The sequence below is a fragment of the Candidatus Neomarinimicrobiota bacterium genome, assembly GCA_016784545.1.
GTDB lineage: Bacteria > Fidelibacterota > UBA8477 > UBA8477 > JABMPR01 > JABMPR01.
The window spans coordinates 1-57,343 of the sequence record JADHUM010000018.1 but is presented as its reverse complement, the minus strand read 5'-3'; the positions used below and the strand labels follow the sequence as shown (position 1 = coordinate 57,343).

The following is a 57,343-nucleotide window of genomic DNA, read 5'->3' as shown; positions in this document are numbered from 1 at the left end:
TGGCATCCCGCGAGCTTCTGACGTGAATACAGTAGCCCTGGCGACATCCTATTCACTGTCAGGTGGCCAGATCAAGATTATTGTGCACACCGGTACAGTGTTGCCCTCGACACTCCCATGGTTTTACATATCTCATCAACTGGGATACTCTGATCACCCATTAGCTTTTTAGCCATAGCTATCTGCTTCTTTGTGAGTTTCCGGGGACGACCGCCTTTCCGACCTCTGGCTCTTGCAGCTGCCAAGCCAGCCAATGTTCGCTCTCGAATGATATCCCGCTCAAACTCAGCCAGTGCGCCAAAGACATGAAAGATCAGCTTGCCACCAGGTGTTGAAGTATCCAGACTTTCCTGAACGCTCTTGAAGTAAATACCACGTTCATCAAGCAACTGCATTACCTGAATCAGATGTTTTAGTGATCTTCCCAGTCGATCCAATTTCCAGACAATAAGAGTATCACCTTTCCGGATAAACCCGAGGATTTCCTCCAGACCTGGGCGATTTGTTTTAGCACCACTCAGTTTGTCAGTATAGATTTTCTCACAGCCGGCAGTCTTGAGAGCGTCATTTTGTAGATCAAGGTTCTGATCCTGTGTAGATACACGTGCATACCCAATATTCATGATTGGTTCCTTTCCGTATAATTGATTAGATAAAAATGCCTGAATAGATCCCAGACATTGCCTTTCATGTCTCATATACGGTAAAAGCTATCAGTTTTGATACTTTGATTTATAGACGGGTTTTGAGACTCAATTTATTGGGTTTGCAGGGGGTTTGTGGCGAGCTCTGAATCTGTCTCATAAACGGTGGTATTTGAGTCGCTCTTTTGAGTAAAAAGCAAGCCCTAGATCCGTGTCCAGGGCTTGCGTATATGTCCAATTATTGTCTAGCTATTTCAGGTACACCATCTTGATCGTCTGATAGTGTTCCCCTGCTTGTAATCGGGCAAAATACACACCCGTACTCACTGGATTTCCTGATTGATTTAATCCATTCCATTGCACCTCATAGCTTCCTGGAGGTTTCTCAGCTTCTTGGAGAGTTGTGACCTCTTGGCCCCTAATGTCGTAGATTATTAAACTCACCATGGATTGTTCAGGAAGATCGTAACTGATGGTGGTAGTTGGGTTGAAGGGGTTGGGGAAGGATTTTATTTCAATTCTATTTTTTCCTGGTAATCCTGACAAATTTGGTCCATCTATGCTGGTAATTGCTGGGTTTGTGTTACTCATGCTCACTGAATCAATCTCAACTGTTCCGATTGTCGCCGTAAATGTATTGAACAGTGTCCAAACTCCTATCGGGGCGATGACATGAGCTGTATGAGTTGTCCACTCTTCAGTGAGTTCAAAGTTTGTGATTTGGGGATTGCCTCTTGTCCAGATTTGCTGGCCTTGAAACTCTGTAATGAGTTGAGCTTCTGCCCCACTTGCGACCCCTCGTATTTTTGCTGTAATGTAGTACTCTTCTCCCCCTTCGGTGGCGCCAGGAAATAAGTCTCCCGTGGCATCTGTAGGCTGGTGGACTTCTTCCCCAGCACTGAGACGAATGAAGTAATCACCATCAGGGGCATTGCCTGGATCATACACCCTTTCAACACCATCAGTGTAATAGCGCCAACCAAAACCACCAAAAGGTGCAGAATACTCAAAGCTACCATTGGCAAAGTCCCAATTTCTGCCAAAACCATCAATAATGTCACCTGGATTCACTTGTTGCCAATCCGGATTAAGTCCTGAAATGTGATCCAGCAAAACATAGGCTTCACCACTGTGGTCCCATTGGGATCCATGCCATTGCTCCCACAACCAGGGAAAGAGGCAAACTGATAAGTTGGGGTCTCCTGCCTCATCGACAACCTCCTGGGAGTAATTTGCTGGCTCATTAATGTCCCACCCATAAGAATTAAACAGAATGATCTGGGGGTCAGGTCCATATACAAATCTCAAATCAGAGACGACACTTTGGTAGCGATTCTTTACAGTTGTTTGACTGTTTCCGATGTCATTGGCTCCAGCGTTGACAACAATAATATGCGGATTAAAGCCACTACGATAATTTGGATCCTGACTATAGTAATCTTCAGAAAATATAAAGGAGCCAACACTGTTGTCGCCATTATCATTGATCTGAGCCCCCCCCACGGATTGATTATTCATCTCGGCCCCAAGCATTCTACTTAACATCGCTGGATAAGCATAATACGTCCCCATATCACCTTCATTTTTTTCACTGTAATTCGAAGACCCATCCATATTGGAATCACCAAAAAACTCGATACGTAATGTTGGACGCTCCGGTGGTGGCAATACACCAGAACCAATCAAATCAAAACCATAGAAATAAGAAGTTCCGTAAAAGGTCTCTTTCATCATTTCCAGGGTGTGAATTGTGTCAGGAAGATCTGCAGCAATTATATGTGTATCTCTTGAGGAGTTGAAAAACCGGCGATCGCTCTCAGGTACACCATCCACAATGATTCGATATTGATCATTATGTGTCCCGGCCATATCAACACTAATCCCCGTCCCGTGAAATTTTACTATAATCGAAGAGCCTTGCCACCCTACCCATGGGATCGATGGATCATCAAAATTCCACCGCCCTGTATATTGCAAATTAGGATCGGTTGGTGGTATTCTCTCATCACCAAGTCCGGTTGAGCCCAAGAGTAATAGCCAAGTACTCATTATAATTATTGGAACTTTCATCATCGCAGAGACGCTGGTTATCGGGGAAATTAATGCTCTATTCAAGTGCTGTCACCCAATTAACAAACAAGTCTAGCCATTGACCAGTACCGCCATCTTTCCGCCCTACGCCAAAGCCATGTCCTCCAGTCGGGAATAAATGCATTTCTACCTTAACGTCATTCTCAATTAGCCTCTGGGCATATAGCGTAGACTCTTCAACATGACATACATCATCATCATAAGCATGTACCAGAAAAGCAGGAGGTGTATCCTTTGTTACCAGATCGAGTAACCGATTCTGGCGCAATTCCTTGCGAGTCATTTTGCGATGATATAAATCCTTTTCCAACCAATCGATATTTGCCTTGGTCAGATTGGTCACACCGTAAATAAGAGCTGAGAAATTTGGGTTTTCATCTGGTTCGTTACTCTTCCATAAACTTGCTACAGTTGCCAGATGACTTCCCGCTGAAAACCCCATCACCCCTACCTGTTTGTCATCAAATCCGTATTTATCAGAGTTGCTTCTCAATGATTTTAATGCCCTCCGCGCATCAGCTAGAGGGACTTTTTCTGGATGATCCGAGGATTCAGGTTTAGGCAATCGATACTTTAACACCGCCGCAGTCACACCACTTTCAGAAAGGATTTTGGCAATATCGTACCCTTCATGGTACATGGCAACCAATGAGTAGCCGCCTCCAGGAATGATTAAGACAGCTTTTCCAACATTCTCACCTTGAGCATGGTAAATGGTTAGAGTGGGCTCTGTAATATTAAAGACACACTTTGTATCCCAAACTTCCTCCTCATATTCTACTAGCTGATTCTCTTTGTAAAAGGGTTTGGATTGATCTTCCCATAGTTTGTAAACATCCTGGGCTACAGCCTCTCTAAGCAATCCAACACAGCACAATAACAATATCAATAGATGTAAGGTTTTGATTTTAATACCTCGCTTCTCCCAATGAGCCACTATTAATAATCAAATCCATGGAAATGGAATTGATCCTTAATTGACTCCTATAGATCCATAGTCGATTCGATGCTCATTCGTGTAGACAGGGAATGATGGAACATACAGCGGAAAGGGGACATTTTCGCGTGTAGCAATTGCGGGTGTTCGCAAAAGCTGAATTTTGTCGAATTCCTTCATATCTATATGAATTTGATCTGAATAGGCAGACTGAAGTGAATCGATGAGAGGTCTAAGGTAGTCATTTAGGATTATATCTCTGTTGATGGAATCATATTCGAACTCAGGTATCACTCGTTTCAGATAATTGGATCGATAGTGAGAACTCCTGATTTGATCTTCCCATAATTCTACGTACTGTGTGACAGAAGGTACCTGGTTATAGCTCGACTCATATGCCATTTCGGTCAGCTCGAGATCTAAGAGAAGATCCGCAATCGCAAATTTCAGTTGTTGTGGGAAGTCACTATAGGCCATATCTCGATTCCTGTAAACCAGGGGATGACGTTGAATTACATGTTTGAATTGCCCCATGGTCCAAGGCTCTCCGTTCAGGGTAAACAGGGTCTCATAATCGGTTATTTGGGGTTTACTACTTAAGTCTTTATCCCCATTGCTCCTCTCAACATTCCAGACTTCCGCATTAAATAGTTCCTTTTTATCCTGTGCAGATTGGAAGAAGTGTGATGCAAGTGATTGCGCATAGATTAAAAATACAGGTTCATTCATCAGAAATTCCTGTCCCCGCATTAATGATTTTGAAATCTCATCGTGAATTGAGATAGCCATCCTCAATTTCATTTTCTCACGGACCAGACTTAGATGCGACTCAAATTCCCGCCCAGATATCAGTCTATCATCCGTAGTCTCCACTATCTGGGCAAATAGTGTGCTTCCGCCCAAGGTCATAAAGGGTGACAGAATATCACCTTTTTTCAATTGCTTGGAGAAGAAAGCTTGATGTACCATCGGCTCTTCATCGTCAAACCAGGAAAGAGTTTTCTGAGGCACTCTCTCTGCGTTAAATATTGCCAAATAGGTCATATAGATATTTTTACCCTCGTTTAGAGCTTTGTGCCCACGATTAACGATCGCTGTATCTGATGAAGTAAAGTACTGAATCGAATAACTCCGGGATGCTATCCGTGCCTGCCGGTGAACTTCTTCCTCATTCATGATAACCTTTTTAACAGCTCTTTCTGAAAATAGCCATTGCCGCATAGCTTGTTCTGATTGACCTTTTAAGTAAGCTTGAATTGCTTTGCTAGTATCCAGCGAGGAATCTTTACCCTCCTCAAGGGACAGTATTTTCTCTGCAATTAGATTGTTCAGGACAATTTTCTTATGAATATTTGATGAACCAGCGCAAAAGTCTGGGCGAAGTGAAAATTCGCTCCGTCTTATAAAATCCTGAACCGTAATAACTCTTGAGCCCACCTGGGCAAGCACTGTCCCTGCAGGATCGTCTTTAACTTCCTTAGAACAGGTCACAAGGAACATTCCTACCACAATCAGAAAGGTGCCTAGATACTTGGGAAGGATAGTGGATATTTTCGATTGTCTATTCATCATGGAATTAGCGGGGGCTGGACAAGATCAGCAAGATTAATTCAGCTCGAGGATTGATCGAGCACCATTGTTTCGAATGTGCAAGATCTGTACTGAATTTATCCCAAAGATATTGCTCATTTTATCATGATAGGCATCGAAATCATCTGTATGTATATATGCTTGAATCGTTCCTGCAAATCCGCCACCATGAACACGCGCAACCCCTCGTCCTTTTTGCTCAAAAAAGAGTTGTGAAATTCCCAAAGCAAAGGCCAGCCCCTGCTCTGTTCCATCACTATGGGGGGGGATTGCGTTCTGGAGAATACTCCTCGAAGATTCACCGCTGGCGGATACAAGCCCGAGGAATACTTCGAAATCATCCTCTTCAAGAGCAGCAGCCATCTGATTCACACGTTCATTTTCACGATAAAAATGCAAAGCCCTAAGCACGGCTCTGTCGCCCAGTTTCTCTCGTATGCTTAAAATCCTATCTAAAAACACTTCCTCATCAACCGCCCGCAATTGCTCAACACCTAACACTCCGGCAACGAGACGCATTTCCTCAGGAATGGAAGCATAGGCATAAGTCAGATCGGTATGTGTGCTTCCCGTGTTAACTACCACCAAAGTATAATCTTCAGTCGAAAAATCATAGTGAACAGGCTTGATATCTATGGATTCAGGATCTTTGAAATCGATTTCAAGGACCCCACCTACGGCTGAAGCTGTTTGATCCATCAAGCCACAGGGTTTCCCGAAATACTTGTTCTCAGCATATTGACCAATCCTTGCTATCTCCGGTGCAGAAATCAGGTCATTGTTATAAAGATTATTGATGATAGTCCCGATCAGAACTTCAAATGCAGCTGAGGAGGATAACCCTGAACCAACGCCCACATTACTTGTTATCTGCGCGTCAAAGCCGCCGATATTGCCACCTCGCTCACTAATACCCGCTAGTACCCCTCTAATTAACGCCGTGGTCTCACCCATCTCTCCTGGATTCGGTTTAAGCTCTCTTATATCAACAACAAATTGCTTACCAAAGCCTTCCGAGTTGATAACAACCTTGCCATCAACTCTTTTAGATACAGCAGCAAGAGTATCATTTTGAACGGCTGCGCAGAGAACCTTCCCTAAATTGTGATCCGTATGATTACCGCCAAGCTCAGTCCTTCCAGGAGCACTAAAAAAATGAGTACTGTTAGTTTCAGAATGCTGACATAGGTCCTCCAAGCGTTTCAATGCCTGTGAGTCTGGACTTAATTTTCCGTATAAATCCTTAAATAATTCTGAATGATCCTGATTTTTTATCTCTCTGAGAATATCAATACTCGTTAATGGCTTCATTTCAATCTCCAGCTCGCATTAGGAATAAGAATCAGGAAGCGCTGCCAGTGATGCAGCTGCAGTTTCAGGTGTAATATCTCTTTGAGCTTCACCCAGCATCTCATAGCCCACCAGAAATTTCTTAATCGTGGAAGACCTCAAGAGGGGTGGGAAAAAATGAGCGTGTAGTTGCCAGGCAGAAGGGTCACCAGCGATATTGGGTGCCCCATGCCAGCCCATGCTATATGGAAAACTTACATTGAAGAGATGATCATATTTTGTCAGTAAACGCTTTAGTATATCCGCAAGACTTCTGCTACCCAGGGTTTTCACATCCTGCATTCGATGGATGGGCTTAAGCGGTAATACCAGAGTCTCAAAAGGCCAAGTCGCCCAGAATGGAACAACTGCTATCCAATCGCTATTGAGACACACAATACGCTCTTTAGATTCGAGTTCCTGCCTGGCATAATCTGCCAACAAGGGAGATCCATGTTCTATAAAATACTTCCTTTGTGTCAAATCTTCTTTTTCCATTTGAGTCGGGATAAAATCTCCAGCCCACACTTGTCCGTGGGGATGAGGATTTGAGGCACCCATAGCTTGACCCTTGTTTTCAAATATTTGTACCCATTTATAGCGATTTCCCAGTTTCCTGGCTTGATCCACCCAAGTAGAGATCACTGCTTCAATTTCAGCCAACCCCAGCTCTGGGAGTGTGAGGTCATGGCGTGGTGAATAGCAGATAACCCTGGAAGTCCCTGATGCTGATTCCCATTTAAGTAATCCATTCTCATAGGGACCACCAGAAAGCGCCACTTCAGGTAAAAGAGCAGGGTAATCATTGGTAAATACAAAAGTTCTCTCATAATCGGGGTTATTTGCGCCTGTAGCACGAGATCCACGCGGACACAGGTAACAACTCGGGTCATGCTCTGGTCTCTTGTGGCCTGATTGAGCCTCTTCCTGCCCCAACCAGGGCCGTTCAGTGCGATGGGCTGATACCAACACCCATTCGCCTGTCAAAGGGTTATATCGACGATGTGGATTGTCTCCAGGATTATTCATTCAAGTAATAATTCCTACCAGAATACTGCATATAGCACGACCAGAATCACACTAATGATCATCGCGCTAATATTAAATACCGGCTCTGTCGCAAAATATTTTCTGGATACAGGAATACCTTTTTTGTCTACGGCACCCTTGCCTTCGATCTGACTGATAACAGCAATAATAATCATGGTCGCGATCCAGACGATCATCATTTGGTGCATCCATGGCATGCTCGTACCAAGTTTTAGGACTAGTGCAAGGGGGATGGATGATACAGCACCCCAGATTGCAGCATTATTTGTTGATCTTTTATAAAAGAGACCCATGATAAATACGCCAAGTATACCTGGGCTGACCAGACCAGTATATTCCTGGATATATTGGAACATTTCTTTTATTGAACCAAGTGTAGGCGCAACCAATACTGCAATCGTTAAGGCTACTAGCACCGTAATCCGTCCGACCTTAACAGTTTGCTTATCATCCGCATTTTTGTTGATATAGGAGCGGTAAATATCCATTGTAAAAATAGTTGAGGTTGAGTTCAACATAGAGGCCAGAGATGACACAATGGCTGCAGCAAGTGCCGCCAAGACTAGACCCTGCAAACCGGTAGGAACAAATTGACTAATCAGCCAGGGATAAGCCTTATCATAATTAATACCGTTACCAGAACTAAATGCTTCAGTGGCGCCGGGGATAATTGCTGTCCCCTCAGGTGCAGTAAACATCACGTAGGCTACGATTCCTGGAATAACAACAATAAGTGGTATTATAAGCTTTAGAAAAGCAGCAAAAGCGATCCCCTTCTGTGCTTCTTTAAGGGATTTGGCTGCAAATGTTCTCTGAATGATATATTGGTTAAATCCCCAATAGTATAGATTTGCCACCCACATACCTCCGACAAGCACGGCGATGCCTGGCAAGTTGCTAAAGCTGGGGTGTCCCTCCTTGAGGATCATATGGAAATGGTCCCCAGCCACGTTATAGATATGGGATAAGCCATGGAATACACCACCGTCTGGTGTAACATGATTCAAAGCTATTATTGAGGTGATCAGACCACCTACAATGAGTAGAATAACCTGGATTACATCAGTCCAGGCGACAGCTGATAAGCCACCCCATATTGAATAGGCCGCTGCAAAAAAGGCAAGTCCCAGAATACCATGCATGATGTAGTCCCCATTGCCCGCTCCCAGTATGGTATCGAGAGCTTTCGCACCTAGGAATAGGACTGAAGTCAAGTTCACAAAAATGAACAAGCCGATCCAAAATATAGCCAGAATAGTTTTTAGGTTTTTGCTAAAGCGAACTTCAACGAACTGAGGTATAGTATAAATGTTTTTCTCGATGAATATGGGGAGAAAATACTTACCCACGATGATTAAGGTAAGTGCAGCCATCCACTCATATGATGCGATCGCCAGGCCCAATGAAAAACCGGATCCAGACATTCCAATGAATTGCTCAGCCGAAATATTAGCAGCAATGAGTGAAGCACCGATCGCCCACCAGGGTAAGGATTTTCCAGCTAGAAAATAGTCTTCAGCATTCTTTTCGTGCCCTTCCTTACTTCTGGAGACCCATAGTCCTACAGAGACAATAGTTACTGCGTATGTGATAAATACTACATAGTCAATAAATGAAAATTGCATGGATATATCCTTTTTCCTTAAATTTTACGGTACACGTTTATTTTAAAAATCCTGAGTAATATGCTTCTACTAGCTATTAATTCTTATCCATCAATCAGACCAAATTTTAGCACCATTTTATGATGATACTCAATATCCGGAGATATGACCGACGAGGGAAAAGAGGATTCATTCGGTGCATTTGGAAAATGTTGAGGTTCCAGACAGACACCCATCCTTTTATTAAATGCTTTAGACCCCTTCCCAAACACATTCTCACTTAAATAATTTGAAGAGTAGAGCTGCAAACCCGGAGAATTTGAGCTTATAGTTAGTGATCGACCACTCTCTAGCTCACAGAGCTTTGCCACTGGCTTGAATTCATTCTGGGATTGATTAATGACATAACAGTGGTCATAACCTCCAGCTAGTGACAATTGCTTATTGCCATTCCCCATTCTGGAGCCAATCTGATTTGGAGTTAGAAAGTCAAAGGGTGATCCCTGCACAGCTCGTAATTCTCCTGTGGGGATCATACTCGAATCTATTGGCAAATATTCTGTAGCATTCAGCTCTAACAGGTGACCATCAATAGTTTTTATCTGATTGTCACTCAAATTGAAATAAGGGTGGGTTGTCAAGCTAATGACAGTCTTCTTGTCTGTGGTTGCTTGAAATTCTAGCGTTAACTCGTTCTGATCATTAAGGGTGTACGTAATCCTGACTTTAAGCTCACCTGGAAATCCACCCTCTCCATCTTCGCTAGTACGCTCGAGTTGAAGACAAGGATTGACGCCAGTACTAATAATTGTGGCATCCCACAGAGCGCGATTGAATCCCGACTTCCCTCCATGGTGACAACTTGATCCCTCATTCTGGCTGAGATCATACTTCACACCATCAATCTCCAATGCAGCACCCTTAATTCTATTCGCATACCGCCCAATCACAGCTCCCATATAGGATACATCATTGAGATATCCTTCAAGGTCATCATACCCGAGTAATATATCCGAATACACTCCTGCTTGATTTGGTGTCATAATTGATCGCAGAATGCCGCCATAATTCAATATGCCAATAGATATGCCGCCGGCGTTTGTAAGAGTGTATTCATGCACTTCCCGACCATCAGGAAGGAAACCGAAGGATTCTCTGGTACAGGTTGTTGTATTTTGGATAGAAGTAAATTGCATATCTATTTTAGATTCTTTTCTATTGCCATAAGCAGTTTGGTCAAATATTTGTCGTAATGGGGTCCAGCTTGCCAGCGTGTCTGTGCGATAACCAGATCATTGTCAAGATCTACCCTTAAGACTGTTGATGTTGCTGATCCGTGACCAATTATATTTGAGCTAAGCACTGTTTTATCAGTTGGAGTACCATCTTTACCGGCATCTGGATGTTTCATTGTCATCCAGGTAATACCTATTCCCTGATCCCAATCCATTCCAGGGTAGAATTGTGCAAGGTTTTTCGGTAAGATTTGTTCAAAGACCGCAGGTGAGAAGAATTCATACTTTCCATATGATCCCCTATTGAGCAGGAGTTGACCGATGCGGGCCAGATCTCCAGCAGTGCTCTGCACACTGAATGCGAGGTCCTCTTCAATAATTGAATTACTCATATCAAGGGGCTCAAACAAGTTTTCATGGATAACACGAAAAATGCTTTTTCCTGCTACTGCCTCCATGACCCGACCTGCAAGGTTATAGCCGTCACCATTATAAGTGCTCTTTTTCCCAACTGGCAAAAAGTTCAATTGATTGGCTACTACATTTTCTAACCTGTGGTTATGCATACCGCCCCAGCGTTCATGTCCAATGAGACCTGAAGTATGTGTGAAGCAATGTCTCAGGGTTAGGGTTTTATCTCCTTCTAGAGGATAATCTGGATAATAGGCACCAACTGGGTCATCGATCTGAATCAGATCCTGATGCATAAACTGAGCAAAAGTGATTCCAGTGATTAGTTTTGTGGTGGATGCGATGGGAGTTGCAGTCGAGGTTGTGAATTCGCCGTTAGCATCGTGACCAGTCGCTTCCTCGTAGACAATTATCCCATTTCGAGCTACCACTGTGATAAAAGGTTCGCCACTTGCATCGAACCATTCATCTGTCACTGCCTTTAGATCTGCAATAATAATTGGGTTAAATCCTGCATCTTCCGGTGTTCCGTGTCGCAACACCGGAGCAGACTTGCCCTGAATGGCCTTTGGAGACCTGAGAGATGGACCCGAGTACTTAATGCCACCAACCTTTTTCTGAAGACGGATATGATATTCATCGTCCGCAAGCATGGGGCTATTCAAGCCACCGTCGGAGTATTTTCCATGATTCACCTCATATAGATAGGACATGAGTGCTGCACCCTCTTCCTGATCTAAAGTTGATAGCAGCATCATTCTACCTACATACCTGGCAATTGCTTCTTCGTGATTTGAAAGTTGCTCCTGGTCAAATCGCGCTGCTGGAGGTGTCTTTAATGTTGCATATGGCCGTTCACTCCACCCCATCCAATCCCAAGGGTAGCAATAGAGCGTTCCAGCTCTTCGAATGATCATATTCTCTTTCGAAACACATTCAGCAATGAATCCATATCGACCTGGACTTTCTGCCTTTGTTACTTCATTCAGCTCTGCATCAAACCAACGTATGGTAAGCGGAGCTTCACCAATGATTTGTTCAGCGAGATAGGGTTGATCCCATCTCATGTTCGGAAAGTTTCCAGGGGTGAATGATTCATCCCAAGAATTGTACCAAGCAGGAACAATTTTCGAGTTCATGAAGGCTTCGAAATCTTTCTTCACCTTGTCTTTGGCTATCATCTCTGATCGAGATTGAGCATCCTGGACAGAGAGAGAGAATCCCCAACCACTCGTTCCATTAAGGACTTTGACCAGTATGCTATTTAATCCCTTTTTTAGATGAATGGGAAACTGGTCTTCACCAGGATTCACAGCTCTAAAAGTATAGTTTTCATGCACCAGTGATCCATTGGTCCATACTTTGACAGCATCATCTGACCCCAGCAACGCATGGACAGATTGATCCTTCGTTGAATGGATATAAGCAAAGGCATAAGCTACCTTATACTCAGCATGGTTATAGAGCTCAGCAAAATCAACTATTCCCATGGGGTTAGCCGTGGCCTCAACCACTGGGGCTGTACCAACAGTGGCATCCTGATTCTCAAATTGTAGTGTTTGATTCGGCTTGATCACTCCCGTTGATTCACCGCCAATGGATGCGAGAAAATCGTAGGAGTATCCCACATCAAAAGTTCCATCAGATTGTCTTTCTGTGGTGCTAATATTGGGGAAAGGTCCGACGGCTAGCCAGTTCGCCATAGTGAAAATACTGGCTGATTTTTCTACGGGTATGCCTTCTGTGGTTTTGACAGGTACCTCTTCTATCCCCACAGTAGCGCAAGCTACAAGTATGAGCACGAGAACCATGGCCATGATAGGTTTTACAGTATAGTTTTTCATTCTCGCCCCAATTCTCTTAAAAGCCTAGTCGAATGGAATAGGATTGTGAAGTTCCCAGCACACCAATATCTCTGAACGAATATTCCAGGCGCATACTCCGGCCGCCCATGACAAACAACTCTAATCCAGCACCGGCTGACATACCGTATTCAGAATCATCCATGAAAATTCCCTTATACCCGGTTCTCAGAAAGAGTTTCCCAAATCTACCGCGCACATATGAATATTCTGCTCCAACATTCACATATTCACTATTGTTATTGGGATGAACTGCATCAACCTCCAGACACAATCGGTGAAATTGGGATGCGATTGGATAGACAGATGCACCAATTCGGAACAGCATGGGTAATTCCCATTCTGATAATTTGTATTGTCCAGGAACATAGCGATAGTTGCCATCTTCATCAGGGAGAATGTCAATACTGGCGAGTAAATCTTTGCCCTCATACTCCATGGGAGTCCCATAATTATTGATACTCATACCAATAGCCAGCCCATCCTCACGGTCTCCTGTGGTGGTAAAGAAATCCGTTTTCACAATGACACCTAAATCTGCTGCAACAGCACTGGCTGTTGTGTGGTAGATAGAAGAAGAGAAGTATTCAAAGTTGAAGCCCAATGAAAACCAGGTCGCCAGATTTCGAGCAAAGGTTAGCGCCATGACATAGTCACTGGCTGAGAATATTTCTCCTGTTCCTTCTTGCTGATTAACAGTAGTCACTTCCATATCGCCATAATCAGCGTATATCATACTTAAACCTGCTTTTCCCACACCAGGTATATCGAAAGCCACCCCTGCCATTCCTGTCCCAATACCAACCAGCCATGGCTGATTAAAGAAATACATCTCATTTCCACGTGTTTGTGCTAATCCCGCTGGATTCCAGTAGATGGACTCAACCCCAGAAGCTGAGGCTACACGGGCATCACCCATCCCATTCCCTGCGGCACCAAAACCAATTTCATAGATAGAAACGGCAGTGGTTCCGACCTTGTCCGGTTTCTGCCCAAAGACCAAACTAATGGATAACAGTAAAGCAATGACCACTGATAAACTTCTCCGATGATTACGTGTCATCCTCATTTTATCACCGCAAACTTTCCGTGATGGGCTTCGCCAGTATCAGTCTCAACCATGTAGATGTAAATGCCAGCGGCAACATCTAATCCTTCCTTGCTAATCAAATCCCATTGGACGCTACCGTCGCTTGGCTGGTTTTCAACAATGATTTCATCCACATGAATGCCACTGGCCGAAAAAATGTTAATCTCACATTGTGCTGGAATGTGGGTAAACATAATTCTACGATCCTGCTTTAAATTTGTATTCAAAGTGGACTCTTCCATGGCATTGGTGGCGATGTAAGGATTGGGGACGACTTTGATATTTTTCAGTCCGCTGTCAAATTCAGATACATCAACAGCATCGTTTGCTTCAACATTGAAATAGAGGGTGTCAGTTTTGAAAAACGGCCGATTCGAAGTGATTTTGTAGATGTCACCTGCTTGAGGAAGCTCAGATTCATTCTGTGCTGCTCTAAAATCGAGAATAAAGACAGTTCCTGCCCAGCGTCCCTGGGTGTTGATGGGACCTACAAAGACACGATCATCCAAGGGACTGTATACTCCATCTTCATTCATATCCTGAGCCATCAACTCAAACACCTCATGGTTTCCTGCTGTATCAACGAAGCTGGTATTGATGACGTAAAACGGAAACTTCTGATATTTCAACATGCCAGAAGTCCTAGCACCAAACTCATCACGAATCGCACTGGTAATAAACAATTCACTGACATGGATTGAATCATTCGAAGAAAAGATTATCTCAAAATCCCAGGGGAAATTTTCAGTTTCTGAAAGTGTGGTCACCACTTCCATTGGACTGCCCCCTACTAGCCATCCGGAATTTTCCCAGTCGACTTCGGCGATTTTCTGAGGGGAATTGATCTCAAGTCTGAGTCCGTCAAACACATCAGTTGACCAAATTCGAGTTGGATTGAAATAACTATAGTTGAGTGTATCATTTAAAAGAACATTCCCTTCAACATGCTTCTCAGGCGTCTCACTATAAACCAGCATGGTGTCACCTCCTGTGACATCATGGACATAGAGATGACTCGTGGAATATTTCAAACCGTTGGTATAGCGCGGTACAACATAGATAGAATCAATATCGAAGGTGACTTGATAGCGATGATCTGGCATGATGGCCAGGTCTGAGAGGATTGAAGGTGTTACCGTTCCTGAGCCCAGGATGTTGTCACTATCCTCAGTATCCGTTGTTGGTGAAACGTATCCCAAAGCAGTCTGCCTGGGAACAACAATTTGTACATTCTTCCCAAAGTGCAAGATCTCATCACTGGATGAGACAGTGAGAACAACTGGATTTTCGGTAGGCATGATACCCAGCTCTTCCGAGCCGTAATCATACGCTACAAGAGCATAATAATAAGTTCGACCATTTTGAACTTCAGTATCGATGTAATGGTGAACGATCCCTGTTTCTGCTCCTAAATAGAAGAGAGACCCACTATTGTGGGCAAAATCTGCATATTCTGATCTATCATCTACTAGATCACACTGAAACAAGGGATTCAAACTTGCCAGGACTCCCTTTCCATCAGTAATCTCCAAGGCATCAGAGAAGAATTTATCCGTAGACTTGTAGAGTTTATAGCCTTCAAAATCATTTACATTGCCCATAAATGGATCACGTGTTTTGGTATCTGAAAAATCATCCCATGTTAGGACAACCTTACCATCACCGGGGGTTGCTGTAAGTGTGGGCATGAGAGGTGGTTGAGCGAATCGGTAGTCTTTCTCATAGATCACCTGAACAATCCGTTTTTGCTCAAATAGAGCTGGAGCAGCATGACCCGGGGCATTCAAGCCTGCAAGGGGATCATAACTGTGCAACTCAGCCATTGAAATCCGTTCCTCGTGGTTCTTTTCCAACTTAAAAGGACCTGAGGCAAAGGTGAGGATGAGGTTAGATAAGGGTCCCGACCATTCTTCCAAATGATGTTGTCCAAGTAAACCCCACATGGATTCATCACCTTTCGGCCAATGGTAACTATCGTTAAAGTTTGGAATATTAAACATTCTAAAAGCGGTTAACCCCACCATATCAGATTCTGATACATCAGTGTTATTGAAATCAGGTTCGCCACCCCCGACGATGAAACTATAGTCAGGACGGTGATTACATTCGCTTCCATCTGCATCAGGACCAAAATAATTCAGTTCGCCAGGAGCGACTCCGTCAGTACCTACATCATCGCCAGCTTCTTCACCGGGATCTAGAAAGTAGGAGCCATTTGAGGCCAAATAGTAGTAGTCCCCATCTCCATTTAAATCTATTCCATCATCCCAATCCTGGTCCTCGTCCGCATCCCAATGTGGCTTTAAATCATCTTCTGTGAGGCGATAGAATTCCAAAAACTTTCCGAGATCGGTAATACCATCCAGTGCCCCAATAAAATTTACTGCTGGAGTTTTCCTATCTTCATCGGTGAGTCCATCATCGTCGTCATCAAGACCATTATAGGCAACCCCAGGACTCTCCAGATATGCAAACCCCAGAGTGCCAGTTGTTCTTCCCCCCTGACCAATACCATCTTCATCCCAGCAATAGGCCATATCAACAACTGTATCGAAGAATCCAATGTCATCGCTATCCCATTCACCACCAATCCAAGTATCTACCCAATAGCCAAAGGCAACTTCAGGTAAGTCATAGTCAGAGATGTTTGCTATTTCATATTCCCAAAAAATGGCGTCACGGGCTTGTGCGTTGTTCCATTGAAAACCCCGCTGCTCCACACGGAGACCTAAGCCACCCCAGGGCATCCCAGATTGCACAGAAACTGATGAAGATTTGTCACCAATATAGTGTCCAGGTCTTGGATAATATCTTGCTCGATCCTCAAACCCCAGATACTCCTGATCTTGAGCATCATTCACCACAAAATAGGTTTCAAGTTCTGAGTTTATTTTACCGCGACCAAAGCGACCATCCCATTCCCCCTGCCACTTCAAATTGTCACCATAAGCAGGCCAGCCAGCTGTTGGCCACGATTCCGGACGATTACTCATGGCTGGAGTTCCGTGTTCTATGATTTCATTGAAGTAACCAAAGACAGGTTCAAATCCCCATCGAATATCTCCAAGGGGATTCAGGTCCATATTTTCACGATAATTGGTTTGACAGTAGTACAAAGTATCAAGTGGAAATCCACCGGAATAGTTGGCAGGATCCTCCACTGGAATGGTATCCTGTTCAAGATACACCTTTGCACCAACGAGCAATCCGATACCGTCCAACATTCTGGTACCATCAAAGGTATTGGGCCATAGTGATTCGCCTGCTGGACTGGCTGAGGACCAATAAGATAGTTCGGTAGTATTGCGGAATTCCAGACGAATTCGATTACCATCCATGTAGCTCAAGCGTTCTGCTGCTGGATCACCAGCTGCATCTGCTGGTCCTTCATAAATCACACTCTGCGCTGCCAAATTCGAAACTAGAAATCCAGCGATAATTACGAGAAAACTCTTACGTATATTTTTCAAAGTCTTGTTCCTCATACCCACTTAAAAAGTTATATCCATACTGAATTTGACAAATCGTGGTGCTTCAAACATGGAGGGATCATGAATAGTATCTTCATAATCATTAAAATCACTATAATGGCCATCGAGATCATTATCGCGAATAATGGAGTTGTAAGCCTGCCCTGTTCGACTATCTACCCATGCATCATTGAGTTCATCCAATAAATTGTATACCTGGAGGCCAAACTTCAGCCCCATATCATTTCGCAATCTGAGGAAATAATGGGCATTCATATCAACTGAAAAAGTCGAGGGCATATATTCATTATTGGGAAGAAAACTTATGTCATCAAGAATTGAAATATCCAGGGGTTCCCAGGTAAATGGTGTCCCTGAATCAAAGTAGCCTGTGAGACTCAAACCCCAGGAATCCATTCCATAGGATACAGTTGTATTGAAGGTATGACGCTGATCCCAACTCATGGGGATAAGGCGAGTAATGGGATCCAGGACGCCACCTGCACGATCAAAATTTTGGGTAGGGTTATCCGCATTACCTCTGGAGTATTGGAACGTGTAGTTCAGAAATGTTGAGAATCGATTCTTAGCATAATCTACTTTTAACTCCAGACCTTTGACATTTCCATAATCCTTGTTGGAGTAAAGCCCATATTTTGTCTCATTATAGGTCGTAAAGATCTGTGTGCTTAAGAGATCAAAAATATCCCGATAATACACTGCTACTTCAAGTGAGAGAGATTCTGTTAATCCCTGCCAAACGCCAACTTCATATTGAACAGTTTTCTGTGCTTTGAGTTGGGCATTGCCCATGGTGGTTTGAAAATCTTCAGGTCCGACGAAAAATTTGCTATTCTGATACATGGCATACATGGGTGGCATCTGGAAGAAATGACCATAGCTAAAGCGAAGTACTGCTGCATCACTCAGTTGGTAGGCCAACCCAAATCGTGGACTGATCTGCGTCTGCACTTCGGCTTCGGGATACTCTGACATCAATTCAGGGTTATTGGGATAAAGAATCTGATTGGCTGGATTACCGCGCTTCGAGGGATAAACGGTATTCGGGTTAAAATAATCGTAGCGTAGGCCATAATTCAAAACCATCTCATTGTGTTCCAGCTTATCCTGAACATACACTGAATACTCAATTGGCTCAACGTGATATTCATCGGCGTAGACTGAATTGGTATCTGTGTGTATGAAGGGTTGGTAATTGATATAGACTTTATTGGGGTCTGCAGGATTTGCAACTGCTTCGTCATCTTCAGGTAGAAACTCATAGGCGTTTCGGATCTCATACCACTTATTTTCAAGTTCATGTTGGGTGTACTGAACACCAGTCTTTAAAAAGTGGTTTTTAGTAAATTGCCAGGAAAGATCCCATTTTGCACTGGAATTTGTGGACCAGCGGCGACTATGACTTTTTTGTTGACCACCGGTCATAAACCCGGGTCCCGAATTGTTTGAATATCCATCATGGACATAGACAGATGTATCCTGTGGATCTTCAGAGAGATACCAACCCTCGTAATACTTGAGTTGGCTAATTTTTATATCGAAGAAAAGTGCTGGCGAAATCACGGTATTCATTTGATACGCAATCAGACTACTATTTGAATATGAAATATTTTTTCCATCGGGGTTGTATTTCCATGCGTGACTATAGCCTTGCCAGTCATCGTCATTACCCTGGTAAATGAGTGATGCTCTAATACTATTGGATAATCTTGATGACAATTTGGTCATGATTGATTGGCTGCGGTTGTAATTCAGGGATACATATTTACCATCCCCAGTATTTTCCGTTACCCATGTACTGCTGTCGGCCTTTGGATAGCGACTATAGTCTTCAGGAACAAAACGACGCACTCCATTGAGATGATTGCCATTATCCTGAGAGCGATAGTTTGCAATAAGTGTCAACCTGTCCTTGATGAGAGGCCCACTAATATTGAATTTTAGATCGCTATTCCTGGCAACATCACCAGACTCGAGCCCGATAAAAATATCTCCGTGTCCTGTATAATAATTGCCAAATCCAGCAGAGATACTGCCGTGGTATTCATTGCTACCATTTTTTGTCACGGCGTTGATCACACCACTCATGGCACGGCCGTACTCAGCATTAAAAGTGCCTGTGATCACTTCCAGGTCTTGGACAACTTCCATTTCTACTTCGACAACTTTTCCAGAATTTCCAAAGGCCTCTGTAATTGCCATGCCGTCCAAGAGATAGGACACTTCAGAGGCTCGTCCACCCCTGACATGACCTTTCACAATACCTGCTTGCATGGAAACAACCTCATCAAGACTTTCAACAGGGAGCATTTCCATTTGATCTGATGAAATATTTCGAATAGTACCAGTCTGATCCTTCTCGATACTGATTCTTTGGGCTACAACAATGACTTCTTCTCCTTCGACACTAGCGATATTCAGACTAATATCGAGATTTGAAGTTCTATTCACAGACACATTAAAATCTTGGATAATTGCAGTACCATATCCAATCATTGAAATGTTGACATCATATCTTCCTGGAGGAATGTTTATTATATAGAAATCACCATCAATATCGCATGCTGCACCTAATGAGGTCGAAGATATGATCACATTGGCGCCAGGTAATGCCTCCCCTGTGGCTGAGTCAGTGACTTTACCGGCCACTTTGCCAGTGGTTTGAGCAAAAACACTCAATCCACAAAGTGCAAAGACGATAACCATTATTTTTTTTTGCATGATATTCAAGGATTTGTCCTCCGGAACATTACTTACATCATGATAAAGAGAGGTGACTCAAATTGAGTCACCTCTCCAAACCAAATTTGTTCTATTTAACTAGAATCATCTTCTTTGTTTGATTATAGCTACCAGCTTGAATCTGATAGAAATACAATCCAGAAGACACATTTTGTGCATTAAAGGTTGCTGTATAATACCCAGCAGTCTGATTATTTTCAACCAGTGTGGATACAACTTCGCCTCTTATGTTGTATATGGTCAATTTCACATCAGCCGTTTCCGGTAATTCATAATTAATATGAGTTAATGGATTGAAGGGATTTGGATAATTGTCCTTCAAAGCAAATGATGTGGGCAGGCCAGATTTTGTATCATCAAGGGCAACAACAAAATCAGGTAGTCCAACCCAGGCATAGGTCCATACGTCAGGTCCGGAGTGCCATGGGTTGATTTCAGAGTTCGCACCTAATTGCAGGCGACCTTCGTTGTATCCATTCTGTACATCAGCGTCAAACCCTAAAATTTCGAATGGAATCGTCATACCCTCAACAGGTGTGAATTCGGCATCGCCAGTATCATAAATACTGGTGAAGGCGATTCTAGCCTCGATTATATAATCTGATTCACCAAGAGGTTCGAAGATATAATCATCTGCACTTGGCTCCATATCCCAGTCACTGCCCCATAGGATAGTATTGGGCAGAAATACCAGACGATAATCTGGTTCTTCACCTGAATAGAAATAAGGATGTGGAATACCTAGTTCATATAGTCCAAAATAGAATTCGATACCTTCATCATCCCACCAGTCCACAGTATTATCTTCAGTCCATGTGAAGTGATCATCTAAGACATCAAAAGCAACATATAGATAGGTCTCATCCATGGCAACATAGGCCTGGTAAGAGAAATCCGCATCACTATCGATGGTTCCTTCAACTGGATGTGAACCTGGTGTAACAGTAAATGGAACGATGTGAGCCCACTCACTCAAATCAGAATCAGCAACAAAATTCACTGGTGGTTCAAGTGAAATGATTGCTCTGCTAGCACCAACATTTGTGAATGGACCAGCAGTTGCAAAACCTTCTGATAGATTTCCAGCAGCATCCATACAGGTCACTGCGTAATAATAGGCGATTTCAGCCTCTTCTAGAGGATGATAAATTGGATGAACAACCACTTCACCATCATCTGCACCATATTTTACTACGGTCAAGCCATCGTCATCAAGACTTTCGATAGGACTCAGGCTGGCATAGACATTATAGCTCTCACCTGATTCACCAGCTACAGCAGTCCAGGCGATTTCGTTGAAATAATCCGTGGCAACACCGGCCAATACATTGGTTGGTGCTAACGGAGCTACGACATCAACAGAAACAGTGGGACTACCTATCCAGATATCATCAAAGAGGACTCTTTCTGGAACCGTGTTCCATACTGCTTCAATGCTGAAGTAGTAGACAGTGCTTGCATCAAAGCCATCACCCTGGGTAAAACTTGCCAGTGGAATTTCCAATGCTTGCCATTCACCATCCCATAGTGTGGTATCCATGACAAAATCAGCTGCATTGTCGCTCCAATCGTACCAGCGAACTACCAGAGGGTCTATCTCTGCCGGTGCTTTGACTTTCATTTTCAATGTGTCATGCGCCATGGCATATGTGAAATCCTGAGGTTGTTGCCAGAAGGTATAACCCTGTCCCTGCCAATCCCAGTTTGAGGTTTCCCAAACAATGGCAGGTGTACCTGCACCATAGCCCTCACCTTCAGCGAGGGTCAGTGAGTTTTCTTCAAAACCCCAGTAGTCTGTATCAATACCAGCCGATAAGCTCTGACCATTATAGATGATCATGGTCATGGGAATCTCAGGTTGGCCAATCCACACATCATCGATATGAACTTCAGCAGACACACCATTGTCCATTTCCCATTGGAAGGGATTTTCAGCTTCAAAGCTCAATGCAACAATATCGGTTTTATCGATATCATTTGTTGTAGTCAGAAAATCTGATAGGGCAATGCTGTACTGGTGCCAGGCACCGTCATTCAAATCAGCAAAATCATCAATCTGGGCCCAAACAGTATAGTCCCATGTTGAATTGTCAGAATCATAAAGGAATACAGACATACTGTCATCGGCGTCTAGCCCATTGGGAGCACGCATTTTGAAATATACCGAGTCCGTGGCCCAGATGGAACTCATGTCATTGCCCACATTGCTGTTTAAGCCAATGAAATTACCCTGCCATCCATCTTCGGCTGAGGTAACCCATTGAATTCCGGCGGTTCCTGGTGTATATCCAATTCCGTTCACAGCAACTGGATCCTGGGCAAAACCCCAGGGCCAGAAATACATGGAATCAGGTAGTTCACCTTTGAAAAAGACCATAGATGGACTTTGCGCATATGCAAAAGACACACACATGATCAGAAGAACGATAAGGGTAGCTATCCTTTTCATTGTTTTCTCCTTTTTGTGGTTACTTTCATTCTAAATGCCTTGAGAAGCAATGCTTCTCCTTATAATTATTGAATGTAGAGCATTTTTCTTGAATGGAGCTGGTCTCCAGCTCTCAATGTGTATAAATAGATCCCACTTGAATTTTTCTCCTGATTATGAGACAACCCATTCCAGGAATAGCTTTGAACACCCTCGTCGATGGTCTCCCACTTGACGCTATGGATTTTTTCACCGCGGAGGGAGTAAATTGATAACTCAGCAGCTCCAGAAGTGGGCAGGTTAAAGCACAGGTTGGTTTCAGTATTAAAAGGATTTGGATAGTTTTGATACAATTGATATAAATTGGGATCATAGCCTTCAAATATTGGTTCTGCTTGTTTTGATTTCCCTATAAGCGTAACAACGGATTGACCTGGAATGGTTATGGGTGTTTCTGAATCAATGATTCCCAGGTTTCTCAAATCATCACCAGGCGTATCGCTGGTCAGATAGGCTTCATATTCAGGGATCCACGGAAGCCCGGATAAATTGAGCGAAATATCCTTGCTACTAGAGGCTGCATTTATAAAAACCAGGACAAGGGTTTTATCATCAGGTGCCACATAGGCACTTCCCATGAGCCCAAACTTATTGTTGGCTCCTGTCATTTGTATACGTGTATATCCAGGTCGAATAAATCGACTATAATTGCCAAATGCCCACAGCAGTTTACTCTCGATGATAGATTGATCCTGAGGATTCGACCGATAATTTGTGTATAACAACCCATCCTTAAAATTTTCAGGTGATACGGCAGTCCACCACTGCCACGATGAGGCATTCAATAGAGTCAAATCATGGTGCATTACTCGAGTAACATCAATGGCAGTGGTAATGCCCAAATCTCTGCCGCGTCCACCCTCACCATTTGGTCCCTGAAGAATGGTATATTCCGTCACCCAGTATGTCCAGTCATCGGCCAAATAGTCATCGAGATGAACAAGGAGTGATTGTCGATCCTGCACAAGTCCTGTATTGATCAAATCAGACCAATAGGAGTGACCACCAATATGTTTGCTAATTTTCCCGCTCAGATCTGGATGCCCAATGATCTCACTGAGGTATGACCCATAGTTTTCACCATATTCCTGTCCCATCCCAGTGTTTAGTTGGTACCAACTTCGCAAATCACCACTTTCAACCAGAGATATCTCCGTCTGTAAGTCAGTTGTTTGCAGAGTATCATACAGGGCTGAAGTGATCCTGCGGATATCTTCGTTTGAAGCGCGATTCCCCTCCTGATCTGTACCATCATTCCATTCCCACTGAGGTTCATTGACTGGGCTGACATAGTCAAATTCTAAATCCCAAGCATCCTTAAAATGAACAAGAATATCCTTTAAATAACGGGCGAACTGATTTTCCCAGCCCGTTTTGAGATTTGTTGAGCCACTACCATCCGTGCAGTTTGTGAGACCATTGCGAGTCATTCTGCCTGGAGGACTGTTGACAAATGCGATAAACTGATTAACTCCACGGACTTTGGCGGCATCTAAAAACCAGCGTTCCTCAGATTGTCGGGTCCAGTCATACTCCCCTGCTCCAGTTTCAAATGTTTCCGCAGTACGCCAGGAATTGTTTATGGTTTGAGTATTGATACCTCCACCGATATTGAATCGCCACTGTGATAGACCAATTCCCTCATCGATAGAAAATAGAAGATCTGCAACGCGATTTTTTTGAGTTTCTGGCCACTCTCCAATTTTCTGGAACGACCAGCAATCGGACGCACCAAACCCATCCATTTCTTGATATCGAATATCTGTATTAACGTTAATGGGTAGGCTATCTGCAAATGCAAACGTTTGAACTATAAGTCCAAAGATTAGGATACTATATGTCTTGTTCTTGTTCACTTCATTAATTGAACGCTAAAAATTGCACTTCCACTGGGACCGGCATTATCATCAATACCAACCTCAGCATGAAACTCAGAATAGTTTTTGTCTAACTTGTATATAATTTTGCTATTTGCGTGAGACCCTAGCCCCTTCGCATAGGTCTTGCCCCCTACACTAAGCGGCATTCCCTTGACGCTAAGATCAAGTCCAAGACTTTTCCAACCCTGAGCAACAGATAAAGCTTTGAGATCGCTCAAATAGGTTTTAACACCTTCTGCGTCCACAAGATAGGCATCACACCAATTGGTATGATCTTCGTCCGTACCATCCTGGGTAGGTTCAGCCAGGAGAAGTAAATATTTAGTCTCCTCCAGTTCAATACTCACAGGGGATGAAGCTCCCTTGAAGCGCTTAACTTTACTTGTGAAGGGGATTTCTTTTTTCCTCAGGTTGAACTGACTCAACTCACTATCCACATATCCCTCTCGAAGCGACTGAGCTGTGAGACCCATGCTCTCTTTTGTCGACAAGGCACTCTCGTACTTCTGGATACCACTTTTTGAGAAAGCTGGATCATTTTTCGTGTACACAATTTTGCTTTCAGGTACTCCACTCTCCAGCGTGAAATCTATTTCATCCTCAAAGAGGGAAGTTTTAGTCCCTATGGAAGGTGATGGTAGAATTCTGGGCAGTTTATCATCGCGTTCACCATTCACATCATTTGTGAAACGCAAAATAAAGGCATAATTATATGTGTTGGGATGAATAAGATATTCATCATGCGTTCTGGGGTTCCAGCTATCATCTCCCCCCAGACCCATCAATTTTTGATCAATGTTGACAGTAACTGGTCCTGAGTTCTGAATTTGGTATGTGTGGGAGGCCTGAGTCAAATTTTCAAGGGTATAGTGGTGAGCACTTAGATCGATACTCGGCATACCGTATACAATGACCCCAGCACCTGATGCATTGTGAATAGTCCCCCAGCGAACATCTGTCTTATTACCATTTTCCTGAGGACGAACATAGGGATGATACTGTTCAGTGACAGTTCCACTATATATCCCCAATGGGGCACCGTGCTTGCGATCAACATAGGATTCATGCGGTCCACGACCGTACCATTGGATTTCTGAAAATGTCGCTGCCATTCGAAAGGTCATCCCAATCTTTGGCAAGACTGGAAGTAAAGGAGATATGTCCGTTTGGACATCTACATGCAAATCACCATTACCAAATACCGTATAAGCGATGCGCGTATTAATGTCTCCAGTCGTGGCTTGATAGCGTTCCCTGACCCGCATTCTGATAGCCTGTTTAGATCGTTTCTCTACCTCCACAGATATGACTTCTCGGGAGAGCGAGTTGTAACCTGCATCCAACCAGCGCTGTGCAAAACTGGCAGCATCCCCACCTTCGTCATTATCAGTCGGTGCTCTCCAAATGTTGTGCACCAATGGCATTTCCAGCATTTCAACATTTCTCATCTGTACAGAAGTCAATACGCCACTCGCCAGATTAAATGTGAAATCCTTGCCACTGGCTCCGACTTTTAATTGTTCCTCAGTTTGTTCAATGTTAAGTCGCGGAAAGGTAGCACTTGATGCTGAATTCATTAATAATTGAGAATGTTCCTGGATCAAGATCTGATCCGATGCCACTCGATGCCCCGCCTTCGCCCAAGGAGTGTCAGAAGCGAGTTCGAAGGTGAAATTGATAGCATACTCGTGGTCTTTACTTTTCGTCCGAGATTTTGTAAAGACAGGAAGATTGAGATCAATACTTTCTCCTGGCGCTACATTTGAAAGCTCAATCTTGGCAGCAGCCAGGGAGATTCCATCCTCCAGAAGTTCCCATGTCCCATTCAGATGATCCAAATTCTGAAAGAAATACCGGTTTTCCAGTTTGAATTTATTGACATCAAGTCCATCCCATGTCACCTTGATATTCTGCATGTGGTGTTTAATTTCATACAGTCCTGGATGCGGTTGACGATCAGGAGAGACTACACCATTTATACAAAAATTTCCATCATGGAGTACTTCACCAAAATCACCGCCATAAACATAATATGATCCATTCTCATCGTTTCGGAGCAGGCCTTGATCCACCCAATCCCAGATGAAGGCTCCTTGAATACGGGGATACTTGTATATGGCATCCCAATATTTGAAAATGTTGCCATTGCTGTTTCCCATGGCATGAGAATATTCGCAAAGGATCACCGGCCGTTCAGGATTCTCATCGTGCAATTTGATCATGAGATCCACAGAAGGATACATATTGGCAATTATATCATAATGGTTGGGTAGTGGACCGTATCCAGGCTCTTTCCCTTCATAATGGATAAGCCTAGAAGGATCATATTCCCTAATCCAATCAGCCATAACATCATGATTAGGACCATAGCCTGCCTCATTTCCAAGAGACCAAACAATGATTGAAGGGTGATTAACATCCCTCAGAACCATGCGTTGTGCACGTTCCAGAAACGCTTTTTCCCATAGAGGATCTAGCGTGAATTTTGACCAGAATGCATGGGATTCAAGATTTGCTTCATCGTAGAGATAGAGTCCGTACTCATCACAGAGTTCATACCAGCGAGGATGATTGGGATAATGGGAAGTTCGAACTGCATTGACATTAAATTTCTTCATCAGTTTAATATCGGCAATCATTGATTCATCAGACACAGTGCGCCCTGTGACAGGGTCATGTTCGTGGCGATTGACTCCTTTAATGATAATCGGTTTACCATTTACCAGCATTTGTCCATCCACCAACTCAACAGACCGGAATCCTACCCGTGTGCTTACGTACTCAATGATCTCTCCCTTATCATCGCGTATTGTGAGAACCAATGTATATAGATTAGGAGTTTCTGCTGTCCAGCCCTCGATCTCAGGGACCACAATTTTCTGCTCAATAACTTCTTCACTCTGCGCAGCTATTGTGATATCAATAGACGGGATGGAAGCAACCAAGTTCTTCCGCTTATCATAAAGCTCGGATTCTAGTGCAACCATTCCATTTTCGGAGGTATAGTTTTTCAGGTTGGCTGTCACTACTAATCTTCCATCCCGGTAATCATTTTCTAAACTTGCAATTGCTCTGAAATGCCTGATGTGGGTATCAGGTACATGCATGAGATAGACATCCCGATAAATACCACTTAATCTCCAGAAGTCCTGATCCTCGATATAGGCGGCATCGGACCAACGAAACACTTGAACTGAAATCGAATTTGAGCCAGGTTGAAGATATTTGGAGATGTTGAATTCTGCAGGAGTCATACTGCCCTGACTATAACCGACCTTTTTTCCATTCACCCAAATGAAGAAGGCAGATTTGACACCATCAAAATGGAGCATGATAGCCCCACCGTCCCAATCCTCACTTATTTCAAAGTTTCTACGATAAGAGCCGACTGGATTATTATCCTGTGGTGGTTTGGGTGGCTCTGGATTTACAAAGGGTTCCTGGACATTGGTGTAGATGGGTTGGCCATAGCCCTGTAGTTGCCAGGAATTAGGGACTTCAATATCGTCCCATGAAGACACATCGAAACTATCTTTATAGAACTCCAGCGGACGATCAGAAGGTTTTTTGACCCAATTAAATTTCCATGCTCCATTTAAATCAAGTCGATGTTCTGAATCTCTTCTATCCCCTGCCAATGCCTGGTCCAAAGAAGAATATGGCATGAGTGAGGCATGACCTGGCTCTTTGTTCTGATCAAACATTGTGGGATCTTCCCACTCTGGAATAGTTCGGGTATCAGGTGATTGAGCACATGAGACAACAAGGATTATGAGTAAATTTTGAGTAAAGTAATTCATCAAAGGTTTCATGTTTGTTCTAATCCTAAACTTTGCACGCCGATGATTGGCGAATAATCAGTTCTGTTTCTACTATAACGGTTTGAGGTGACCATTCTGAGTGATCCCCTTCAATCTCTTGAAGAAGTAGATCTGCGGCAACTTGGCCCATTTTGTAACCATGCTGATCCACTGTTGTAAGCGGTGGTTCAATCATTTCAGTAATTGGATTGTTACTAAACCCTGTAATGCCGATGTCCTTTGGGATTTGAAAGCCCTTTGACCGTATCTCTTTATGGGCTCCAACAGCAACTGGATCATTCACTGCAAATATGGCATCTGGTCTGCTTTTTAGCTCCAAAAGCTGTCGTAAACCTATGGCTCCATGTTTTTCGTCCAGCTCAACTTCAACAATTAGATCTTCGTCCATGGGAAAACCTGCATCTATAATTGCAGCCCGATAACCTCGTTCTCTCTCTTTTGATATTTTGAGATTACTGGGGCCTGCTAGATGAGCTATCCGTTTATATCCACATTCAATAAGATGTTTGGTCGAATTAAAAGCTCCTACATAGTCGTCGACGATAACTTTGCTGACATTCAGGTCTTCCAGCACTCGGTCAAAAAGAACTACTGGAATACCCCGGCGTCCAACAGCCTTGAAATGTTCACCATCCACTGTGGTTTGAGCAACTGATGCGATGATACCAGCCACTTGATGTGAAACGAGTGTTCGAGAGTTCAACACCTCACGTTCGTAGTCTTCATTGGATTTAGTTACAATAATGGTGTACCCAGATTGGAAGGCACGATCTTCTATTCCATCCACGGCAGAGGAAAAGAAATCGTGACGAATTTCAGGGACAATCACACCGATGGTGTTGGTTGATTTTTTTTGCAGATTTCGAGCAACATTATCAGGAAAATATTCCATCTCAGTCGCAGTTTCTTTAACCAACTCAACAGTTTCCTGTTTGATCAAGGGATGATTTCGTAGAGCCCTGGAAACAGTTGAAACGGATATACCAAGTTTATTGGCTATATCCTTCAAGGTGGTATTTGGCTTCCGTATATTCATTATTTGACTTTTGCAAACGTTTGCTGCAATCGTTTGCAATAATATATGCAGAAATATCTCGTTGCCAATATTTATTGTTGAATGGATCCAAACCGACAAGGGTTAGTCATGTTTTTAGCAACTAAAACCCGCTAGTCCTTCCGTAAAGGGTCTGCATGCTACTGAAAATTACTCTGTAGTGAGTAAACCCTTGGTTCTATGCTATTCAAGCAGAAAGTTTATCTAGGGGATACACACTCAATGAACAACCAATTTCATCGGTACCTTTTGTACAAATATTCCCTTATATTTTTTTGACACAAACTCCGTAACCTACTGACTATCAGAGATATATTCAGGACTTAAAATCCCTCGGTCAGTTTTTGAGTGAAAATCGACCTCTTTGTGTCTCATAGTTGTTTTTATTGGACTTGCGAGAGCGGTGTGACTGGAAAGTGACCAGTGGCAAAAAGGCCCCTGAGTTTGGAGGTCAAGAGCTTTTTTCTATGTCGTGGTGCCAAAGTATTCGCTGTTAAAAAACTGCTGTTCCAGATTTAGCGGGGGATGCGAAGACAAAAGCTGTTACCCGCAGGAGTATTAGGTTCGACCCAGGCTTCACCGTTATGTGCTGCTGCTATTCTCTTTACGATAGCAAGCCCTAGTCCTCGCCCTCTCTTTTCACCTTCTTTAAGCTGAGCCCGTCGAAGGATGAAGCCATCCACCGTTCTCGCAAAGCCCGCAGAGCCGCAGAAACAACTAAAGTGTTACCCATGTCCTGACTTCACAACTTTTAACTTTTAACTTCTCAATCCCCGAGATCTCAAGAAATTTTGATAAAGAAGATATTACCTCTGGGCTCATTCGGCTTCACACCGACCTGGGCACCATGCGCTTCAACAATTCGTTTGACAATAGCCAACCCCAGTCCCCGTCCTGGTTTTTCTGTACCCATCTGATATTTGCGCGCAAAGACATTCTCCCGCAAGTTTTCGGGAATGGTAGACCCAAAATCTTTTACATTGATGGTAATAACCCCTGCCTCACTCTCGTGATCAATGATAATCTGATCGCCTTCAGCGGCATATTTAATAGCGTTGCTTATATAATTTCTAAATACCTCTGATAAAATGGGGTTGGCCTGTATCATCAATTTTTCCGGCAGATCGATTTTAAGAGTTAATACGGCCTCGACCAATCGATCCTGGAATTCATTGGCCATGGATTTGATATCGGCTGTAATGTCGAATTCAGATTTTGGGATTGCATCACCCAGCGCCAGTTGAGAGAGGGTCACAGTATTCTGCATGACAGCCAGGAGACGTTCACTGCTGCTTTTTATCAGACCCAGCTTTTGATCACCAGCGTTCTCGCTGGCCAGCAGGTCAGACATGGAGTAAATGATACCAATGGGGTTGGTCAGGTCATGAGTGATGGTGTCTATCAATAATTCCTTCATTTTGTTGGAATCAAGAAGTTCTTTTTCAGCCTTCCGGCGTTGTTTGTCGAAATGCTCCAGTCGTACGAAGCTGTAAACAATTCCCGCAAGACCCAGGAGCCAGAACAAACATCGCGATATGATTTCATTCACTGGATTCAGATACCCATCATCAAGCGCGGTTTTCATCGGCACTGCAACGCTGATTCCGCCCCGGATATCACCCAGCTTGTAACCCTGTTTTTCATGGCATTCCAAACACGATTTCTCAACATAGAGAGGACGCATCATTCGAAAATATTTGACTCCGTCCAGGTTTTCAACGGCGGTCACTTCTGAGGTCGAATCATTGAAACATGACAGGGCAGATTTTTCCCAATCATCCGCTTCATTTTCTGGCCGGATGGGGTTAAGGCTTGTGATGTGGCCCCTGACCCCTGTTTCCTCGAGAGCAATTTCATGGGCTAGACGGGTCATATAGGCCGGATTCATCAATGTTAATGTGTCCCCGTTGGCCAGGAGCAAATCACGGTGTTCCATGTCAAGATAGGGATTGGGTCTGATCGATTCGTTCACGCGAACGTAAACACCTCCGGCATTTGCATTCCAGCGGCGATATTGAACATCTTTTTCGAAGGCGGTCGCTGCCTGTGTATGCGCATTTCGTAATTCAGCTTCTTTGAGATTCAGTAGGCTCCAGTTCAATTCAAGAAGAATTATCAGGGTCCAAAAAATCGCCATTAGTAATGCGGTCCGTTTCAGCCTGCTGGATGAGGGCTGTAAATACTTCGGTAAATTCATAAGCGGTTCTCATTCATTTTTATTTACCCAGGTAATATCATTCGCGTGTAATATAATCATGGCAACCAGATTCTATAGCACTCCCCTTTTCTGGGACAAATGTCACCAGGTGAGGTATTGAAGGAGACCAGCGAAAGATTATCCTGTCTCGCAAAGCCCGCAGAGCCACCTTTCGACCTTCAGACCTTCGACTCTCGTTCCCCGCCTCGATACACCCCTACGGGGCACTGTACCCCGCCTGGGCGGTGGCGGCGACCCGAATAAAACCCGGACATCGAGTGTTCCGAACGCAGTGAGGAATGTACCGAGATGGAGGGGTCGGTGGTAGATCTTTGCCTCTCGCAAAGCGCTCAGAGCCACCGAGTCTCGTCTGTTTCGATTACTATGAGAATATCCCGCGCTAGGAACGAACGCAGCTGACATAGTAGCGAGCTCTAGCTGGAAGTGATGGCAAAACTTATCTGACTTTTGGTTCACCTCTTCCACCTAGGTTCTTGAAATCAATACGCAACCAGGTTTTAAACGGTATATTAATCCAAAAGCATGCCCCAGTTGGTAAACTAGACATTCTCCTCACAGTTGTATATCGATTGCACATATAGTGCACACGCCGGGACTCAACCACCTGCAACTAACTGATACACAGCTACTTATAGAACCAGACAATGGGACTGAAAATCCCCGTGTCGGCGGTTCAATTCCGTCCCTGGCCACAAAAAGAAAAAGGTTCGTGAAAACGGGCCTTTTTGTTTTTGTGCAAGTGGTGCGAATTTATCTAGCTAATGAGCGGAGCGAATGCAGTTCACCCGGAGCGAGCAATGGCGAGCGGAGAGAGATGTAGGCGCAGCCGAACATCAATTCCGTCCCTGGCACAGAAATAAATAAGTCCGCCATCGGTGGACTTTTTTTGTTTCTATTGCGTTGTATAAATTTATCTAGCTAGCGAACCCTTCGACAATCAGACAAGCTACGGCGCAGCAGGCATATTCATCACTTTAGTTTATCTTCATCGGGGCCGACCGTACTTCAACTGTGATTGATATTCAACCACTTCTCTTAGACAAATCACACCACCACATACTGGTCCCCTCTTGCCCCTCATAGCTCAAAAAGCGAAGATGGGAGTACTAAAAAAGGTCTAGGTCCCTGAGCTTGTCGAAGGGTGCTGGCCTTTTTTTATTGACTCTATAAATTCTACTGAGATCAGAACGTTTTGTCCAACTCGACATACCATCAACAAACATTTGGACCGAAATTTTCAGACTAAACCGCCAAGGATTGTGCTCTTCATATAAGAAGTATTTCAATGATCGGTCAACGCTTATAAGAGCATTGATTGATGAATTTGGATTGGGCATCTCAACATACATAATAGAAGATTGCTGCTACAATGCACTAGTGAACCCAGGAGGAATACATATTAAAGTACTTTTATATTGACTATCGGTCAGTAAGATATTATAATTATGCTAACCATTGGTCAGTAAGACAAGGAGATGTTTTTATGCCCTTACAGTTATATGAGAAAGAGAAAATTTTAGACGCCTGCTTCGAAGTCTTCATCCTGCATGGGTATGCGAAGACTTCCACGGCTATGCTTGCGGAGGCAGCAGGGATATCGAAAGCACTCATTTTTCATCATTTTGAGAGTAAGAAAAAACTCTATATCAGTATTTTAGAGCGATGCTTAGATAAAATGACCCCTGAATTAAATCAGGAATCTCCCGCTGAATACGGGGACTTCTTTGAAGCGAAAGAGCAAAACGGACTCAAGAGAATTGACTATCTGAGAAAGAATCCCAAGCTAAATAGGATTCTCTTCGAAGCTTTTTACTCAACACCTGATGAACTGAAACTTGAGATTCACCAATTAAAGTCACTCATGGATGAAAAGTATGGAGCGATGAATGCGGAGAAGGAACGCCAGATGATGAAGTTGTTCAACAAAATTTCTCTGAGAGAGGGGGTAGATTCCAGGGAAGCGTATGAACTACTCCAAGTTGTTTCTGAATACTTCAGAATGAAGCTGGCTACTGAATTAACAGAGACAAAAAAGATGCATGATGATGGGTATTGGAAAGATTTCTTTGCAAAGAAGAATTCATTTCTTGAAATGGTGCGATTCGGAATAGAAGCACATACCTGATTTTTGGGAGAAATAATATGAGATCATATATTCAAAGAATTCACAATAAGACTCAATTTGACCTTTCCATTGTGGGCGGGAAGGGTGCTAATCTTATCGAGCTGTCTGCAATTGAAGGGATTCATATCCCAGACGGTTTTTGCATCACTACTGACGCCTATATGCAAACATTTGAGAGTTGCACCGAACTAAACAGGTTATTGGATCAACTCTCGCCGATGCAAGTGCATCATAAGGATGAAATAACTGCGATAAGTGGACAAATTCGTAGAGTTATTGAGAATAGGGAAATCCCTCAAGACATAACAGCTGCTATCGAAGCAGAGCTTCAAACTCATGGAGAGGATCTCTCCTATGCAGTACGTTCAAGTGCGACAGCAGAAGACCTGCCTACGGCATCCTTTGCAGGACAGCATGATACCTACTTAAACATCATTGGCAAGGATTCGATTCTAAAGCATATGCGTAAATGTTGGGCTTCGTTATTCACCGACCGAGCAGTAATGTACAGAATTCACAATAGTTTTGATCATAGAAAGGTATTTTTGGCGGTAGTAGTCCAGCGTATGGTTATACCCGAAACATCAGGAATCATGTTTACAGCAGACCCTGTTACATCAAACAGGAGGGTAGTTTCGATTGATGCTGGCTATGGCCTTGGTGAAGCTCTGGTATCAGGATTGGTCAACTTGGACAACTATAAGGTGCAGGCAGGCGGGATAATTACCAAAACCATTGGAAAGAAGAATCATGCTATCTATACCTTGAAGAATGGTGGTACGGGGAAACAGAAAATTGGATCCGATCTGAGAGATGCACAGGCCCTCACCGATGCCCAAATCCTGGAACTGGAACAACTCGGTAGACGGGTAGAAAAGAAGTTCTCCTGCCCTCAAGATATTGAGTGGTGCCATCATGAGAATGAATTCTACATTACTCAGAGTCGGCCAATCACGACCTTGTATCCTATCCCTGAACGAAATGACGGAATGAATCATGTGTATATGTCCGGAGGTCATTTGCAGATGATGACAGATCCAATCAGACCGCTTGGAATGTATTTCATCAAAACTGTACTTGGTAATAATCCCGCGGTGTATTTCGAGCTTGGCGGCAGACTGTATCTTGATATAAGCCAGGATCTCAGTTCCTTAATAGGACGTGTAATGGCGAGTAGTCTTCTTGGTGCAATGGGTGATGATCTGCTTACAAATGCCGTAAAGAAAATAGTAAAACAGAAACAGTATATAAAGACTCTCCCGCGAGGTAAAGACAGAGTATTTCAGGTAAACAAAGATGATATCTCCTTTGCACCGCTAATTCATGCGGTCAAAATTTACCGCAAGAACGACCCGGGTATTATTAGGAAGCTTATTCGTAAAGAAACGCAATCAATAGAACAGTTACAACAGGGAATAGCGCAGCTATCGGGCGATGATCTTTTCGCTTATATCCAGGACGATCACCATGATCGCAGAAAAAAGATGATAACTCCAGAGGTAGCTGGAGCAATTGCAGTTCCACTACTGGCAGGAAAGTGGTTAAACAAAAAGATTGAAAAATGGCTTGGCGAAAAGAATGTTGCTGACACCTTTGTTCAATCGGTACCGAACAGTGTCACCATTGACGCAGGTCTCGCATTGTTAGATGTAGGGGATATAGTCCGGAAATGCCCAGAAGTACTGGCCTACTTTGAGCATGCAAAGGATGAGACCTTTTTCGATGATCTGGCAAGGCTTGAAGGTGGCAACGCCGTCAGTAAGTCAATACATGAATATCTTGATCAATTCGGTATGCGCTGTTCCGGTGACATTGATATCACCACAGATCGCTGGAGGGAGAAACCTACACTGCTCATCCCCATGATCCTGAGCAATATCAGAAATTTTGAACCAAATGCACGGATGACAAAACATGAGCAGGGCATCAAGGATTCAGAAGAAAGAATACAAGATCTCGCAAATCGCCTGAAGAAGTTGCGCGGTGGTAAGAGGAAAGCAAAAAAAGTAAAGAAAATCGCAGGAATTATACGGAACCATATTGGCTATCGTGAATTTCCAAAATTTTCCTACATCCAACGATACTTTATCTATAAGCAAGCCCTCCTCAAAGAAGCAGCGAAGCTTGTGAAAATGGGTGCTCTCCGGAAGAAGGAAGATATTTACTTCTTATATTTTGATGAGTTCCGTGAGGCGGTAAAAACCGGTAAGCTTGACTATGACATCATAACTAAAAGAGAATCGGAATATCAAACCTATAAAAAGCTAACACCTCCCAGAGTGATGAATTCAGATGGTGAAATCATAACCGGTGAATATGACAAGAAAGACATCCCGGTTGGTGCTCTCCCAGGTGTGGCAGTATCCTCAGGTATTATCCAAGGACGAGCACGAATTGTAAAAAAGATGGAAGATGCAGACCTTGAAGAGGGAGATATTCTCATTGCTGAGTACACCGATCCTAGCTGGACCCCTCTTTTCGTTTCAATAAAAGGGCTTGTTACAGAAGTGGGAGGAATCGCTACTCATGGAGCCATAATCGCGAGGGAATACGGCCTTCCCGCAGTTGTAAGTGTTGAGAATGCAACCCGCTTGATAAAGGATGGGCAGATGATACGAGTGAATGGTACGGCGGGCTATGTCGAGATAGATATCCCAGGGGTATCTACATAATCACCATAGGAAGTAAACCTAAGCTCTTCATAAAATCACACATTCATTACAGAATTCGGAGGAATGTTATGGCATCAAATACAGGCAATCAACAGACCGTTCAAACAATGACTCCCACTCAGTGGCTAGGGCCGATCAGCGTCTATCTCCTCATCCCCGTCATTCTCTTAGGATGCGGTGGGCATCTCGAGTGGTGGCAGGCGTGGGTTTATGCCTTCCTGATCATGGTCGCCGGTATAGGGGGGCGCATATGGGCGGAACGCCAGCATCCAGGGCTACTGGCGGAACGTGTCAATTTTGAAAAGGCGCAGGAGGCGAAGCCATGGGATAAACTACTGGCTCCACTGATGGTGGTGAGTTTATTTTACCCTCCGGTCATTGTGGCGGGACTCGATCACCGTTTTGGGTGGTCCCCTCCCTTCCCGACATGGCTTACCCTGCTCGGCTTAGTCTTGATCGCATTGGGATTCGCCTTCGCCACGTGGGCATTTGTGGAGAATCGCTTCTTCTCAAGCGTGGTCAGGATTCAGACGGATCGAGGACATCTGGTGTGTGACACTGGCCCCTATCGGATCGTACGACATCCGGGCTATGCTGGAAACATGTTGGCGCTCCCGGGCATGGTGTTGGCCTTGGCCTCGCTGTGGACGCTCGTTCCGGCTATGGTGGCCTTGATCATCACCGTGGTCAGAACCGCCTTGGAAGACCGAACTCTCCATGAGGAATTGCCGGGGTATCGAGAGTATGGACAGCGCGTACGCTATCGTTTGGTTCCGTGGATTTACTGAAGATCCTCACCTCAATGGTGTGAAGTGGAATCGGAATATTAATAATTCCTGGAATAGCTTTAGACGCAATTTCATCACTCAATTATTTTGACACAATTTCTGTAACCTGCTGACTATCAGAGATATATTCAGGACTTAAAATCCCTCGGCCAGTTTAGGCGTAGAAAACGACCTGTTTATGTCTCAAAAACGGTGTCTCATTATTCAGGCACTATTTTGCTGTCTCATAAACGGTGGTTATTGAGACCTTATGTTTCATAAAAATGAAAACCCCAGACAATGTCCAGGGCCTCCATGTATGTCTAACTTTTGTTTGGCTTATTTGAGGTAAAGCATCTTGATCGTCTTGGTATATGACCCTGCCTGAAGCCTTGTAAGGTACAGTCCTGTGGATACTGGTTGACCGGAATCATCCATACCATTCCACTGATATTCGTAGGAGCCTGCAGCCTGCTGTTCTCCAATAAGCGATCTCACTTTTCGACCCTTAATATCGTAAATAAACAGCGTCACTTGTGCTGCCTCAGGTAATCCATAACGGATGGTCGTAATAGGATTGAAGGGATTGGGATAATTGGATAAGAGTTGAACATCTTCTGGTATCAAGAGGGGCACTTCAATGGGCGTCGCATAATCTCTAACGGCTTCTAATAAAACCTCTTCCCCTGCAACAAAGTCTTGTCCTAGGGCCCAGATTAGCACACCACCCAATTCTCTGGTCCTGGCGTACTCACATTTTAGCGCAATGGAGTTTGGATCGTCGTAGGTGATCAACCTGGTCATATCTGGATTTTGGAGATAGGGGTTGTTGGCCACATCATCCCAATGATAGCTCCAGCCCTGATCAAGGAAGCCAATCAGGTCATTGTATTGATAGGTGATGTTTCCACCTGTGCTGGCTCCGTTTATGGCTGATGCAGCAAATTCCTTCCCATAAAAAGCCAAGCCCAAGTTCACCTTGGCTGGATCCAGATGACGGGAGTTAAGAATATAATTGATGCTCGTATGACATGAACCATCAGGATCATTTGCAGGCGAAGAGTATAATGGCGAATTGTGACCAGCATGGGTGGTCCAGGTCCCATGATAATCATAAGTCATCACGTTAAACCAATCCACCAGAGGTTCAAGTGCAGTGAGGTCATAGTGTTGCCCTGACCAATTTCCGGCAGGGATGGCCATGGTAATCAGGAAGTTATCAAAGATTTCGTCCGTAGCTGCTCGAAGCTCTTCTATGAGAAGGGTATAGTTGTCGGTTTCAGTTGAGTTAGCAGGATGTTCCCAATCAAAATCGACCCCATCATACTCATAGTACTGACAGGTCTCAATCACATTACTGATAAAATTTGCTCGACTTACAGGATCAGCTGTCATAGGTGCAAATCCAGCTGAATTTCCCCAACCTCCAAAGCATAAAGAGATATAGCCCCCATTTTCATGGATGGTTACATTCACATCCACATCTAGCATACCAGCATAACTCTGAATTTCACCACTTGCGCTGGGCCAGGCAAATGATTGATTCACATGAGAGAGAATACTAAAATCAAGCTCATCCACCCCCATACTGGACATTACCCATTCAGGATAGTAGCCAACGACCCGATTTTGGGTTAATCCACTAGAAAATAGGACGAAAAGAAGTGTCATTGATTTTATGTATGAATTCATAGTAATCCTGTCGATGGGAGCTGGATGGACCAAAGGAGGTCACCCAACCTATCGAGCTTCAATATTCTAGCCATTAAAAAACAGTACTAACTGCAAAGCGCGACTCTATTAGAACAACGACTATTCAGTTTCCACCTTATTAAAAGGTACAAACCAGGCTGCTAAGAATGAGGGAATGGTAGCCACCATGACCCAGAGGAAGAAATATTTATACCCCAGAAAATCGCTGATATATCCTGAGACCATAGAGGGGAGCATAAACCCCAAATTCATCACGGCTGTAGCAAATGCATAGTGAGCCATTTTGTACTTTCCAGGGGCAATTTGTTGCATCATGAAAAGTATGATACCGACAAACCCAAAGCCATAGCCAAACCACTCTATGGTGATGGCGGCACAGATAACGGCAAAGTTTTCAGGCAGGCTGTAAGCTAAATAGGCATAGACTATATCTGGCAGATTAAAGATGATGGCGAGTATAAAGATTGAATTCTTTAGACCCTTCCTTGCCACATAATAGCCTCCAGATATTGATCCGATTACAAAGGCGGCAGCACCAAATATTCCGTAAGCAATTCCAATATCGGAAGTGAGGAGTCCGAGTCCACCGTCTTCTCTGGCTGCACGCATGAATAAGGGGACTATTTTGGTCAGTTGACCTTCAGCAGTTCTAAACAAAACGATAAATGCGATGCCCCACAGAATGTTTTTTTTCTGGAAAAAAGTTTTTAGGACTAGCCCAAAAGTCTGAAAAGCTTCACCGAAGCTCTGCACCTTGGTTGAAGCACCTCCAGATGGCAGCATCTTTAAATGATACAAGGCCATGAGAATGAGGATGATGCCAAATAAGCCCATTACTACCATCCAGGCCTCTGTGACACCAATGGTCACTTCGAGTTTTCCTGCAATATAGACCAGAGCGCCCTGAGACAGTACTTTTGCCACATTATAGAAGGCACCCTGCCAACCCACATAGCGTGCTTGCTCATCCGGGGAGAGCGTGTTAATGAAAACGCCATCCGCCGCAATATCATGGGTTGCTGAATTGAAGGCAATAATGACGAACATTGCCAGGGAATAGCGCAGAAATCCATCAAGCGGTAATGATAGAGCCAATAGTCCAAATGCAATGCCACCAATAAACTGGGTAGCAACCACAAAATGTTTTTTGGTTTTGAACATTTCCAAAACTGGTCCCCAGAGTGGTTTAAGGGTCCAGGGCCACATTACCAGGGTTGTGAACAAGGCTATCTGAGCATCAGATAAGCCTAGGCTTTTGTACATGAGAACCGAAACGGTAGCCGTTGCAACGAAGGGTAGACCTTCAGAAAAGTATAGTGTCGGCACCCAGGTGGCCGGGTGTTTAGATTTGAAAAAATTCTTTATCATTTAATACTTTCCATAAAATTTTAAGTGAACTGCATGTTGGACAATAATTCCGGGCAATGAGTTGAATCTAATTGCTGAAGTACACTATTTCCAGCCTTAGTGGTAGTGAGAATACAGCATGGCTCTTCATCAAATTAAAAAAAATGCCCCATGCAAAAACAACACATGGGGCATAACCAAAGGAGTTCTTTTTGGTTTACTTCAGATATAGCATCTGTTTAGAGACACTCTGAGAAGCAGATTTAAGAGAGTAGATATAGATTCCACTACTCACCATTTTACCAGCATCATCGGTTCCATTCCAACTCACCTGATGACGTCCAGCATTCTGATAGCCCTGTTCCAGGGTTGTGACCAGCTCACCACGGATATTATATACCGCAATTGAGATCTCTTCGTTGCTAGGAAGAGCATAGCTGAAGCTCGTTGTTGGGTTGAATGGGTTGGGATAGTTCTGAGATAGTTGGAAATTCTGAACGACCTCTGGAAGATCATTATCGATGCCAACAACCGTAGAAGCATGTGTCATTCTTAAGTTATCAATAACGAAGCCCAGGGTATCATCAACACAGGCATTCCAATCGGCATCAACCTGCTCTTGAGTTGTATGAATTCCAAAAGCGATCCCAGCAACAGTTGCAATTTCATCATCGTATGTGGTGGACCAGGATGGTCTGAACATATCATCGAGTGGGATTACAATTTCTCGCCATTCATGGAAAGTGATATCGATGTGCTCCATGATGCCATAGTGACCGGGACGTTCAGCATCCCCACCCCAGCGATGGAGTTCATTTTCATCAACATCGAATAAATCGAATGTAAAGATCAGATTCTTCCGAACTGGAATTTTGAGCATTTTTATATTGAATCTTAGCTCTGTTGCTGCACCGAGCGAAACTGGCGTAGCAAATGTGTAGCCTATATCAGTCCAGGTTCCCCAGGTTGCATAGGGGGCATCAAATTGAACTTCAACGGCCATGGCTGAGGCACCCTCAAAAATGTTATCATAATCATCTTCAAGAAGAATAACAACATTTTCATTACCTGCACCCATTGTCCAATCACCAGCCATCTCATCAAACGCATGCATTTGGCCATCTTCAACAGGATTTGCTAAATACAGATCATCGATAAGAAATGAGACTGTATCAAAGGGAGCGTTGAAAAATCCTGCAGAGCTATCTGAATGAACACCAAAATTGAATGAAGTGATTGCACCAGGATCAAAAATGCCATTGTCCGGTGTGGAGTACCAACCAGGTTGGGCAAAACGGCTGAAAGGAATCACGACTTCAAACCACTCAGATCCAGCAGCGTCTGTATGTGGGCTATAGAAAATATCCATATCTTCAGGATAACGCCATAGTTCACCTGATGCTTCAAACACATCACAGGTAAATTGCATAGACCGAATGTTTGAGGTGGGTTCTTTGAGAAGCTTCATTTTGAAGCGCATCTCACTGTAGCCAGTAAAATCTTGGACCTCTGGAAAGGTAAATCCAAGGTCTGTCCAGGTACCCCATCCAACCAGATCTACCAGCTGAACATCAACCTGCATACTTCCGGCTCCTTCTACGAAGTCCTCAAAATCATCTTCTAGAATAATGGTGTTACCGGGATGTCCCATCACCACGGCCCAGTCTGCAGACGTTTCATCAAAACTCAGAATCGTCGTTTGAGCAAAGCTCAAGGTGCAAAATAAACTTAGTACAACAGCCCAAGCTGTCTTCTTTTGTAACCTACTAAGCATAATCAATCCTCCTTCTTTGGATTTGTTGTCTTGGTTGTTTTTTTCATAAAAATTCATCAGTCTTATAGACCACGCCCGTAATGGGGTGCGCCAGGTTTTAAGAGGTTAACACGGATGATCCTTCTCAACTCAGCATCTCGATTGGCGCGATTTACATACATGAATGCACCACTTCCCCAGACCATATGATCTGCTGGAAGTAACAATTGTCCGGGGTAGAGGGCTTCAGTACTCCCATCGGGATGTAAAACAAGAATTGGATCGAGGGTGGTCGTCGTCGTATTCGCTGTGCCTATATACATATCGCCATCGCTGGCAAAGGTGATGGATTTTAAATCGGAAGCAGAGAAGGTTCCTGAGTTTTCCCAATCGAAGATAAATTCACCGGCTCCAACACTGCCAGTGTCGCTAAGAATCTCACTGCGCCAAATACCATCTTCACGTCCCAGATAGACATAGCCATCGTACACGCGCACTGATTTTATTTTAACGCCATCGTAATAATCACCCAGTCCATATACGTTGCCATTCACATTGTGAGCGACCAGTCCACCACTGACCCCTCCGGCATAAATGTTTCCCTGTGCATCAAAATCAAAGGAAGTCAGGCGGACATTACTTCCTTCTACGCTCTCGGGGAAAATGATATGCTCTTCAGCATCACCCCCATCAGGTCCGATACGGTAGATACTTCTTTGACTGGTCCGTTGGATAAATAATGCGCCACCTGGTCCGACTCTCATCTCACCGGCTGAGGGAAAGCTTAGGGTTGTTCCAAAAATGGTGCGCTCACCAGTTTCTGTGACCTTGATAACGGTTCTATCATCCAGCATCGCGTATAGATTTTCAGCATTATCAACTGCAATACAGCGCGTCTTTTCAGCATTTCCAAACCCGCCATATTCCAGGCTGAGATTGGCCAGACTGTAGGGCACGGTGACAATATTTAAGGCGCCGTCAACAACAAGGTTTAATGCAAGATCTTCACCCACAATATCTGGAGCGAGCACAACAATTTCAGTTTCTGATTCACTCTGAATCTGGGCCTGAACACCACTGAAATAGACCGTGTTTCCCCCACTGTCTGGTGAAAAGTGTTCTCCACTTATGGTAATAATTGTATAGGCAGCAAAAGCAGTCGCCGCCGGGGGCGTGATATCGAGGATAACTGGATCCGTTCCAATCACTTGGTCGTCATAAGTTAAAAGATCAATTTCGGGATATTCCTCACAGGCGAACATCAATATGCCCACCAGTGTCACCAGAAGAAGTCTTTTCATATTGCTTAAATTCTTAATGCGCATTGAGCCTGTTACCCTTTTCATCATAACGCGATCCTGAGGGAAAATCTTTGTACATTATCAAATCTACCAAATGGCGTGAGGGCATAATCGAAAGCAAAACCTGAGTAGTTCACGCCTAAGCCAAAAGTGAATCCGTCTTCATCATTATTCATGATATAGCCCGATCTGAAAGCGAGCATTTTTAGCGGTTGATATTCAAGACCAAACTTGAATTGCTCAGGGTGAGATCGAGGATGGGTTGCATCCAGTGCCAGATGGACGGCCTGGTTAGATTCCATACCCATCATTTCAAAAAGCTCCATGGAAATCCCCAAGGTGAATGTTAAGGGAAGTTGGAAGTTTTCTTCACCATTGGCGTAGGTGATTTCCTGGGAAAAATTCTTCACCGACATACCCACAACCAAATTTCTTATTCCTGTATTAAACAGGGTTCCGAAATCTACCGCCAAAGCACTGGCAACATTTTTAGTGGTGGCAAATGTGGAATCTTCTTTGAGGATGGTACTCTGCCCTAGCGCTGAGGAGGCATTTTTTAGATGAACACCCACAGCGAATTTATCTGTAAGCGCCCTGGCGTAACCCAGACCCAAGGAAAATGCGGATGGGGAGAACTCTTCGGTGTCGATATAGCCCATTGCATTAGGCCAAACCATGGTTCCCTGGAGGGTCCCATAATCCACCGACATCAAACTCAAACCAAACACACCATACTTTCCATCTTTTGGGCTATAAAGAATGCCGACGGAATTGTGTTGAATATTTGCTATCCATTGATTGATGTTGAAGCTGGCGTCGAACTGTGTCGTCGTGCGTGCCATCCCAGCGGGATTAAAAAAGAGTGCCGTAGGTGAGCCTGCAATGGTTGTAACTGCTTCAGCCATGGCTGCTGCTCGCGCATCAGAATTCACGCTCATAAACTGGAAGCCAGTTTGAGCATCCTTTTCATTAGTTTGGGCTAAGCCTTGCGAATTTAGACAAAGCATTAGAATCAAAATGATGACTGTGCCTAAGCCGGGTTGGTTAAGCATCCTCAAGCTTCCTGTGTAAGCCCGGATCTGATCTCTATAATTCATTGACTTGGGGCTCCGATCTAATCATTCTGAAGAAGGGTTATGCGAAGGGGAACCCTCGAGGTCCCATCGATAAACTTGGTCACCTTGACCTGCACTAAATATGGAATTGCCTCAAGATCAAAAGTGGTACGAGTCTTGACCACGGGAGTGTTGGCGATTTCTGCTGTGGCAAAGTCGGCCACATACTCCTGGGTACAGCCCGAAACGATGGCCAGAGGCATATCCTGGGAAGCAATATTCGCGAGGTTTCCATCTCTGTCGATGAGATCAATACTGACATAATCACTGACATTATTCTTATCAAATGCCCAACTTACAAAGACCGTGGCCTCGCCAGAAATAGCGCTTGGGAAGTGTAGGTATACTGAGTTCCCACCGTAGTTCACTAAATTCGTGGTATCCAGGACCACCGCATCCAGCTGATTGGCAATGGAGTCGTATAAACTCGCAAATGTGGATGTTTCTGTAAACACCGTATCGGAGAGCAGAGAATCCAGCAATATGGTGAATGAATCCATTTTAGCATTTAATTCTAAATAGAGGGTATCCACAACCACGCTGGTATCCTGAGCGCTATAAATAGTGTCTAGTGGGTGAAGCTCGCGGGAAAGAAACTCACAGGCTCGATCGTCAAAGGTAGAGATACTTGTCTCACCTTCTGCAAATTCCTCAGGTGTGACAAGGTCACAGGTCATGAGGGGCGCAAGAAGGCAGAGCATAATAAGCCCTGATATTAGTCGATGATTGAAACTATTTTTCATGGATGCCTCAAGGGTCCGGGAGAAATTCTTTATCATCGGATCACCACAAATTTTCTAATGGTTTGATCACCTTTTCGATAGAGGACTTCGCCTGTTTCCTCATCGCTAATTTTTCGGGTGACCTCAAAATGGGCTATGTACAATCCGCTAACCACCAGTTGGCGGGCAGCTGTGGTTGAGTTCCACAACTCATCTCCACTGCCATCCTCGTGTTCAATTGTTTTTATCAGATCCCCTCTTTCAGTATAAATCCGGATCGTGCAAAATCCTGGGAGGCCATAAAAGGCCAAGCGATCGGAGGCATTGAACTGAAGACTTCGGGCCTTGATGTGGTAGGGGTTTGGGACAATTCTAAGGGCAGTGAATGATTCGGCTGCAGGTCTTCTCAAATAAGCGGGTGTATTGGTCATGGTGTAGAATTTACTACTCACCAAGCCATTGCTCCCTACACTGAGCACATAGTAATAATAGTCAAAACCCCTCCGGGCAGTCACATCCTCAAATTGATTGACGACTTGAGCTTTATCTGTGCCGGGACCGCATTCATAGATCTGCTCAAAAAAAGCATCTGGCTTGCCTTCAGCTCGATAGACCTGATACCCTGAAAAATTGTCATCCAGCTCAGCTTGTTGATTCCAATTCAGGATAATTCTATCACCACCGGAGTTGATCAGAAATTCACTGGGTGGTGGTGGGGGTTGGTCGATGACATAATTGTTGTCATAGGTGTCTTTCGCACGCCGAAAAGTCTGCATCAGCGAATCTTCACCGGTCTGTACCCACTGGCGCTTGTACTCATTACGGTCGGTGGTGGTCCCGCTTCCAGGCAAGTCAAAGGGACCAGCATCATTGAACCAAGTGTTTCCAACAAGGGTACTCTTTTGATAATCAATTCCGGCAACGGCTTCTGCAAAAACGATGTGAATATTATCACCAGGGGCAAGGGTATAGGGTCCATAACCTTGAGCTGGTGAATAGCCACCTGGATCACCGCCGTATTGATCACCACAACTGATACCACTGGATTGCATTTCCTCCCAAATTGACATCTCGGGATGGCCCTTGGTCATATTCTCATAATAGGTAGCCATAACGCTGGGTACATATTGATCGAATGACAAGTTGTCCCCGTCAGACCCAAGATGGGCTGTGGTGGATGGCTGGCTCAGATCATCACTCTCGTCATCGGCACTACCATCAGCATGCAACACGACAACCCCGGTGTATGCCGGATGTCCCAGAGCTCGCCCTTCTGTAGGATGAGGTAAACCCCAATCGGCATCGCATCCATGAATTGATTGGGAATGAGGTCCATACCAAACATATGTTGCGCGCATGGGATCGCCATTATCAGGATCCTCAAAGATGGTATGATTTACACTGTTTCGTCCCCAAGTAATGTTATTTGAAGGGTACCAATCTTCCTCGAAAGGGACCCAACCAAAGGCATAGCGAGATTGAAAATGAAACACCACATCCGTGAGTGTTTTCTCTACTACGGTGCCATCAAGATCAATGATTCCAGTATTTTCAAAGACATAATCATAAATAAAATAGTTGTCGTTATTCTGTTGTGAATAAGCTGATAGGGTTCTCGTGACGGTAATTCCAATTGATGAGTTTACTTTATTGATTATGATTCTATCAGCGCTGATGTCAGGATCAACAACATCAACTATATCACCATAATCCATATCTGTACCTGGATTACCATCGACGATCACTAGAGGGTGATCAAATTTTCCGATCATACTGAATTCTATGGGCATGATCATGCGCAGTGGATCAGCTGTCCTGGTTCCGGCCACCACCACTTTATAAGGAAAAGGTGTGTCATTGTAGGTCGGGTCAACATAATCAGTGGTGCCGATCCACATTGATTTGGCGGCTTGATTATCATAGCGACCATATTGGGCTGGCCAGTTCAAGCCTTCCATCTGATCACCCAGTGGTCCGCGAGCTTCCAGCTCACATCCCAAACTTGAATACCAACTGTGCAAGTTCCCTACTCTGAACCATTTCACCTCGAGCCCGCTTGGCTGAGCAAAAAGCGAAATACTCAAGGAAAATATTGCGAGAGCAATCAGCAGTTTGCGTAGATGTTTCATGTTGATGCCTGAGCTATTCATAAAATATTTTCTTTCACTATTGGAACAGACCTGCGCTGTGTACAGTCTCTCACTCAAAATGTTAATTGAATCCCAAAAAAGATTTGTCGAGGATTTAAGAAATTAAAGGAAGTTTGATTGGGCATATCGATATAGGCTTTTTCATCCAGAATTTTATCCATCCGAGATTTGCTGACCTGGGACCATTGAGCCTCGTCACCCTCACCGATGTATTCCCAATAATCTGCATCGTGCACGATTTCACCATCATCTAGCCTACCATAATAAATGGCACCGTCATTGCCACGATCAGCGATTCCATTGATCAAGCCCTGTTGTTCAATGGGCTGAAAATCAACGTCCAAATCACGGTAATCACCAATCAAATCGTCGCCAACTATATTTTGATAATCACGGCTTTTGGGAAGATGCAATGAGGTGAAATATGAGAGTTGGTCATGGAAGTCTTGAAAACCAACTAAGGATAGACTCTTTGTATTCAGGGCATTATTGACCTCTACAAAAAAGCTGATATTTCTATCCTGGATGTAGGTGTTTTTCTTTAGACGAATCACTAGATTGTGTAGATTGCGATACTTCAGATAAGTTCCGGCCCCTTGTTTTGCACCAGGATAGGTACCCGTGACTTTGAGTTGCTGACCTGCTTTCCAATAGCCTAAAAGATTCAAAGCCCAGCTACCAGCAGGATTGATACCCATAATTTTGGGTCCAAAAGTACGAGGTGTATGAAAGGTCACACTGGCTCGGCCATAAGGCTGAGGAATCGGTTTGGACTGGTACAGGTTGGCCGTATTCTCATCATAATGACGTTGGTCTGTCGGATTTTCGTGAATCTCTGCCTTACCAAATCTTCCTGATGTAGAAACCTGATAGGTGTAATTGAGAAAACCCGTCACCCAATCGCCCTTCGTTTTCCTGGCGGAGAATTCAAGACCGCGTATGTCTTCGTAGCTATTGTTGTTGGCAGCTCGAACCTGGATACCATCTCGGCTGAAAAAATCTGTGAAATCCTGTTGGTCAATTATATCATGGTAAAATCCAGCTACCTGGAATAGGTATTGATTCATAAATGAATAATCAAATCCCAACTCATAGGATACTGTGCGCTCGAGGAATAGCTCAGGATCACCGATATTCTCCAACTGGCCAAGGCTACCACGACCCATTCTAAACATTTCCTCATAAGTGGGTAACTGCTGGAAGTGTCCATAATTGAAGAAGAGTTTGGACTCCTTGGTGATGGGGTGTGAAATCGCTAGACGGGGGCTCAGGTTGAAGCGAGATTTTGCATCACTGCTCGTATAAGAGGAATCAGAGTTATAGCTCGGTGAAGCATATTCTTTCCATTCATCTGAAAAGGGAATGAGTGAAGGCCAGGCTCGGTTGGCATTACTATAATCTGCCCGCAAACCAATGTTTAAAATAAATTCACGAACTTCATATTTATCCTGAATATATGCGGCAGCTCGGATGGGGTTGTTCTGAGTTTTGACATAGTTATTCCCATCTGGGAAAAGTTCTTTGACAAAGCCATAGCTCAAGTCCAAATCGCTGTAAGTCAGCTCAAATCCGGTTTTGACGAGATTCTGAAAATTGAGTTGGCTGGTCAAATCAAATTTTATGGTTGTGGATGTTGTAACTGAGCTATCCCGCGAGGTGGCTGTGTGGCCTCCAAAGAAGAAATCGGTTGCCTCATTACCAATACCTACATTGGGTAATCCGCTAAACCCAAAGGGGGCTTCATCTACAAAATAACCCGGTACTATCTCATTGCTCCGGGTTGTGTCGCGCTGCGATATAGGTCCGGTGAGATAACTTCTGCTGATTTGTTCCATACTGGCGGCGTAATAAGTTTTTGCACTGAGGGTATGGGTTAGTGTCAGAGCATTCAATTGATGTTTGAGTGTTGCTACACTATAGAAAGAGGGCGTAAATACTCTGGCGCTAATCTGAGAGTCGCTGGTTCGATTGGCTATTTGCCATGGGGATCTTAAAAAGGAGGTGGTCGTACCATTGGCCTCATCGTAATTCTGAGCGACATTTGCACTTTGACCCAACATACCAATATATCTGATGTTTATTCCTGGGCTTACATCTGCAGTAACCGAAAGCATAACATCATGATCAACATAGTCGTCCAGTGACAAAGGAATCATTAACATCTCTCTTTGTGAGCGATAAGAGACATAAAAGCTGAATCCCCTATGACCCAAAAATGGAACTGGTCCTCCAAATCCCGCATCGATATTGTGATCGATTTGATCAGTGCTTGGCGTTCGGCGATGTTGCCAAATAAAAAGCTTCTGTGCAGCCAGGGGCGAGAGATCATTCGATGGGTCGGTATCTGAGAGGAGCTGTTCCGAGATGGCGTTCCAGCCAGTAAAATCGGGATATTGATTTCGCGTATAAATGTCCCAAGCACCATTATCAGTCCCAGTCCAGGCGACATCTTCATCAAGATATGGGCGCATCCACATTGAGCCTTCGTCATAGGGGGACATGCCAAAATGTTTTGGAGAAGCAGGACTATATTTTACAGTCATCGTACTTTCATAATGATCTGTGCTGCCCTCTTTGGTAACGATATTTACTAAACCCGTTCTTACTTGCCCATATTCTGCGTTAAACCCGCCACGCTCAATGGAGAGTTCCAGGATTGAACTCATGGGTATTCCGGTGATGGGTTGATTGTTGCGGGCGTCTCTAAGAGTAACATCATCGACCTGGAATAGTAATTCTTCGGCTCCGCCACCACGTATAACCAAACCATCTTCGATTCCGGCTTGTAAGGCAATGGCACTGGTAACGTTGGATACGGGTAGCTCTTGAATCTCACGGCCCCGAAGCGATGTAACACTGGTTGCAACATCTGGCTGAACCACAGGTCGCGTGGCTGTGACGGTGACCACGTCCCCTAGAATGGCTGCCGAACTCATGAGGATATCGATACGAGCGGTTTGATCGATGGACACCCTGACTTCAGTGACTGTTATTTCAGAATAGCCAATTGTCGTAGCTGTAATTGAGTAGGTGCCCGGTGGAATACGAAGAATCGTATAATGACCTTCCAGATCAGTAGCCGCCCCAAACATGGTGCCGTCGATGATAACGTTAACACCAATCATTGGCTCACCAGTTTCGGTGTCAGTAATCTTGCCAGAGATTTTGCCTGTCACACCTGCATGGGTCGTAACCATGGTCGAACACAATAGCATGATGGCCAGTAGCCATGAGGTCTTCTTTTGTTTTGAATCAAACTTCTTCAAGAATCTATTCCTAAGATGTTCGTACATTTGTTCCATTCCGTAATTATTGGCTGAAGATACAATCAGTTAGTTTGTTTTCAATAGAAATATACTAAAATATCGCAATTCCTGTCATTTTTTTTAAGATTGATCTTTTGGGGACTACTTTTTTACTGTGTTTGAGAGAGGTTTACGATGCGATTATTGGGCAGGGCAGGGATTTTCAAGAACTCATCAAGGATGATGGATGCAGCGCCAACAGCTACAGAATATCGACCACTACGGCTGGCTACAATATTCAGATCCTTTTTACTGATTGATACCAGTTCATATTCAACCAATTCCTTGATAGGATTAAGAATCAGATCTCCAACCTCAGCAACATCACCGGTGATGATCACCTTGGCTGGATTGATCATGGCAATGTGTTTTGCAATGGAACTTCCAATCATTCGGCCCAGCAAATTGAAATAATGGTTGGCGAGAACGTCACCTTGGTTGGCCGCATCGATGAGTAGTCGAATATTCAGATCCTCGATCTTATTTAGGTATTTCTTTAAGATTTTTCCTTTGCTAAAATGATCTCTTAACCGGCTGAGCATATTGTACATAGGTGGATATTCAGGGGTGACTTCTCCAGAGCAAAAATTGCTTCCATGATATAACTCTCCATTGAGAACTAGACCAATTCCGATACCACTAACATGGGCATCTACCTTCACCAATACGGTCATGAGGTTCCGTTCACCGCGAGCGGTACCGACAATCTTTGATCCTATTGCACTGGCGTTGGCATTGTTCTCTGCAATCACTGGAAATTGATACTTCTTCTGTAATTCCTGGGTTAATGAGAAATTCATTTGAGGGATGATATCCGTCATCATGACTTCTCCGGTATCGCGGTTCACAATACCGGCGACAGCTATTCCAGCGCCGAGAATTTTATCAATACCCACACCAGATTCAGCAATGAAATCCTGAAAGCTAACAAGCAAATGCTGTGACAGCTCTTCGGGATTACTGATATTCTCCGTGGCGTATATCTTCTTATTCTTAACACTCCCATTCAAGCCTAGCATGGTTATAGCCACCTGGCCGATTTCGACATCCAGGCCAATAGCATAGGCTGCATCACTATTGATCTCCCACAGGAATGGACGCTTCCCACCCTTGAAAGTGGAGGTTCCCTTTCCCAGGTTGTTTACCAGGTCTCTCGCCTTTAAGCCCTTTAATATATTAGATATAGTGGAAGGTTGCAGTCCCGACTGCCGGGCTAGATCAGCTCCAGATATAGCTTCATTTTCCAGAATGATATTGAGCACGATACGATCATTAATATTGCGTATCAACCGAAAATCAGATGATTGGACTCTATTATTATTCATTCAAACTCTCGCCATATCTTTCATAATAGTTCTATAAGTTCTTTAGATACAATATATTATAACTGTTTGCGTGCCAACAATATGCATCGGATATCAATAAAAATCAACATTTAGTTAGTTCATCCTCAGAATTTACTGGGAAATAAATAGAGTTCTGAATACTTTTATACACGCGGACTCGAAGACTCCCTCTTGCGGCATATGCCTCGCCATGAGTATAACCCCGTGGCGGTCCGAGGAATAATGAAATGTATACTTAGTACTCTGGAGATGACATGCGATACGGCTATTTCGATGAAGAGAAACGCGAATATGTAATCGAAAGACCGGATATTCCGGTTTCTTGGACCAATTACTTGGGCCTAGAAGATATGTGTACAGTGCTATCACATAACTCAGGTGGTTATTCATTCTATAAATCTGCTGAGCACGGACGCATCACCCGCTTTCGCCCCAATGGTGTACCCTTAGATCGTCCCGGGCATTACCTTTATCTCCGTGATGATGAATCTGGAGACTATTGGTCTGCCTCCTGGCAACCAGTAGGTAAGGATCTATCCGAAGCGAGCTATCAAGTTCGGCATGGCTTGTCCTATTCGAAATTCTCCTGCGAGTATTCCAATATTCACCTTGAGAAGTTGATGATGATTCCCTTGGGTGAGGATGTTGAGCTCTGGGATGTCAAAATTACCAATACCGGTGATAGCGTTCGCCAACTCAGTGCATTTTCATATCTAGAATTTTCAAATCACCACATTGAGATCGATAATCAAAACTTGCAGATGAGCCTCTATGCGAGTGGTTCCAGCTATCAGGATGCGGTTATCGAGTTTGACTTCTTCTATGAACCCTGGACCTACCATTTTTTCACCGCCAATTTTGAGCCTGATTCCTATAATAGCCATCGTGATAGCTTTATTGGAAATTATAGAACTGAGACCAACCCTGTAGCTGTCGAAAATGGTTCTTGTGACAATCGATCTGAGCTTGGGGGGAATCACTGTGGATCTTTGCACAAACGCATTACCCTTCAACCTGGTGAAAGTAAACGCCTGGTTTTTATGCTGGGCGTTGGCTCACGAGAAGAGCAAGGCAAGCGCATTCGCAAGAAGTACAGCGATATGGCCCAGGTTGATAAAGCCTTTGATGATCTAAAGAAATACTGGGATACCAAAACCTCACAGCTGCAATGCAGGACCCCACATCAGGGTTTAAACACGATGATGAATACCTGGAATCTGTATCAAGCAGAAACTTGTGTGGTTTGGTCTAGATTTGCTTCCTTTATTGAGGTAGGCGGCCGAACTGGATTAGGGTACCGGGATACATCCCAGGATATACTTGGTGTCGTTCATACCAACCCCGAAATGAGCAAACAACGCATTCTTGAGCTACTTCATGCTCAGTCAAACCAGGGCTATGGAATCCATCTTTTTGATCCTGATGTGTTTAAACCAAAAGAAGACAAGCTCCCTGGTGTGAAACTGCCTACCGTGGTGCCAAGCGCCTCACCTGCTGATATTGTTCATGGGATTGAGGACGTCTGCTCGGATGATTCACTCTGGTTGGTAACCACAGTCTGTGAATATGTCTCTGAGACTGGTGATCTTGATTTCTTTAACCAACGCGTTCCCTATGCAGATGCTGGGGAAGATACCGTTTACGGCCATCTGAAGCGCACACTAGATTTTTCTACTGAGTACATCGGTTCAAATGGGATTTGTCAAGGTCTTCGAGCCGATTGGAATGATTGCCTTAACCTCGGTGGTGGTCAGAGTGCCATGGTCTCATTCATGCATTTCTGGGCTCTCCAATATTTTATCGACGCGGCCAGGAGTCTTGACAAACAAGATGATGTGCTAAAATATAGCCAGATTGCTGACACTGTAAAAGCCAGCTGCGAGAGTACCTTGTGGGATGGAAGTTGGTATATTCGTGGTTTTACTGCTAATGGCGAAAAGATTGGCACCAATGAGAATCCTGAGGGGAAGGTTTTCCTTAATGCTCAGAGCTGGGCAGTGGTTTCAGGTGTGGCATCCGGGGAACGAGCTGAACTGTGTACCGATGCCATCGAGAATCACCTCTACTCGGAATATGGCAATCATCTCGTTTGGCCGGCCTACACAAGTCCTGATGATGGTGTTGGCTATGTTACCCGGGTCTATCCTGGCATCAAAGAAAACGCATCCATCTTTAGCCATTCGAACCCTTGGGCGATCATCGCAGATTGCATGTTGGGCAATGGGGACCGCGCCATGAAATATTATGATGCCATACTACCCTATAACCAGAACGATAAGATTGAGACCCGAGAGGCTGAGCCTTATTCATATTGTCAATTTATCATGGGTGAGAAACATAGTGCTCATGGTCAAGCCCGGCACCCCTGGCTTACGGGATCTGCCAGCTGGTTTTATGTGGCTGTCTCGCAATGGATATTGGGAGTCCGCACGACCTTTGAAGGGCTGGTTATTGATCCCTGTATCCCCAGAGATTGGGACGCATTCGGTCTTACGCGAAAATGGAGAGGGGCCAACTTTGACATTCAGGTGAGCAACCCTGATCGTGTGAGCAAGGGTATCAAAGAATTGACCCTAAATGGGAAATTGCATCATGGATCCATTCCGGCTATGCCAGAGGGTTCTCATAATGTCGTGACTGTTATTATGGGCTAGATTGGGCGACGTGGTTCGGTATCTCACGTTCCACATGGACTTAAATCAAAAATTGAGGGGTGATATGAAACTTGTTTCGGTTTTAAACCTGGTTTTGGGACTGGTGATTGGTTTATCCTCAGCACATTCAAAGGACATTATTGGATACTATCCTTCCTGGCGATTTATGGAGCGTGATCACCTGGTAACTCAGGCCAGCATCCCCTATAACAAATTAACTATTATAAATTACGCATTCTTTTATCCGACGCCTGCAGGTGACCTGGTTGGTCTTGCGCCTGAAGCTGATAAATATTTGCTCCACGATCTCATTGATCAAAAAACCGGAGAAGCCCTTCCCAACACCTCTCTGATCGATTATGCTGAAAAAAATGATGTGCAGGTGATGCTCTCCATTGGCGGCTGGGAAGATAGTGGCAACTTTCCCCATGTGGCCGCTGCTGAGAGTCGCCGATCTCGTTTCGCCCAGAATTGTGTTGATGTCATCAAGAAATATGGATTTCATGGGATCGATATTGACTGGGAGTATCCTGGTCTGGAAGCTCATAACGGCACACCAGCTGATAAGGAAAACTTCACCCTATTGTTACAAACTGTTCGCGACAGTCTGGATGCACACAGTAAGCTGACAAAACGCTATTATCCCATGTCCTTTGCCGCACCGGCCTCTCCCAACGTTGCGAAGGGTTTTGATGCGGTAGCCATATCAGAAATTTTAGATTTTATAAATATTATGACCTATGATTTCAATGGCGCTTGGAACCCCATCAGCAATCATAATTCACCACTCTATCAACCCGCAGCCGGTGCAGCTACAGCAACTTTGGATGCTGCCTTTAAGCTATACCATGAGGAATATGGAATCCCTGCTGATAAGCTTAATGTTGGGGCAGCTTTCTATGGACGCACGTTTGCAGGATGCAAAAAACTCTTTGGGAGCCATACGGGAGCCAGCACCTACTTTCACCCAGAAGGATTTGCTGATTATCAGATGATAGTTAATAATCCAAAAGGGTTTAAGAGACAGTGGGATTCGAAAGCAAATGTCCCCTATCTGATCAATAAAAAAGAGCGAATCTTGGTGTCCTATGATGATCCTGAATCCATCGGGCTCAAGGCTGATTATATCAATGATACGGGTGCTCGAGGTATCATCATCTGGACCATTGTCGGAGATTATTTTGAAGACGGGTCTACCCCATTGTTGGAAGAATTAAATAGAAAGCTTAATCCGGAATGAAATTAAATCAATTACTCTATTTCTTAATCTGTATTGCCCTGGCTCTATCTGTCCAGGCTCAGCAAAAGTTGATTTGTACTATCAATTCTGATCAAAGTGTCACCATTAAAGTAGATTCGACCATACACCAGGATTATGGCCTATCCTATCCTCTCACCTATCAATTCTCTGTTCCTTCCACTGTGAGCTCCCTGAGGGCTTTTAAACGCTATTCAGTGGAAGATCCTTGGTCTGAAGTTCCTGAAAGAGCGGCTGGAAGTTCATTTAACGGAGTGGAAGTCTTCCGCTATGATGATCTTGCGGACATGGCGTATGTCTCTGTCACGCTGGCAGACGATAGTGACAGCCTCTTTCTAAAAATTGAAGATGCTAGCAATACGATTGTCTCAGTCGATTACCTGGGTATTGCGGTTTATTACGATAACCGGACGGCTGTCGTGACTTGTTCTGCAGATGACTGGGCCGATTGGTTTGATGGCCACTTCCCCTATGCTGTTTCAGTGTTTAGGGACTATAACCTTTGGCTTTCAGTGGGGATTATCAGTGAGGGTTGCAATGCAACTACCTGGCAACATATCCAGGAACAACTTGATCTGGGTCTGGTTGAGGCTGCCTCCCACAGTCGCAATCACCCACATTCGCCCTATAGCGATACGGACTACGAAGTCTCAGGCTCCAAATTCGATATCATTGAGAATCTGGATTTGCCGGATACCTTCAGAAAAGGTGACCAGGAATATGTATACACCTGGATCGCTCCCTATGGAGAATACGATGACGATATCGATGCCTCAGTCGCTTCCAATCAGTATCTGGTGAGTCGTATGTATACCTCAGGCACATACACTTTTTCAGAATGGGTAGATGATCGCTCTTTTTATGGGAGTGTCGGTATGTCACGGGAGGTTGGACCGTTCTGGGAAGGGACCACTGACCTGGAAGATTTAAATGCCGGCTTTGATACTGCATATGGGATGAATGGGGTGTATCATTTGATGTGTCATCCCCATGTACTCGCCCAAGAAAACATATGGGGCTATGACTACATCTGGTCTCACTTGGAGTATGTGAGTAACCGTGAAGATATCTGGTACGCTTCCGTGGGACAGGTTTATCTCTACCACCTCATGCAAGATGAGTCCAGCTTCAGTCCTTTGGAGGTCTATGAAGATCGTCCCGGAATTCCAAATTTTAAAATCCAACAGAATTATCCTAATCCTTTCAACTCGATGACAACGATCAGATTTGCACTTTATGAATCAAGCCAGCCTAGCTTTGAGATTTTTAATCTTGAGGGAGAGCTAGCGAAAGTTCTAAGTTCTGGTGCACTATCTGCAGGATATCATCGCATTCTCTGGGATGGCATGGATCAAAAGGGTCAGACGGTGGAAACGGGAGTGTATCTGTGCAGGATGCAAGCGGGGATGCAATCACAGACAATAAAGATGCTATATCTGAAATAAGGAAGTACTTCCGGTAGGTTAGTCCTTCAGGACGGCTTTCGGGTGCCTAAATTAAGTTTGGGTAACCGGAAGCCGTTTTGATTTAACCCGGAGGTACAGATGCTTCACACTCACAAAAGTCTATATGATCGCA

Annotated in this window: 32 protein-coding genes; 6 read left to right on the top strand and 26 right to left on the bottom strand. The window is 44.1% G+C overall.

Features of this window, described 5'->3' with window-relative positions:
• Positions 1–77: 77 nt before the first annotated feature.
• The 17 genes from ISR87_05840 to ISR87_05760 form a co-directional block, all read right to left on the bottom strand.
• Positions 78–623: a recombinase family protein gene (locus tag ISR87_05840; GenBank protein ID MBL7024960.1), complete on the bottom strand. Its 546-nt coding sequence runs from the start codon at positions 621–623 to the stop codon at positions 78–80.
• Positions 624–893: 270 nt separating this feature from the next.
• On the bottom strand, positions 894–2,693 hold the full coding sequence (locus ISR87_05835) for a T9SS type A sorting domain-containing protein (GenBank protein ID MBL7024959.1): 1,800 nt from the start codon (positions 2,691–2,693) through the stop codon (positions 894–896).
• Positions 2,694–2,751: 58 nt separating this feature from the next.
• On the bottom strand, positions 2,752–3,597 hold the full coding sequence (locus ISR87_05830) for an alpha/beta hydrolase (protein ID MBL7024958.1): 846 nt from the start codon (positions 3,595–3,597) through the stop codon (positions 2,752–2,754).
• A 111-nt stretch (positions 3,598–3,708) separates the two neighbouring features.
• The gene (locus tag ISR87_05825; protein MBL7024957.1) at positions 3,709–5,163 is read right to left on the bottom strand and encodes a hypothetical protein; all 1,455 of its coding nucleotides are present in this window, start codon (positions 5,161–5,163) and stop codon (positions 3,709–3,711) included.
• 114 nt (positions 5,164–5,277) lie between these two features.
• On the bottom strand, positions 5,278–6,573 hold the full coding sequence (locus ISR87_05820) for a galactokinase (protein MBL7024956.1): 1,296 nt from the start codon (positions 6,571–6,573) through the stop codon (positions 5,278–5,280).
• Positions 6,574–6,591: 18 nt separating this feature from the next.
• The gene (locus ISR87_05815) at positions 6,592–7,620 is read right to left on the bottom strand and encodes a UDP-glucose--hexose-1-phosphate uridylyltransferase (protein MBL7024955.1); all 1,029 of its coding nucleotides are present in this window, start codon (positions 7,618–7,620) and stop codon (positions 6,592–6,594) included.
• A gap of 14 nt (positions 7,621–7,634) precedes the next feature.
• Positions 7,635–9,266, bottom strand: coding sequence for a sodium/sugar symporter (locus ISR87_05810; protein MBL7024954.1), 1,632 nt, complete (start codon positions 9,264–9,266; stop codon positions 7,635–7,637).
• 83 nt (positions 9,267–9,349) lie between these two features.
• Positions 9,350–10,441, bottom strand: a complete 1,092-nt coding sequence (locus tag ISR87_05805) for a galactose mutarotase (GenBank protein MBL7024953.1) — start codon at positions 10,439–10,441, stop codon at positions 9,350–9,352.
• Between the two features lie 2 nt (positions 10,442–10,443).
• Positions 10,444–12,735 (bottom strand): beta-lactamase family protein, encoded by a 2,292-nt coding sequence (locus tag ISR87_05800; GenBank protein ID MBL7024952.1) that lies wholly within the window; start codon positions 12,733–12,735, stop codon positions 10,444–10,446.
• 16 nt (positions 12,736–12,751) lie between these two features.
• Positions 12,752–13,816, bottom strand: a complete 1,065-nt coding sequence (locus tag ISR87_05795) for a PorV/PorQ family protein (protein ID MBL7024951.1) — start codon at positions 13,814–13,816, stop codon at positions 12,752–12,754.
• A 2-nt stretch (positions 13,817–13,818) separates the two neighbouring features.
• Positions 13,819–17,313, bottom strand: coding sequence for a hypothetical protein (locus tag ISR87_05790; protein MBL7024950.1), 3,495 nt, complete (start codon positions 17,311–17,313; stop codon positions 13,819–13,821).
• A gap of 21 nt (positions 17,314–17,334) precedes the next feature.
• Positions 17,335–20,040, bottom strand: a complete 2,706-nt coding sequence (locus ISR87_05785; GenBank protein MBL7024949.1) for a TonB-dependent receptor — start codon at positions 20,038–20,040, stop codon at positions 17,335–17,337.
• Between the two features lie 106 nt (positions 20,041–20,146).
• Positions 20,147–22,525 (bottom strand): T9SS type A sorting domain-containing protein, encoded by a 2,379-nt coding sequence (locus ISR87_05780; GenBank protein MBL7024948.1) that lies wholly within the window; start codon positions 22,523–22,525, stop codon positions 20,147–20,149.
• 65 nt (positions 22,526–22,590) lie between these two features.
• Positions 22,591–24,420, bottom strand: a complete 1,830-nt coding sequence (locus ISR87_05775) for a T9SS type A sorting domain-containing protein (GenBank protein ID MBL7024947.1) — start codon at positions 24,418–24,420, stop codon at positions 22,591–22,593.
• Positions 24,417–28,256 carry an NPCBM/NEW2 domain-containing protein gene (locus ISR87_05770; GenBank protein ID MBL7024946.1) on the bottom strand — a complete coding sequence of 1,280 codons (3,840 nt, stop codon included), beginning with the start codon at positions 28,254–28,256 and terminating at the stop codon, positions 24,417–24,419. The genes ISR87_05775 and ISR87_05770 overlap by 4 nt, the downstream gene beginning before the upstream one ends.
• Positions 28,257–28,269: 13 nt before the next feature.
• Positions 28,270–29,301 (bottom strand): LacI family DNA-binding transcriptional regulator, encoded by a 1,032-nt coding sequence (locus ISR87_05765; GenBank protein MBL7024945.1) that lies wholly within the window; start codon positions 29,299–29,301, stop codon positions 28,270–28,272.
• A gap of 799 nt (positions 29,302–30,100) precedes the next feature.
• Positions 30,101–31,516: a DUF3365 domain-containing protein gene (locus tag ISR87_05760; GenBank protein MBL7024944.1), complete on the bottom strand. Its 1,416-nt coding sequence runs from the start codon at positions 31,514–31,516 to the stop codon at positions 30,101–30,103.
• Between the two features lie 1,504 nt (positions 31,517–33,020).
• Here ISR87_05760 and ISR87_05755 point away from each other — a divergent pair.
• The 3 genes from ISR87_05755 (at position 33,021) to ISR87_05745 (ending at position 37,122) form a co-directional block, all read left to right on the top strand.
• The gene (locus ISR87_05755) at positions 33,021–33,662 is read left to right on the top strand and encodes a TetR/AcrR family transcriptional regulator (GenBank protein MBL7024943.1); all 642 of its coding nucleotides are present in this window, start codon (positions 33,021–33,023) and stop codon (positions 33,660–33,662) included.
• 17 nt (positions 33,663–33,679) lie between these two features.
• The gene (ppsA, locus tag ISR87_05750) at positions 33,680–36,334 is read left to right on the top strand and encodes a phosphoenolpyruvate synthase (GenBank protein MBL7024942.1); all 2,655 of its coding nucleotides are present in this window, start codon (positions 33,680–33,682) and stop codon (positions 36,332–36,334) included.
• Between the two features lie 68 nt (positions 36,335–36,402).
• On the top strand, positions 36,403–37,122 hold the full coding sequence (locus ISR87_05745) for an isoprenylcysteine carboxylmethyltransferase family protein (protein MBL7024941.1): 720 nt from the start codon (positions 36,403–36,405) through the stop codon (positions 37,120–37,122).
• Between the two features lie 318 nt (positions 37,123–37,440).
• Here ISR87_05745 and ISR87_05740 read toward each other — a convergent pair whose 3' ends face one another.
• The 9 genes from ISR87_05740 to ISR87_05700 form a co-directional block, all read right to left on the bottom strand.
• On the bottom strand, positions 37,441–38,793 hold the full coding sequence (locus ISR87_05740; GenBank protein ID MBL7024940.1) for a T9SS type A sorting domain-containing protein: 1,353 nt from the start codon (positions 38,791–38,793) through the stop codon (positions 37,441–37,443).
• A gap of 120 nt (positions 38,794–38,913) precedes the next feature.
• Positions 38,914–40,182 carry an MFS transporter gene (locus ISR87_05735; protein ID MBL7024939.1) on the bottom strand — a complete coding sequence of 423 codons (1,269 nt, stop codon included), beginning with the start codon at positions 40,180–40,182 and terminating at the stop codon, positions 38,914–38,916.
• A 196-nt stretch (positions 40,183–40,378) separates the two neighbouring features.
• Positions 40,379–41,935, bottom strand: coding sequence for a T9SS type A sorting domain-containing protein (locus tag ISR87_05730; protein ID MBL7024938.1), 1,557 nt, complete (start codon positions 41,933–41,935; stop codon positions 40,379–40,381).
• A 62-nt stretch (positions 41,936–41,997) separates the two neighbouring features.
• Positions 41,998–43,263, bottom strand: coding sequence for an IPT/TIG domain-containing protein (locus tag ISR87_05725; protein MBL7024937.1), 1,266 nt, complete (start codon positions 43,261–43,263; stop codon positions 41,998–42,000).
• Positions 43,260–44,153, bottom strand: coding sequence for a PorV/PorQ family protein (locus tag ISR87_05720; protein MBL7024936.1), 894 nt, complete (start codon positions 44,151–44,153; stop codon positions 43,260–43,262). Before ISR87_05720 ends, ISR87_05725 begins: the two co-directional genes overlap by 4 nt.
• A gap of 176 nt (positions 44,154–44,329) precedes the next feature.
• A complete protein-coding gene (locus ISR87_05715; GenBank protein ID MBL7024935.1) occupies positions 44,330–45,109 on the bottom strand; it encodes a hypothetical protein in 780 nt (259 codons plus the stop codon).
• Positions 45,106–47,202, bottom strand: coding sequence for a hypothetical protein (locus ISR87_05710; protein MBL7024934.1), 2,097 nt, complete (start codon positions 47,200–47,202; stop codon positions 45,106–45,108). Before ISR87_05710 ends, ISR87_05715 begins: the two co-directional genes overlap by 4 nt.
• 53 nt (positions 47,203–47,255) lie before the next feature.
• Complete coding sequence (locus tag ISR87_05705; protein ID MBL7024933.1) at positions 47,256–50,468, bottom strand: TonB-dependent receptor; 3,213 nt, start codon at positions 50,466–50,468, stop codon at positions 47,256–47,258.
• Between the two features lie 149 nt (positions 50,469–50,617).
• Positions 50,618–51,832 (bottom strand): ROK family transcriptional regulator, encoded by a 1,215-nt coding sequence (locus tag ISR87_05700; GenBank protein ID MBL7024932.1) that lies wholly within the window; start codon positions 51,830–51,832, stop codon positions 50,618–50,620.
• Positions 51,833–52,107: 275 nt separating this feature from the next.
• Between ISR87_05700 and ISR87_05695 the strand changes: the two genes are divergently transcribed.
• The 3 genes from ISR87_05695 to ISR87_05685 all read left to right on the top strand — a co-directional run bounded on the left by ISR87_05695 (position 52,108) and on the right by ISR87_05685 (position 57,210).
• A complete protein-coding gene (locus tag ISR87_05695; GenBank protein ID MBL7024931.1) occupies positions 52,108–54,507 on the top strand; it encodes a N,N'-diacetylchitobiose phosphorylase in 2,400 nt (799 codons plus the stop codon).
• A gap of 64 nt (positions 54,508–54,571) precedes the next feature.
• On the top strand, positions 54,572–55,747 hold the full coding sequence (locus ISR87_05690) for a glycoside hydrolase family 18 protein (protein MBL7024930.1): 1,176 nt from the start codon (positions 54,572–54,574) through the stop codon (positions 55,745–55,747).
• Positions 55,744–57,210: a T9SS type A sorting domain-containing protein gene (locus tag ISR87_05685; GenBank protein ID MBL7024929.1), complete on the top strand. Its 1,467-nt coding sequence runs from the start codon at positions 55,744–55,746 to the stop codon at positions 57,208–57,210. Before ISR87_05690 ends, ISR87_05685 begins: the two co-directional genes overlap by 4 nt.
• The last annotated feature ends 133 nt before the right edge of the window (positions 57,211–57,343 follow it).

Coding starts and splice junctions, on each gene's coding strand:
- ISR87_05690 (MBL7024930.1), top strand. CDS start 54,572: ATGAAACTTGTTTCGGTTTTAAACCTGGTTTTGGGACTGGTGATTGGT.
- ISR87_05800 (MBL7024952.1), bottom strand. CDS start 12,735: ATGAAAAACTATACTGTAAAACCTATCATGGCCATGGTTCTCGTGCTC.
- ISR87_05720 (MBL7024936.1), bottom strand. CDS start 44,153: ATGAGCGTGAATTCTGATGCGCGAGCAGCAGCCATGGCTGAAGCAGTT.
- ppsA (MBL7024942.1), top strand. CDS start 33,680: ATGAGATCATATATTCAAAGAATTCACAATAAGACTCAATTTGACCTT.
- ISR87_05805 (MBL7024953.1), bottom strand. CDS start 10,441: ATGCAATTTACTTCTATCCAAAATACAACAACCTGTACCAGAGAATCC.
- ISR87_05770 (MBL7024946.1), bottom strand. CDS start 28,256: ATGAAACCTTTGATGAATTACTTTACTCAAAATTTACTCATAATCCTT.
- ISR87_05735 (MBL7024939.1), bottom strand. CDS start 40,182: ATGATAAAGAATTTTTTCAAATCTAAACACCCGGCCACCTGGGTGCCG.
- ISR87_05810 (MBL7024954.1), bottom strand. CDS start 9,266: ATGCAATTTTCATTTATTGACTATGTAGTATTTATCACATACGCAGTA.
- ISR87_05820 (MBL7024956.1), bottom strand. CDS start 6,573: ATGAAGCCATTAACGAGTATTGATATTCTCAGAGAGATAAAAAATCAG.
- ISR87_05700 (MBL7024932.1), bottom strand. CDS start 51,832: ATGAATAATAATAGAGTCCAATCATCTGATTTTCGGTTGATACGCAAT.
- ISR87_05815 (MBL7024955.1), bottom strand. CDS start 7,620: ATGAATAATCCTGGAGACAATCCACATCGTCGATATAACCCTTTGACA.
- ISR87_05725 (MBL7024937.1), bottom strand. CDS start 43,263: ATGATGAAAAGGGTAACAGGCTCAATGCGCATTAAGAATTTAAGCAAT.
- ISR87_05795 (MBL7024951.1), bottom strand. CDS start 13,816: ATGACACGTAATCATCGGAGAAGTTTATCAGTGGTCATTGCTTTACTG.
- ISR87_05710 (MBL7024934.1), bottom strand. CDS start 47,202: ATGAATAGCTCAGGCATCAACATGAAACATCTACGCAAACTGCTGATT.
- ISR87_05755 (MBL7024943.1), top strand. CDS start 33,021: ATGCCCTTACAGTTATATGAGAAAGAGAAAATTTTAGACGCCTGCTTC.
- ISR87_05730 (MBL7024938.1), bottom strand. CDS start 41,935: ATGCTTAGTAGGTTACAAAAGAAGACAGCTTGGGCTGTTGTACTAAGT.
- ISR87_05765 (MBL7024945.1), bottom strand. CDS start 29,301: ATGAATATACGGAAGCCAAATACCACCTTGAAGGATATAGCCAATAAA.
- ISR87_05715 (MBL7024935.1), bottom strand. CDS start 45,109: ATGATAAAGAATTTCTCCCGGACCCTTGAGGCATCCATGAAAAATAGT.
- ISR87_05695 (MBL7024931.1), top strand. CDS start 52,108: ATGCGATACGGCTATTTCGATGAAGAGAAACGCGAATATGTAATCGAA.
- ISR87_05685 (MBL7024929.1), top strand. CDS start 55,744: ATGAAATTAAATCAATTACTCTATTTCTTAATCTGTATTGCCCTGGCT.
- ISR87_05785 (MBL7024949.1), bottom strand. CDS start 20,040: ATGGTTATCGTCTTTGCACTTTGTGGATTGAGTGTTTTTGCTCAAACC.
- ISR87_05780 (MBL7024948.1), bottom strand. CDS start 22,525: ATGAAAAGGATAGCTACCCTTATCGTTCTTCTGATCATGTGTGTGTCT.
- ISR87_05835 (MBL7024959.1), bottom strand. CDS start 2,693: ATGAGTACTTGGCTATTACTCTTGGGCTCAACCGGACTTGGTGATGAG.
- ISR87_05740 (MBL7024940.1), bottom strand. CDS start 38,793: ATGAATTCATACATAAAATCAATGACACTTCTTTTCGTCCTATTTTCT.
- ISR87_05760 (MBL7024944.1), bottom strand. CDS start 31,516: ATGAATTTACCGAAGTATTTACAGCCCTCATCCAGCAGGCTGAAACGG.
- ISR87_05745 (MBL7024941.1), top strand. CDS start 36,403: ATGGCATCAAATACAGGCAATCAACAGACCGTTCAAACAATGACTCCC.
- ISR87_05840 (MBL7024960.1), bottom strand. CDS start 623: ATGAATATTGGGTATGCACGTGTATCTACACAGGATCAGAACCTTGAT.